Source organism: Faecalibacterium butyricigenerans (genome assembly GCF_020687345.1).
Classification (GTDB): Bacteria; Bacillota; Clostridia; order Oscillospirales; family Ruminococcaceae; genus Faecalibacterium; species Faecalibacterium butyricigenerans.
This window is the reverse complement of sequence record NZ_JAJEQL010000004.1, coordinates 1-57,105: the sequence shown is the minus strand read 5'-3', so window position 1 is coordinate 57,105 and position 57,105 is coordinate 1. Positions and strand designations below refer to the sequence as shown.

The following is a 57,105-nucleotide window of genomic DNA, read 5'->3' as shown; positions in this document are numbered from 1 at the left end:
AAGGGTATTTTTCTGACGATAGAGGTAGTAGGGACGGTAGCCTGCCTCGGCCAGCAGATGACACTTTTCCAGCATGGCAGCAACGTCCGCGTAGTCGTTCTCCTTCTGGTCCTCGATGACGATGCGGGAGGCCCGCTTGAGGGTCAGGGTGTGGACGGTGATGTTCTCGGGGTCAAGGGCGATGGCCTGACGCAGGCTTTTTTCGAAGCCCTCCACCGTGTCGCCGGGCAGACCTGCGATGAGGTCCATGTTGATGTCGTCATGGCCTGCGGCCCGGGCCTCGGCGCAGCAGTCGAGGATGTCCTGCGCCGAATGCTTCCGGCCGATGTTCGCCAGCACCTCGTCGGAGAAGGTCTGTGGGTTGATGGAGATGCGGGTCGCGCCGTACTCCTTGATGACCGCCAGCTTTTCGGCGTCAGTGCAGTCAGGGCGTCCGGCCTCCACCGTATACTCCACGAGAGCGGAAAGGTCGAAGCAGTCCCGCACTGTTCCCATGAGCTGGCGCAGCTGCGCCGCCGAGAGGCTGGTGGGAGTGCCGCCGCCGATGTAGATGCTGCACAGCTTCAGCCCGGCCTTGTCTGCCTCCTCCCGGATGGCCTCGACCTCACGGCAGAGGCAGTCCACATAGGGCTGCACCAGCTTGCGGTCCCGGTCGAGGTTGCAGCTGACGAAGCTGCAGTAGCTGCACCGGGAGGGGCAGAACGGGATGCCGATGTAGAGGCTGTAGGTCTTGGGGGCGCTGCCCGCTTTTAAAATCGGTTCCTGTAGGTCGGCAATGGCCTTGGCCATCCTGTACTTTTCGGGCGAGCAGTCGAACCGCCCGAGGAAAAAGTCGTCGATCTGCTCCTCCGTCCAGCCTGCGGCCCGCTTGTCGTGGACGAGGCGCACCGGCCGCACGCCGGTCATCTTGCCCCAAGGGGGGCGGATGCCCGTCCAGCGGCGCAGCAGGTCATAGGTCAGGCTGGCCAGCGCGAACTCCGGCGTCTCTCCGCCCTCCTCTGCCGGGGCGGGCAGCGGTGCTTCGGCGGTCTGGCTCTTTCCGCCCTGCCGCACCATGGCCCAGAGGCTGTCGGGCCGCTTCTCAGCCCAGACGCAGTCTGTGCCCTCCTCGGGCGGGGTGAGGGTGAGCGGGGCCATCGGATAGAACAGGCGGACGAGGTGCTCCACCTCATAGCCCGAGCTGAGGCCCGTGATATAGATATTCATGTGTATTCCCGCCTTTTTATGCGTTTCTCAGTGCATTTCGGATATAGAAGTTGGTGGCGACCTCCTGCCCGAAGGTGGAGAAATCGCCGTGGCCGGGCAGGATCTGCGCCTCGGGCGGGACGGGCAGGGCTGCGAACTTGCGCAGGCTCTCGTCCATCTTCCGGCTGTCGCCGCCCTCGAGGTCTGTGCGGCCGATGCTGCCCTGAAACACGGTGTCGCCCACGAAGAAATAGTTCTCGCAGAGCAGCACCACGCTGCCCTCGGTGTGGCCGGGGGTGTGCCAGACGGTGAAGCGCAGCTCGTCCAGCGTGAGGACTCCGCCCTCCGCGTAGCCGCTGTCCGACTCCCTGAGGGGCAGCAGCTGGGTACCCTGACAGTCGGCAGACTCGCAGTAGAGCTTTGCACCCCACTCGCGGCTGAGGACCCCCGCGCTGCCCACATGGTCATAGTGGCCATGGGTGCAGAGGATGAGGGCCAGCTTTCCGCCCTGCTCTTTCAGGATCTTGTCGTACTCCTGCACCTCTGCGGCGGGGTCGATGACGACTGCATGGCCCGCGTCCGAGATGAGCAGGAAGCTGTTGGTGTAAAACGGCGCAGGGCCGACCAGATGAAATGCCTTCATGGTTTACTTCTCTCCTTTGTGCCACTCGTCGGTGTCGATGACGATGGTGCAGGGACCCTCGTTGACCAGCGACACCTGCATATCTGCGCCGAACTCGCCGTGCTGGACGCTCTTGAGGCCCTGCCTGTTCATCTCGGCGAGGAACAGCTCGTAGGCGTCCACGGCGAGAGGCGGCTTTGCCGCCTTGATGAAGCTGGGTCGGAACCCCTTTTTGGTGTCGCCGTAAAGGGTGAACTGGCTCACCACCAGCGCCGAGTAGCCGAGGTCCTTCGCACTGAGGTTCAGTTTGTCGTTTTCGTCCTTAAAGATGCGCAGGCCCGCACATTTTTCGGCCAGCTTGGGCACGATGTCGAGGGTGTCGGTGTCCTTGACGCCCAGCAGGATGACGAGGCCGGGGCCGATGGGGCGCGGCTCGCCGCCGTTGACCCGGACGCTGGCCGAGGATACGGCCTGAATGACTGCACGCATATTAGCTCCTTGTTACCTTGAGCACATCCCGCACCTTGGACAGGCGGGCCACCACGCGGTTGAGGTGCTCGGTGTTGTTGATGCCGATGGTCAGGCTGATGATGGCGCAGTTGTTTTCCACCTGACGGGCGTTCATAGCATAGATGGGGACGCGGATGTCCGCCAGCGCGGCCAGCACATCGGACAGCAGCTCGTTGCGGTTGAGCGCGATAATCTCGAGGCCCGCCTTGTAGCTGTCCCGGACGCTGTCGGCCCAGTAGGCCTTGACCCAGCGGGGGGCGTTGGAGGGGTCCTTCATGCTGGCCACCGCGTTGGCACAGCTCTGCTTGTGGATGGAGACGCCGAAGCCCCGGGTGATGAAGCCCACGATAGGGTCACCGGGCAGGGGCGAGCAGCATTTGGCGAACTTGATGGGGGTGTTGTCGAAGCCCTCCACCACCACGCCGTCGGTGGCGTGGACGCGGCTCAGGTCTACCTTCGGCAGGTCTTCCATCGTCTTGTTCTCAGCGGCTTCGGCGGCCTTGAGCTTCTGCCACTCCTCTTTCAGCTTGGGCAGGCAGTTGGCGATGGTCATGCCGCCGTAGCCGATGGCGGCATAGATCTCCTCTGCGCTGTTCTGGCGCAGGCGACGGCTGCAGCTGCCCACGAACTCGTCCAGCTGGTCGTCGGGGATGAAGATCATCTCCCGGCGCAGCTCCTTGGCCAGCGCGTCGCGGCCCTGCTGGATGTTCTCCTCCCGGCGCATCTTCTTGAACCAGTTGCGGATCTTGCTCTTGGCCTCGCTGGTGCGCACGATCTTGAGCCAATCGCGGCTGGGGCCTTTGTCCGCCGGGCCGAGGATGACCTCAATGATCTCGCCCGTCGCCACGACATGGTCGATGGGGACGATGCGGTTGTTGACCTTGCAGCCCACCATCCGGTTGCCGACGGCGGAGTGGATGGCATAGGCGAAGTCGATGCAGTTGGCACCGGCAGGCAGGTTGATGACGTCGCCCTTCGGGGTAAAGGCAAAGACCTCCTCCGGCAGCAGGTCGCTCTTCAGGTCGTGGAGCAGGTTGCCGGAATCCTCGCTGACGCGCTGATTTTCCAGCAGCTGGCTCACCCATGCCAGACGCTCGTCCAGCTTATCGTGGCCGTCGAGGCCCTCCTTGTACTTCCAGTGGGCGGCGACGCCGTACTCAGCCTGCTCATCCATCTTCCGGGTGCGGATCTGCACCTCGAAGGGGATACCCTCGTGTCCGATGACCGTGGTGTGGAGGCTCTGGTAGCCGTTGGGCTTGGGGGTGGAGATATAGTCCTTGAAGCGGTTGGGCAGGGGGTGGTACATATCATGGATGAGGCCCAGCGTGCTGTAGCACTCGGCCAGCGTATCCAGAATGATGCGCACCGCATAGATGTCATAAATTTCGTCGAAGGACTTGTTCTGCATGATGGTCTTGCGGTAGATGCCGTAGATGCTCTTGACTCTCCGCTTGATGGTGGCGCCCTCGATGCCGCTCTCCTCGAGGCGGTTCTTGATGACGCCCGACACGCTGGCGAGGAACTCGTCCCCGGCGCGCTCGCTGAGCATCTTGTTGATCTCCCCGTAGCCCACGGGGTCGAGGTAGTGGAGGCTGCGGTCTTCCAGCTCCTCCTTGACGTTCAGGATGCCCAGCCGGTTGGCAATGGGGGCATAGACCTCCATGGTCTCCCGGGCCTTGTCGCGGCGCTTCTGCTCCGGCCATGCATCGCCGGTGCGCATATTGTGGAGACGGTCGCAGAGCTTGATGATCATGACGCGGACGTCCCGGCTCATGGCCAGCAGCATCTTGCGCAGGTTCTCGGCCTGCAGCTCCTCGATGTTCGAGAACTGGATCTTCGTCAGCTTGGTGACGCCATCCACCAGCAGGGCCACCTCCTCGCCGAAGGCGGCGGTCAGGTCGGCCAGCGTGGTGGGGGTATCCTCCACCACGTCGTGCAGAAGGGCGGCGGCGATGCTCTCGGTGTCCATGCCGAGGTCCAGCACGAGGCGGGCCACGGCCAGCGGGTGGCAGATATACGGCTCCCCGCTGCGGCGGCAGACGCCCTTGTGGGCGTCGTTGGCCATATTGTAGGCTTTTTCGATCATGGCCATGTTGTAGGCCTTGCCGCTGGCCTTGATGGCCTCCACCAGCTTGTCCCACGTCACGATCTCGGGCCGCACCTCCGAGGGCAGCGTCCCCTCGGGGGCGTTGGCCGGCAGGGCCGTGGCGGCCACGGTCGCCATCTCCGTCACCGGCATGGGCTGGTGGAGATGGGTCTTTGCAGAATAGCTGTCCTCTCCCGCCGCAGCCGGTGCTGCGGGCACAGGGGCGGTGATTTTCTTTCCCTCAGGCATCTTTATCGATCCTCCAGACATTTCAGGATGGGCGCATCGGCGAGGTTCTTCTTGCCGGTGGCTGGCACAAGCTCCCAGAACTTGGCCCCGCCCCGGTCGGCCACCGTGATGAGGCCGACCTGTTCCAGCGCAGCGACCGCCACCAGCGTCTTGCCGGTGTTCTCCTCGCCAAGCTTTGCGAACAGGGGCTGCAGATCTTCGGCGTGCCAGCGCCGCGCCTGCAGCTCCCGGTAAACGGTGATGATATGGCTGCGCTCCGGGGCGACAGCCTCCTTCTGCTCTGGCGTCAGGGGCGCGCCCCGGCGCAGCGCCTGCACCAGAGCTGCCTGCTCCGCCGCAATGTTGCCGAGGCCCGCCGGGTGCAGCTCCAGAATGCGGCCCGACAGCTGCGGCCCCCGGGCCGAATCGTAGACCGACAGGCTCACTGCCGCATCCACGACGTCGCCGGCGGCATAGGGCACCTGCTCGGGATGCATCCCGAACCAGACCGCGTAGAGGCTGGCGTTCCCCTGCCGCAGCCGCAGGCGGGAGTGCTTGCCCTCCGAGACCGCATACACCCCCTCCACGACGGCCTTTTCCAGCACGAAGACCGGGCTGGGGTTGTCGGCACCGTAGGGGGCCAGCTGGTCGAGGCGGCGGACGCTCTCCACCGTAAGGCGGTCGAGGTGGACGGACAGGTCACATTCCAGCGGCGGTGTGCGCAGCACGGGGCACTCCCGTGCCGCCCAGTCGTTGAGCCGCTGGCGGAGGGCGGGCAGGTCTTCCTCCCGCACCGAGAGGCCCGCCGCCATGGCGTGGCCGCCGAAGCGGAGCAGGATGTCGGCGCAGGAGGCGATGCACTCGTGCAGGTTGAAGCCCTGCACGCTGCGGCCGCTGCCCTTGCCCTCGCCGTGCTCATCCACCGACACCACGATGACCGGGCGTCCCGTCTTTTCCACAAGGCGGGAGGCCACGATGCCGATGACGCCGGGGTGCCAGTCCCTGCCCCAGAGCAGGATGACCCGGTCCTCGAGGCGCTCCGGCTCGGCATCCAGCAGCTCCTGCGCGGCCCGGACGATCTCCATCTCGGTCTCCTGCCGCTGGCTGTTGATGTCGGTCAGCTTATGGGCCAGCTCCTCGGCCCGGTCTTCGTCCTCGCAGAGCACCAGCTGCAGGGCTGTGACGGCGCTGTCCATCCGGCCCGCCGCATTGATGCGGGGAGCGATGGCATAGCTGACGTTCTCCGCCGTCACCGGCCTGCCCGCAAGCCCCACCTCTTCCAGCAGGGCGCAGAAGCCGGGCCGGTCGGTGTTCTGGAGCTGGCGCAGACCGGCTTTGACGATGGTGCGGTTCTCGCCGGTCAGGGGCATGACGTCGGCCACCGTGCCCACAGCGGCGAGGTCGCCGCAGTATTCCAGCATCTCTTCCGGCGGGCATCCGTCCAGCGCAGCGCAGAGCTTGAAGGCCACGCCCGCGCCGCACAGGCCCTTGAAGGGGCTGTGGTCATCTGCCCGGCGGGGGTCTACGATGGCCACCGCCTGCGGCAGGCTCTCGTGGGGCAGATGGTGGTCGGTGATGATGAGGTCGATGCCGAGACTGGCCGCAAAGGCGGCTTCCTCCACCGCCGAGATGCCGTTGTCCACCGTGACGATGAGGCGGCATCCCTTATCATAGATGGACTGGATGGCGTTCTTCGACAGGCCGTAGCCGTCGCCCTCCCGGCTGGGCAGCATACACTTGGCGCTGGCCCCCATCCCTTTGAGGTGCTGGTAGAGCAGGGCGGTGGCGGTCACGCCGTCCACATCGTAGTCGCCGAAGACCACGATGGTCTCGCCCTCGTCGATGGCCCGCAGGATGCGCGCGCAGGCCTTGTCCATGTCGGTCAGGAGCATGGGGTCGCTCAGATCCTCCTCGCCCGCCAGCAGCGTCAGCGCCTCGGCGGGGTCGGTGATGCCCCGGGCAGCGAGGATGCCGGCCAGCAGACCGGCCTCCTTCTGCTGGGCCGCAAAGACCGAGCGGTATTTCTCCTCGCTCCACGGCCCATCGTCCATGCTCTGGTTTTCCAGCTCTTCGGTGTTCTGCTGGGCGATGGCGGCGGTCAGCTCCTTTAGGGCCGCACGGTCAACTTCTTTGGTGTTCCAAGCCCGGTAGGTCATCGCATTTCCTCCCCGGCCAGACCATCGTTGGCCAGCATCCCCTGCAGCGCAGCGATCTCGCTGGAAACGTCCAGCGCCATGTCCGACAAAAGCTTATCGTAAAGGTTGTCATAGGCCTGATTCAGGGTGTGCAGGATACCCGCGATGTCCCTGCGGATGGCCTCGGCGTTCTCGCCCTGCTGGCCCTGCACGTCGTTGTAGGTGTGCAGGAGCTTGAGGGTAGTGGGGATATAGTATTCCGCAAAGCGGCGGGCCTTGGGCAGGCTCTCGGGGTGGGCTTCCAGCCACGCACCGATGGACTCGGTGGTCTTCTGCATATGCTGCAGCTCCTCCACCGCCCGCTCATCCTCCATGAGAGAGGTCTCCTTCTCGAGCACCTGCGCAAAGCGGCGGGTCGTCTCGAGGTTCAGGGGGACATCCTCGGCCTGTTCCGGCGCTTTTTCCGGTTCAGGCTCCGGCTGATTTTCCTGCGCAGTGCGGTAGTCCTCCGCCGTCAGGTAGAGCTTGTCGTTCTTCTCGTCCATCCAAGCGCTGAGCCAGCCTTTATGGATGAACTTCCGCAGCAGCCGGAGGGCCTTGGCCTTCTTCTTATGGGTCAGCTCGGCCAGCATCGAGAGGGAGAGGCCCTTGTGCCAGTCGAAGCCCTCGGCGGTGTCGGCATACAGCTCCAGCGTCTTCGCGGCCTTCATCCGGGAAGCGCCCGCCGCCGTGAGCCAGCCGAATACGGCCGTCACCGCCGCCGAGCACCATCCGGTGGCCCGGGTGGCGCTCATGGCAAACTCGCCGATGGCACCGAGGACCGTCATATCAGCCGCCCCCGCCGCGCTGCCGGAGGTGAACATCCCCGCCGTGCCGAAGCAGGCGATGGCCGTAATGCCGAAGAGGACGGCGAAAGTGATGCCGGTCGCCAGCATGGCGACGCCTGCGTTGTGGCGCTTTTTTGCGCTGGTGCGGAGATTGTCGATGGGGGTCGGCACCGGCTTCTTTGCGAAAAAGCTCCGCGCCCAGCCCGGCATCCCGCCGGCGTTCTCTCCGCTCGGGGCTGCGTTCCGGGCCTCCTCAGCCCGCTTCTGATACTGCTGCTTCCCAGCCTGAAACGCCCGGCCTGCCTCCGAGATACCGTAGCTTGCGGCATTCGCAGCGGCGCGTCCCACGTCCCATACACGGTCGCCGAGTTCCTCCCCCCGGCCCTCAAAGCCGTGGCGGAAGGCGTCGGACATGGTATCGCCCAGCTCCCGAAGCTGGCGTTCCAGCTCCTGCTGCACCTGACGGCCCTCGCTGTCCTGTGCCCTGCTCTGGCCGGAACGATTCTGGAAATCGTTTTCACGATCAGTCATTCAACTTCTCACCCTTCTGCCGGACTGTACCGGCTGATGATGGCGCGGGCCACCCGCAGGCCATCGACGGCGGCGCTCATGATGCCGCCCGCATATCCTGCGCCCTCGCCGCAGGGGTAAAGCCCCGCCAGCTGGGCACATTCAAGGTTTTCTTCCCGCTTCAGCCGCACCGGGCTGCTGGTGCGGGTCTCAAGACCTGTCAGGATGGCCTCGGGGGCAGTATAGCCTGCGATCTTCCGCTCGTAGGCGCGCAGTCCCGCCCGCAGCGTGTCAGCCAGCTCCGTCGGCAGCAGTGCGCCGAGGTCAGCGGCCCGGACGCCGCGGTCATAGGTGGGCTGGACGCGGCCGATGCTCAGCTGCCCCCTGCCCTCCAAAAAGCTTTGGATGTTCTCCGCCGGGGCGGCATACTCGCCCGCGCTGCGGCCTGCCGCGTAGGCCTTCGCTTCCAGCTCTCGCTGGAAGGCGATGGCCCTGCGGGGGTCGCCGCCGAAGTCCTCGCCGCCCACGCTGACCACCACCGCCGCATTGGCGTTTTTGCCGCTGCGGGCGTGGTAGCTCATGCCGTTGGTCACGACGCGGCCTGTTTCGCTGGCCGAAGCCACCACCTGACCGCCGGGACACATACAAAAAGTATAGACGCACCGTTTTTCAACGTGCTGCGAAAGCTGATATTCACCCCGCGGCAGGGCCGGGTGGCCTGCTGCCTCGTGGTAAAGGCTCTTTTCAATCTCCGATTGGAGATGCTCGGCCCGGAAGCCGACGCTGAAGGGCTTGCATTCCAGCACGAGGCCGCTGTCCATCAGCATTCCGAAGGTATCGCGGGCCGAGTGGCCCACCGCAAAGACCAGTGCCTCACAGGGGAAGGCACCACCCGTGGTCCGGATGCCGACGAGGCGGCCGTCCCGGCGCTCGAAGCCGGTGAGGGCCGTGTTGAAGTGGACCTCACCCCCCAGCGCCTCGATCTCCCTGCGGATGGAGGTGATAACGCCCCGGAGCAGGTCGGTGCCTACATGAGGCTTCTGCTGCCATGCGATCTCCTTGGGGGCACCGTGCTCGAGGAACACCTCGGTCACGAAGCCGCACAGCTCGTCGCCGATGCGGGTGGTGAGCTTGCCGTCCGAAAAGGTGCCTGCGCCGCCCTCGCCGAACTGGATGTTGGCGTTCTCGTCCAGCTCACCGGTGGCAGAGAAATGCTCCACAGCCTTGACGCGCTCTTCCAGCGCCGGGCCGCGCTCCAGCACGATGGGCCGGTAGCCCTGACGGGCCAGCAGCAGCGCTGCAAAAAGTCCGGCCGGGCCGAGGCCGCAGACCACGGGCCGGTGGGCCAGCGGCTGGGTGCCGTTCTCCACCGAAAAGTCGGTTCTGCCCCGGACGGTGACGCTGGGCGAAGCGCCTGCATAGGCAGGCTCCTCCCCTTCCTCCTTCAGGGACGCCGCCACGGTGTAAACCAGCTTGGGCTGGCCGTGGCGGGCGTCCACCGAGAGTTTGGCGATGCCCAGATGGCTCACCCTGCTGCGGGGGATCCGGGCGAGGTGGAGGGCTTTTTCATAGGCCTGCTGCTCCCCGGCGGAGAGGGGCAGGCGAATATCACGAATCAGGATCATATACTCAGTTACTTTCTATCTTGCACTGCACCACATAGCTGCCCAGCGCAAAGATCTTGTCGTTGGAGGGCACATAGAGGCGGCAGGCGATGTTCTGCTGGCCGATGGCAACGTAGAAGTCGTCGGCGTCGATCTCGATGACCACCTGCTCCGGGGTCAGGGCCTCCAGCGAACCGGCCGGGCCGCAGAGGGTGACGTTCATCAGCCGCTCGGTCCCCACGGTCAGGGTGTAGGTAGAGGGCAGGTTGACGACCTGCACACAGCTGGCGGGCAGGTTCATGGTCTTGGTCTCCAGACGGGAGCTGTCGAAGCTGACCGTGATGGTGGAGATATTGTCCAGCAGGCGGATGCCGCTGGGCAGCTCGATGGGCATCTCATACACCTTATCCAGCGCAAAGGTGGAAAGGTCGATGGTGCCCACCGACAGGGTGGACAGCTTATCGATCTGCGACTCCGGCCCGGCCACGTTGAGGGTCTTCTTGCTCAGGGAGTAGACCAGCACCGAGGGGTCGAAGTCCCGGGGGGCGTTGATGAAGCTCACCTTTACCGGCAATGTCGCCAGCTTGTACACCTGCAGCGTGACCTCGACGCTGTCCGCCTCGAGGGTAGTATACTCAAATTTCACCTCGCTGCCGCTGCGGGTGTAGAACCGCAGGTCGGTGTCCAGCGTGACAGGGCTGGTCAGCTCGCCGTTGTGGGCCACTTCGGCGGTGCAGGTCTCCACCTTGCTCAGCTCGGTGCTGGGGCCGGAGAGGGTCACGGTCTCCTTGGAGACCTCGGTGCCGTAGAGGATATAGCCGTCGGCAATCTTCAGATAGTTCGTCGTCACCTGAATGGGCAGGGTCTTCTCCTCCACCACATCGAACACCACGTCCACCGTGTTGCTGCCGTCGATGGAGACGGCCACGCCGGTAAGCAGGGTGCTCTGGCTGCGGACCTGAAGGCGGAGGGTCTTTTCGCCGCTGTCGCGGACGCTGGACCAGTCGGGATAGACGACGAAGTCGTTGGCCGACAGGCTGCCGATGGTGTAGCCGTCGCCGGAAAGTTTTAAATTGACCGTTTTTTCCTCCGCATCGACGATGCTCAGGCCGCGGGAGGTGTAGGCGGACGAATCGTAGGTAAAGTCCACCGGGACATTATAAATGGTGGTCGTCGTGCCGGGCTGCACCACGATGGTGACAGCCATCCACGCGATGACCGCGCCCAGCAGCGACAGCAGCAGCCGGACACGGCGGTCGCTCAGCAGGCTGCGCTTAGGGGGCACGGCAGGCTTCATGCCGTTGTTCTGCTCGGTGCTCATTGCTGCTCTTCCTCCTCTTTGGCGTTCACCCAGTTCAGCAGGCGCTTGCCCCGGGCCTTCCAGCCCTCGGCGGCGCTCTTCTCGCTGGCCGTCTCCTTGGGGATCATCTCATCCACCAGACGGGTGTAGAGGGTCTGGCGGTCGAAGTGGCGGATGAGGACGCCGTTCTTCGCCATCGAGATGATGCCGGTCTCCTCGCTGACCACGATGGCGATGGCGTCGGAGTTCTCGGCGATTCCGAGGCAGGCGCGGTGGCGGGTGCCCATGTCCTTGCCGAGGTCGAGGTTGTTGGAAAGGGGCAGCACGCAGCCTGCGGCTTTGATGCGGCCATCTTCGATGATGGCCGCTCCATCGTGGAGGGGGGTGCCCTCGTAGAAGATGGTGCCCAGCACCTCAAGGTTGACCGCACTGTTCACGGGCGTGCCGGTGCGGACGATCTCCGAGAGGTTGGTGTTCCGTTCCAGCACGATGAGGGCGCCAGTCTTAGTCTCCGAAAAGCGCTCGGCGGCATCGCAGATGGCGATGATGGCGCTGCGCCACGCGCCCTTGAGGCTGGTGTCGTTGTAGCGGCTCTTGTTGAAAAAGCGGTAGGCCCACTGGTCGGTCTGGCCCATCCGTTCCAGCGCACGCCGTATCTCAGGCTGGAACAGCACCACCAGCGTCAGCAGACCGACCTGCAGCAGCGAGTTCAACAGCCAAGTAACGGTGCGCATATTCAGGATGTTGGCCACCAGATAGACCGCCAGCACGATGAGCGCGCCCTTGGCCAGCTGACCGGCCCGGGTGCGGTTGACGATGCCCAGAAGCTGGTAGATGAGGAACGCGATGATGAGGATGTCCAGCAGGTCTACCAGCTTGAAGGTCTGAAAGTTTGCTACGATAGAGTTCAGAGTCATGGGTCACACTCTCCCGTTCACACAGCTTCGATGAGGGCGACGGCATGGGCTGCGATGCCCAGCCCCTCGCCGGTAAAGCCCAGATGCTCTTCGGTGGTCGCCTTAACGCTCACAGCCTCCACCGGCAGCCCGAAGGCGGCGGCGAGCTTTTCCCGCATGGCCGGGATGTAGGGGGCCAGCTTGGGGCGCTGGCAGAGGATGGTGGCGTCGATGTTCTCGATGCGCCAGCCCTGTGCGGCGACGATCTCCGCCACCCGGCGGGCCAGCACGAGACTGTCCGCCCCGGCGTACTCCTCCGCCGTATCGGGGAAGTGCTGGCCGATGTCGCCCAGCGCTGCCGCGCCCAGCACGGCATCCATCACAGCATGGGCCAGCACATCGGCGTCCGAGTGGCCCAGCAGGCCCTTCTCATAGGGCACCTCCACGCCGCCAAGGATGAGCTTGCGGCCCTCCACCAGACGATGGACGTCGTAACCATGACCAATGCGCATCTTCTTTCCTCCGTTCTCCGCCCGGGGCAGGTCTTCCCGGGTCGTGATCTTGATGTTTGCGTAGTCGCCCTGCACCAGCTCCACCGGACGGCCCGTTAATTCGAACAGGCTGCAATCGTCGGTGACGAGGCGGGCGCGGGCCTCGTCCAGCTCGTCCAGCGCCGCCAGATAGGCTGCGCGGTCGAAGCACTGGGGCGTCTGCACCGCATAAAGGGTGCTGCGGTCGGGGGTATCCTCCACCATGCAGCCGGCGGGCACCGTCTTGCCGCTGCCGCCCTTTGCCTGCTTGATGGTGTCCTTCACCGGCACTGCCGGGGCGGCAGCCCCGCAGCGGGCAGCCGCCTTCAGCACGGCGGCGATGACCTCCCCGCTCACGAAGGGCCGGGCCGCATCGTGGACGGCCACCAGCGCCCCGTGGGCAGCGGCTACGCCGTTCCGGGCGCTCTCGGCCCGGGTCGCACCGCCCCGCACCAGCTGCACCGGCTTTTTGCACCGGGCTGCGGCCCGCTCTGCGTTCTCGCCCGACGCGCCAGTCACCAGAACCAGCTCGTCCACCTCCGGGCACTCGTCGAAAGCCCGGACGCTCCGCTCCAGCACGGTCTCGCCGCCCAGATCAAAGCTCAGTTTATCAAATCCCATCCGGGTGGAGGAGCCTGCCGCCACCAGAACAGCCGTCACACGATAGTCCAATTTCTTACACCTGCCCCATTTTCTTCCTGCCCCGTGCCACACTGCCCGGAGCTTATTATGACTCATTGAATATTATAGCGTATCAGGCCCCAAACTGCAACCGCCCACACCCATCAAAAATGCCCCCGTGCAGCACTTTTGGCGCTGAACGGGGGCATAAATTTCTGATGGGATTTCCGCGTTATGCGAGGATGGGCTCAATGGCAGCAGCCAGAGCATCCTTCTGAGCCTGTGCCTCGGCGAGGTCCTTGCCCAGCGTGGTGAAGTAGGTCTTGATCTTCGGCTCAGTGCCGGAGGGACGGACGACCACGGTAGCGCCGTTGTCCAGAGCGTAGATGAGGACATTTGCGGCAGGCAGGCCGGTCTCCTCGGGCTTCTTGTAGTCGGTGACCTTGACCACCTTGTGGCCGGCCATCTCGGTGAGCGGCTCGTCACGCAGCTTCTGCATGATGGAGGCCATCTTCTCCATGCCGGTCAGGCCGGGGAACTCGAAGCTGTCCACCTTGTTCAGGTAGCGGCCATACTCCTTGTAGATCTCTTCCAGACGCTGCTTGATGGAGGAGCCGATGCTGCGGTAGTAAGCGGCCATCTCGCAGATGAGCATGGAGCCGATGACGGCGTCCTTATCGCGGACGTAGGGACCGGCCAGATAGCCGTAGCTCTCCTCGAAGCCGAAGATGAAGCGGTCCACCTCACCGGCAGCCTCCAGATTTGCGATCTGATCGCCGATCCACTTGAAGCCGGTCAGCACGCTGCGCATCTCCACGCCATAATGAGCGGCAATGGCGTCGGCCAGCGGGGTGGAGACGATGGACTTGACGGCGACGGGGTCCTTCGGCATGGTGCCCTTCTCGATGCGGCCTGCGCAGATGTAGTCCAGCAGCAGAGCGCCCATCTCGTTGCCGGAGACCAGCTCATAGCTGCCGTCCGGGCACTTCATAGCGATACCCACGCGGTCGGCGTCGGGGTCGGTGGCCAGCATCAGGTCTGCACCGGTCTTGGTGGCGAGGTCGAGGCCCAGCTTCAGGGCATCGAAGATCTCAGGGTTGGGGTAAGAGCAGGTGGTAAAGTAGCCGTTGGGATACTCCTGCTCCGGCACGATGGTGATGTCGGTGATGCCCATATCGTTCAGGACATGGGTGACCGGCACCAGACCGGAGCCGTTCAGGGGGCTGTAGACCAGCTTCAGGCCAGCCGTCTTGCACAGGCCCGGGCGCACCTGACGTGCCTCGATGGCAGCGTAGAGGGCGTTCTTGCAGTCGTCGCCCACAAAGCGGATGAGGCCCTGCTCGACACCCTCTGCAAAGGAGATGTACTTTGCGCCGGTGAGGACATCGGTCTTCTGGATCTCATCGTAGACGATAGCGGCGGCGTCATCGGTCATCTGGCAGCCGTCGGGGCCGTAGGCCTTGTAGCCGTTGTACTTGGCGGGGTTGTGCGAAGCTGTGACCATGATGCCCGCGTTGCACTCGTAGTAACGGGTGGCAAAGCTCAGGGCGGGGACCGGCATCAGCGCGTCGTAGATGCGCACCTTGATGCCGTTCGCTGCCAGGACCCCGGCAGCCGTCTTGGCAAAGATATCGCTCTTGAGGCGGCTGTCGTAGCTGATGGCCACAGTCTGATTGCCGCCCTGCGTCTTGACCCAGTTTGCCAGACCCTGCGTGGCCTGACGCACGACGTAGATGTTCATACGGTTGGTGCCAGCGCCCAGCACGCCGCGCAGGCCGGCGGTGCCAAACTTCAGCGCAACAGCGAAGCGGTCCTTGATCTCGTCGTCATTTCCCTCGATCTTGGCCAGTTCCGGCTTCAGATCTGCGTCTTCCAGATCTGCTGCCAGCCAGCGCTTATACTCATCCTGATACATATTGCACACCTTACCTTTGTTATTTTTGACCATAATGGACAAATTCATCCAAGTCTACTTATACTATAAGCTTTTAAACGCTTTGTGTCAATTCAGGATTATGTACCAAGTTTTCCCCCTCAAAACCAGCAAATGCTACAAATCGCGTCGGTTTTCCGCTTTGCCGACCTCCCTCTGCTGCCATACAGGGCCAGTAGGTCACCCCTGCGTCGTCCAGCACTTCTGTCCAATGGCCCAATCCAACGCCATTTTCGCACAGATACCGCATCAAAGGCATCAGCCGCCCGAAGTCGCCCGTCGGGCAGATGACCTGTTCCGTCGTGCATTCCCCGCCCTGCTGCCGCTGCACTGCCAACACGACACCCTCTTCCTCCAGGCTTGCGTAATAGCACAGCGTGTATGCGCGCTGATAGCCTTCGATATTCGAATAGGGCCGGGTATAACAGCAGTACTCTTTCGCAACCATATGATCCTTCCTCCGATCTTGTTTTTTGCCTGTTCTCATTGCGCGTGTCTCGTTGACATCTCACATGCCCTCTAATATAATAGATTCAGATAAAAAATTGTGTCGAACCCGGACGGCAATGCCCTGCTTTTTCCATTTCTTAGTCGTTTCTTATCCAACGATTTTACATTTTTCGTCCGTTATTTCAAAATAAACATCGACACTACGTAGAATCACGCAGTGATTCTTTTTTTAAGATGGATACAACAGCACAAATCAAAAATTTTAATGGCCCTGCCGCCCCCCTGTCGGGCAGAAAGGAGCGCCCCCATGTACGCAGTCCTCAAGAGCTTCGGCCTCAAGGGCCTCAACGGCTTCCCGGTAGAGGTCGAGGCCGACATCTCGGGCGGGATGCCCGCCCTCTCCATCGTCGGCCTGCCGGACTCTGCCGTCCGGGAGAGCGGCGACCGCGTTCATGCGGCCCTGAAGAATCTGGGCTTCAAGTGGCCCGACCGCCGCATCACCATCAACCTCGCCCCGGCCGATGTCCGCAAGACCGGCCCGGTGTACGACCTGCCCCTGCTGCTGGCCGTGCTGGCGGCCTCCGGGCAGCTGGAAACGCCGCCGAAGGACACCGCCTTTCTGGGTGAGCTGGCGCTGGACGGCAGCCTGCGGCCTGTGTCCGGCGTGCTGCCGATGGCACTGGAAGCCGCTGCCAGCGGGGTGCGGGCGCTCTACGTCCCGGCGGAGAACGCCGCCGAGGCCGCTGAGGCCGGAGGCAGCGAGATGCAGGTCTTCCCCGCTGCAACGGCCCGTCAGGTCGTGGACGCTCTGCGGGGCGTCCAGCCCATCCCGCCTACGGCTCCTGTTCCCTTCGACCCTGCCGACGCATGGAACCATGTCCCCGATTTCTCCGACGTCTGCGGTCAGCCGCTGGCCCGCCGGGCGATGGTCATTGCCGCTGCAGGCGGGCACAACGTCCTGCTCATCGGCGCACCCGGCACCGGCAAATCCATGCTGGCCCGGCGTCTCCCCGGCATCCTGCCCCCGCTGAGCCGGGAGGAGGCCGTGGAGACCACCAAGATCTATTCCATCGCCGGGCAGATGCCCGCAGGCCGGGGCCTCGTGACGGCCCGGCCCTTCCGCAGTCCCCATCACTCGGCCAGCTCGGCGGCACTGGCGGGCGGCGGCGCACTCTTCCGCCCCGGCGAGTGCAGTCTGGCCAACTGCGGCGTCCTCTTCCTCGACGAGCTGCCCGAGTTTTCCCGCGAGAGCCTCGAGGTGCTGCGCCAGCCCCTCGAGGACGGCTGCATCACGGTCAGCCGGGCCGCCGGCAGCGCCACTTACCCCAGCCGCTTCCAGCTTGTTGCCGCCATGAACCCCTGCAAGTGCGGCTACTACGGCCACCCCACCCGGGCCTGCACCTGTTCCCCCAGCGCGGTGCGGCAGTACCGCAGCCGGGTGTCCGGCCCGCTGCTGGACCGCATCGACCTCTGCGTCGAGATGGACCCCGTCGCCTTTGACGAGCTGCACAGCGTCTCTCCCTCTGAGAGCAGTGCCGAGCTGCGCAGGCAGGTCCTTGCCGCGCGGGCTGTTCAGGCCCAGCGGTACGCCTCCCCCGGCTACGAGGGCGTGCACTGCAACGCCCAGCTCACCGCCGGGCAGGTGCGGCGCATCTGCCGGATGACCCCTGCCGCTGAGCAGCTCCTGCGGGCCTCCTATGAGACGCTGGGCCTCTCGGCCCGCGCCCACGACCGCATCCTCCGGGTGGCCCGCACCGTGGCCGACCTCGCAGGCAAGCGTCTCCTCGACGAGGATTCCCTGCTGGAAGCGCTGCAGTACCGCGCACAGGAAAAGGTCGAGCTGACGTTCTGAGACCGCAAAAAGCTCCCCCGGCAGTCCAAGCCGGGGGAGCTTTGTCGTTGCTATAGCAGTTTCTCAGAATCTCCGCCATGTATCGGGCAGGAAGAGCACCAGCATCGGGAAGATCTCCAGACGGCCGGCCAGCATATCGAAGATGAGCACCAGCTTTGCGAAGTTGGAATAAGCCCCGAAGTTCATCATGGGGCCGACCTGATTGAGGCCGGGGCCAATGTTGTTCAGGGTGGCGGCGACGGAGGTAAAGTTTGTCACCATGTCAAAGCCGTCCAGACTCACCAGCATCAGGCTCGCTCCAAAGAGGAAGATGTAGGCCGCTATATAGACGTTGGTGGTGCGGATGGTCTCGTGGTTGACCAGCTTGCCGTCCATCCGGACGGGAGCCACCACCTGCGGGTGAAGGGCCTGTTTCAGCTCCTTGCCCAGCGTCTTACCCAGCAGCAGGAAACGGCTGACCTTGATGCCGCCGCCGGTGCTGCCCGCACAGGCACCCACGAACATCAGCAGCACCAGCACCTCTTTGGCCAGCGTGGGCCAGAGGTCGAAGTCACAGCTGGAAAAGCCGGTGGTCGTGATGATGGAGCCAACCTGAAAGGCCGCGTGGCGCAGTGCCTCGCCGAAGGTGCCGTAGAGGCTGCGGATGTTCACCGTGATGACGGCCACCGCCGCCAGAATGATGCCGAAATAGGCGCGGACCTCCTCGCTGGACGCTGCGCGGCGGAACCTCCGCAGCAGCAGGAGGAAATAGGCGTTGAAGTTGACGCCGAAGAGGATCATAAAGATGGTCACGACCCACTGGATGTAGGGCGAGAAGCTGGCAAAGCTGTCGTTCTTGAACCCGAAGCCGCCGGTGCCCGCCGTGCCGAAGGCCGTGAGCATCGAGTCAAATACATTCATGCCGCCTGCCAGCAGGAAGCAGAACTCCACTACCGTCAATGCAAAATAGATGCCGTACAGGATCTTCGCCGTGGACTGCACCTTCGGCACCAGCTTGTCCACCTGCGGGCCGGGGCTTTCCGCTTTCATCAGGTTGACGTGAGAGCCGCCGGTCAGGGGCAGCAGCGAGAGCAGAAAGACCAGAACGCCCATACCGCCGATCCAGTGGGTGAAGCTGCGCCAGAACAGGATGCCGTTGGGCAGGCCCTCCACGGCGGGCAGGATGCTGGCACCGGTGGTGGTAAAGCCCGACACCGTCTCAAAGAGGGCGTCCACCGGGTTCGGGATGCAGCCGGTGAGGACGAAGGGCACGGCGCCTACGATACTGATGGCGATCCAGCTCAGCGCCGTGGCCGCAAAGCCCTCCCGCATATAGAACACCTTGCTGCGGGGCTTGATGGTACGCAGCCCGAGGCCCAGCGCCGCACTGATGGCCGCCGTCAGCAGGAACACGCCCATGACAGCCCACTCGGCGTAGATGAGGCTCGTCACCGCCGGAAGCAGCAGCAAAACGCCCTCGATCATCAGGATATAGCCCAGCAGACGAAAGACGATCGCATAATTCATACGTTCTGTCCCCCGTTACCCTTCCACGATGTCCCGCAGGTCGTGCAGGCCGTGCTCCAGCGTGACGACGATGACATTGTCGCCCACCTGAATGCGGTCGCCGCCGCGGGGGATGAGGATGCGGTCGCCGCGGGTGATGCAGCAGAGCAGCAGGTTCTTTTTCAGATGCAGCTGGCTCAGCGGCACGCCGGTGGCCCGGCTCTCCTCGTGGACGGTGAACTCCAGCGCCTCCACGCGGTCGTCGAGGATGCGGTAGAGGGTCTTGATGTTATTGCCGGCCTCGTTCTGCAATGCACGGACGTACTGCACGATGTAATCGCAGGTCATGTATTTGGGGTAGACGATGCTGCCCAGATCCAGCCCGGCCAGAATATCGTCGAACTCGAGGCGGTTGATCTTCGTGACCAGCTTGCCCTTGGAGTGCTTCTTGGCAAACAGGGTCAGCAGCACGTTCTCCTCGTCGATGTTGGTCAGGGCCACGAAGGCCTCGGTGGATTCCAGTCCCTCTGAGAGCAAGAAGTCGCGGTTGGAGCCGTCCTCATTGAGGATCTGTGCCTCGGGCAGGGACTCGGCCAGCACATTGCAGCGGGCCGGGTCGCGCTCCACGATGCGGACGCGGATGTGGTTTTCCAGCAGCTCCTGACTCAGGTAGTAGGCGATGGCACCGCCGCCCACGATGAAGGCATTGCGCACCGGCCGCACCGGCATATGGATGCGCTGGAAGAACTCCTGGGCCTTCTCCTGCGTAGCGAGGAAGGTGACCTGATCGCCGTTCTTCAGTACGAAGTTGCCGTTGGGGATGATGACCCCGCCGTCACGCTCCACGGCGCAGACCAGAATGTCGCTCTTGAGCTGGGTGGGGATCTCATGGATGGCCACACCGTCCAGCCCCTGCTGCTCGGTCAGGGCGAACTTGATGAGCCGCACGCGCCCGTCCGCAAAGGTGTCGATCTTGCTTGCACCCGGAAAGCGCAGCAGATGCGAGATCTCCTTCGCCGCTGCCATCTCAGGGTTGATGATGGCCGAGATGCCGATCTGCTTTTTGATAAAGTCCAGCTCATGGCTGTAGGACGGGTTGCGCACACGGGCGATGGCGTGGCAGTGGCCCGCCTTTCTTGCGAACATACAGCACAGCAGGTTCAGCTCATCCGAGCCGGTGACTGCAATGAAGACATCCGCCTCCTCCACGCCCGCCTCAGACAGGGTGGTGATGGACGAGCCGTTGCCGAGAATGCTCATCACGTCGTAGGATTCGCCGATGTGCTCCACACGGGCCTTGTTCGTATCGACAACGGTCACATTATGACCCTCTTCACTGAGCTGCCGCGCCAGCGCTGTGCCGACTTTGCCGCCGCCCACCAAAACGATCTTCATAGAATAACCCTTTCTCTTCTCCTGCGCCGTTTGGGCGCTATTGAGTAGATTATAGCATATCTCGGGCCAAATATCTACAAAATCGGTCCTTCTGCCTGTTTTATCCACTGCAAAGCACCATTTCGGCGGAAAAAGCAGCCCCGAGGTGTGCGCACCCCGGGGCTGTCAGGCATTTTCAGGCTTTATTCGTACCGCTCCACGCCGTCCTTGGTGACGAGGGCGTAGACCAGCGGGGCCTCTTCGGGCTTTTCGGGGCCGTAGACGAGGCCGCTGCGGTACTCGGCGGCAGCAGCGTCGAATCGGTCGGCTGCGCCGTAGAAGGTAGCGAGGCTCTCGCCCTTATGGACATAGTCGCCACGCTTCTTGTGGAGGGTGATGCCGGCGGCGAAGTCCAGCGGGTCGCCCTTCTTCTGACGGCCTGCGCCCAGCAGCACGCTGGCAGAGCCGATCTTCTCGGCGTCGTTGGCGATGATGTAACCGTCCTCCTCGGCCAGCAGCTCATAGCTGGCGGCGGGCTTTTCGAAGAGGCTGTAGTCGTCCAGCACCCGGATGTCGCCACCCTGTGCCGCGAACATTTCCTTGCACTTTGCATAGGCGGATCCGTCCGCGAGGACGGCCTCGGCCATGGCGCGGCACTCGGCAGGGGTGCCCTTGTCGGCCAGAACCAGCATATTGGTGGCCAGCTGTAAGCACACCTCAGTCAGGTCGGCGGGGCCATGCCCCTTGAGCACATCCATGCTCTCCATGACCTCGAGGCTGTTGCCGATGTTGCGGCCCAGCGGGGTGTCCATGTCGGTGATCATGGCAGCGACGCGGCGGCCGTGATGGGTGCCGATGGAGACCATCAGCTTGGCCAGCTCGATGCTCTGCTCCACGGTCTTCATGAACGCGCCGGTGCCGGTGGTGACATCCAGCAGGATGGCGTCCGAGCCGGAGGCCAGCTTCTTGGACATGATGCTGGACGCGATGAGGGGGATGCAGCTGACGGTGGCGGTGACGTCCCGGAGGGCGTACATCTTCTTATCCGCCACGGCGATGCCTTCGCTCTGGCCGATGACCGACAGGCCGATCTTGTTCACCTGCGCGAAGAACTCCTCCTGCGAGAGGGCGGTCTTGGTACCGGGGACGCTCTCCATCTTGTCGATGGTGCCGCCGGTGTGGCCGAGGCCGCGGCCGCTCATCTTGGCGATCTTGACGCCGCAGGCCGCGACGATGGGTGCGATGACCAGCGTGGTCTTGTCGCCCACGCCGCCGGTGGAGTGCTTGTCCACCTTGATGCCCGGAATGGGCGAAAGATCGACCATGACGCCGCTGTGGGCCATCACGTCGGTCAACTCGGCAGTCTCCTCGTCGGTCATGCCCCGCAGATAGACGGCCATCATCCATGCCGCCATCTGGTAATCGGCCACCTCGCCGCTGACGAAGCCGTTGACGATGGCTTCCAGTTCTTCGCGGCTGTGGGTGCCGCCGTCCCGCTTTTTTGCGATCAGATCGTAAATGCGCATAAGTTCACGCTCCTAAATCGTATTCTCCGCCAACGCTCTTCCGTCGGCAATAAGTATGACATTGTACTTCAAGTATAGCAAATTCTTCCGCAAAAGCAAGCATCGTTTTGTGGAATCTGTTGAAAAAAGAACAAAAAAGGCGCAGCCGCCCGGAAAGCAGCTGCGCCCCGAAAAAACGCCCTCGGATCAGCGGGAACCTTTATCGTAGGGGATGCCCTCGGCCTTGGGGGCCATGCTGTTCTTGGAGGTGAAGGCCAGAATGACCATCGATGCCACGAAGGGCATCATGTTGTAGATGTTGCTGGACCAGTGGAGCTGTGCGAGGAAGGTGGAGTCAGCGATGTTGGCCAGACTCTTGAAAACAGCGAAGAACATGGCCGCGCCGCAGATGTTGAAGGGCTTCCACTGACCGAAGATCATAACGGCCATCGCAAGGAAGCCTGCGCCGGCTACGCCGACCTCGAAGTTCCACGTCTGGACGGGCGGCACGATGTAAGCCAGACCGCCGATGGCACCCAGTGCGCCCGAGATGACGACACCGGCATAGCGCATCTTGTAGACATTGATGCCCACGGAGTCCGCTGCCTGAGGATGCTCGCCGCAGGCGCGCAGACGCAGGCCGAAGCGGGTCTTGTACAGCACGACATAGCTGACGATGAGCAGGACGATGCCCAGCGGGACAAAGATGCTCAGCTCCAAGCCGCCGAGGCTGAACAGGAAGGGCTTGTTGGAGTAGTTCAGCTTGGCACTGCCGCTCGTGCTGAAATACTTGGCGATGACCACGGCGATGGCCGTCGCCAGCAGGTTCAAGGCTGTGCCTCCGATGGTCTGGTCCGCCTTCAGGTTGATGGAGGCAAAGGCCAGCAGCAGGCTGTAGACCATACCGGCGAGAGCCGCCACCAGCACGGCGATGAGGACCGTAGCAAACGCAGGCAGGCTTGCAGGCAGCATAGTGAGGGTGAGGACACCCGCCACGCCGCCGATGACCATGATGCCTTCCAGTGCGATGTTGATGATGCCGGAGTGCTCGCTGAACATACCGCCCAGAGCGACCAGCATCAGCACGATGCCATACAGCAGGGTATACTTGATGAGAAGCAGCATATCACTTGCCCTCCTTCTTGGTTTTGGTCTCAGCAGGGGCAGGCTCTGCATTCACGTTGGTCTTGTCCGCATTCCGGAACAGCAGGGCGTGGATCTTGCCCCGGAACAGCATGGAGAATGCGCACAGGTAGATGATGATGCCGCTGATGAGGTCGGAGATCTCCGTGGGATAGTACTTGGTGGACAGGAACGAGCCGCCGACCGAGATGTGGGAGATGAAGATCGCAGAGAAGATGGTTCCGATGGGGTTGGAGCTTGCCAGCAGGGCCACGGAAATGCCGTTGAATCCCATGGTGGGCAGGCTGGTGGAGTTCAGCGGGTTCCACTGGGACACATTGGACAGGTAGTAGAGGCCTGCGCCGAAACCGGCCAGTGCGCCTGCAATGGCCATCGAGAGGATGATGTTCTTCTTCTCGTTGATGCCGGCATAGCGGGCTGCGCTCTTGTTCAGGCCGACGGCCTTCAGCTCATAGCCGAAGGTGGTCTTGTTCAGGATGACCCAGATGAGGACGGCCACCGCAGCTGCGAGGAAGATGGCGATGGTGGTGCTGTTGGTCTGGAACATCTTGTTCAGGCCAAAGTCCGGAATGAGGGACTTGGACAGCTCGGCGCTCTTTCCGAGGTTCAGAGTGCGGGTGTTGCGCACATCGTACATGGGACCGGTGCCGTTCTGATAGATGAGCTCGTTGACCAGATAGAGGCCGATCCAGTTGAACATGATGGAGGTGATGACCTCATTGATGTTGAAGTAGGCCTTGAAGAAGCCGGGGATCGCGCCCCAGATGCCGCCGAGGATGGTTGCTGCGATGAGGCAGACGAACCATGGCATCTTGAGCATGATGGCGCAGTAGAGGGCACCGTAAGCGCCCAGCGTGTACTGACCGGCTGCACCGATGTTGAACAGGCCGGTCTTGAACGCGAAGGCCACGGACAGGCCGGTCATGATGAGGGGAGCTGCGTTGGCCAGCTCCTTGCCGACGCCGTAGGGCGCATCATGGAAGCCGCCCTTGACGATGCGGACAAAGCCGTCACCCCATGCGTGGGCCGGATTGATGGCCAGCAGCACGAGGAAGCCCACAGCCATGCCGATGACGATGCACAGCAGCGCGGCCAGCACACTGGTGATGGAGCTGTTGAGGTTGCTGTGGGAAAGTTTTTTCTTGTTCATTTAGTTGTTCTCCTTTCCCTGCTTGCGTGCGCCGGCCATGTAGAGGCCCAGCTCCTGCACAGTGGTGGTCTTGGGGTCGAACTCGCCGACGATCTCGCCCTCGTACATAACGAGGATGCGGTCGGACAGGTTCATGACCTCATCCAGCTCGAGGCTGACCAGCAGGACCGCCTTGCCCTTGTCGCGCTCGGCGACGATCTGTCTGTGGATGTATTCGATGGCACCGACATCAAGGCCGCGGGTAGGCTGAACAGCCACCAGCAGCTTGGGGTCTCTGTCGATCTCGCGGGCGATGATGGCCTTCTGCTGGTTGCCGCCGGACATACTGCGCACGATGGTGGCGCTGCCCTGACCGCTGCGGACGTCATACTGGGCGATGAGCTTATCGGAATACTCGCGGACCTTCTCGGACCGGATGAAGCCGCCTTTCTGGAACTCGGGCTGCCAGTAGCGCTGGAGCACCATGTTGTTCTCGAGGCTGTAGTCCAGCACCAGACCGTGCTTGTGGCGGTCTTCGGGGATGTGGCTCATGCCGTCCTTGGAGCGCTGGCGGATGCTGGCGTGGGTGATGTCCTTGCCGTCCAGCGTGATCTTGCCGCCCGACAGCTTCTCGAGCCCGGTGAGACCGTAGACGAACTCGGTCTGGCCGTTGCCCTCGATGCCCGCCAGACAGACGATCTCGCCGCCGTGGACCTGAAAAGTGACGTCCTTGACGGAGTCCTTCTTTCGCTGGTCGTTGTGGATGGTGACGCCCTCCACGTCCAGCACGACCTCGCCCGGGTGGGCGGGCTTTTTATCGACCTGAAGCTGGACATCGCGGCCGACCATCATGCGGGAAAGCTCCTCCTTGGTGGTGTTCTTGATGTCCACGGTGCCCATGTACTTGCCCTTGCGCAGGACGGTGCAGCGGTCGGCGACCGCCATGATCTCGTTGAGCTTGTGGGTGATGAAAAGGATGGACTTGCCCTCCTTCTTGAACCCGCGCATGATCTCCATCAGCTCGTCGATCTCCTGCGGGGTCAGCACAGCGGTAGGCTCGTCGAAGATCAGGATCTCGTTGTCGCGGTAGAGCATCTTCAGGATCTCCACGCGCTGCTGCATACCCACCGAGATGTCGCTGATGAGGGCATCGGGGTCAACACGCAGGCCGTACTTCTCGCTCAGGGCCATGACCTTCTTGCGGGCCTCGGCCTTCTGCAAAAAGCCCATCCTGTTCGGCTCCACACCCAGAATGATGTTGTCCAGCACGCTGAAGCACTCCACCAGCTTGAAGTGCTGGTGGACCATACCGATGCCCAGTGCGTTCGCATCGTTGGGGTTGCGGATGGCGACCTCCTTGCCGTTCTTGAGGATCTTACCCTCCTCCGGCTGATACAGGCCGAACAGCACGCTCATCAGCGTGCTCTTGCCTGCACCGTTCTCGCCCAGCAGGGCATGGACCTCGCCCTTTCGCAGCTGCAGGGTAATGTCGTCGTTGGCCTTGATGCCCGGGAACTCCTTGGTGATATGGAGCATCTCGATCACAAAATCCTCTGCCAATCTGCTCACTCTCCTTTCGTGTCCAAGCGACACTTATACTATTCTAGTGACCATTATACCGTATTTTTGTCGTTTTGCACACTTCTTTTTGAAAATTTAGTGTTTTGCCATATCATAAGTATTACTTTTGTGCATTTTGCCAAACAGTCCTCTCCCGCTGCCCGAAAGAACGCAAAAAGGCGGGACGCCCTTTGCAGAGCGTCCCGCCCGGGAAAGCCTTGATTACTGGATGTAGTTGACGGTGGTGAACTCGCTGACGGTGGGCTTGGTGCTGTCGTCAGAGTTGTTGTCCACAACGATCTCGCCGCTCTTGATCTTGCTCTTCAGAGCCTCGTACTCGTCGGTGGTGAAGGTCTCGAAGTTCCAGCTGTCAGCATCGGTGGGCAGGCCGATGTAGTCGCCGTCCTCCAGACCGAAGTTGCCGTTGGAAGCAGCGATGTCGCTCCAATCGCCTGCCTCAATGTCGGACAGAGCGGTGTTGACAGCCTCGGTCAGGCCCTTCATTGCAGAGGTGATGAAGGGGTTGTAAGCGAAGGAGCCGTCAGCCACGCCGTTGACACCGATGTAGTTCTGGTCAACGTCAACGCCGATGACATAGCCGTTGCTCTTCAGAGCAGCCTCAACAGCGGAGGTGTAGATGCCGCCGCCGCAGGCGAAGACGACCTGAGTGCCGTTGGAGTACCAGCCCTCCATACGGGAGGTGATGTTTGCATCGCCGTAGAACTGGCCGCCGTAGAAGTAGTTGATGTCGATGTTGGTGCCCAGCTCCTGAGCAGCAGCATCAGCGCCCTGAACATAGCCGTAGCCGTAACGGATAACAGCGGGAACAGCCATGCCGCCGAGGAAGCCCAGCTTGGTCTTGCCGTCCTTGACGATGGCATAGCCTGCCAGATAGCCTGCCTGCTCCTCCTTGAAGGTGATGCAGTAGCAGTTTGCGGGGATGGCATCGGTGCCGATGTCGCCCTGCGTGACGTCGACGGCGATGAACTTGACATCGGGGTACTGGTCAGCAGCCCATGCCAGAGAAGCGCCGTACAGGTAGCCGACGCAGACGATGACGTCAGCGCCGTCGTTGACAGCCTGACGGATCATGGTCTCGCGGTCCTCATCGGAAGCGTCAGCCTCGGGGATGTAGTACTGGCAGTCATCGCCCATGTAGCCGGAAACAGCAGTCCAGCAAGCCTGATTGAAGCTCTCATCGTCGATGGTGCCGGTGTCGCAGGTCAGAGCGACCTTCACGATCTTCTCGCCGCCCTCAGCGGTGGAAGCGGCAGTGCTGGTGGAAGCAGCTGCGGAGGAAGCGGTGGAAGAGGAAGAACCGCCGCAGGCAGTCAGAGCAGCGGCAGCAGCAGCGGCGCCAGCCACTGCCAGAAAGTTACGACGAGAAATCATCATAATGAAAACTCTCCTTTTATTTTAATATAATCGCGTCTTATTGACGAAATGTGCGCACCTGCACATTTACTGGCTCAAGTATAGCGGGAAGAAGTGACAGATGCAAGTCTTTTCCGATTACAAAACATTTACAAATATTTCATCAAAATTGTATAAAAATCACACTTATCCCGGAAAATCCGCTCCGTCCGGTCTTTTTCGCGCAGCTGCGTTCAGTCTTTCACGGCCTTGTTGCCCGCCACATTGGAGGGGCCGAAACCGAAGGGCAGCAGCTCGTCCATGCTGCGTTCGATGAAGTCCTCCGGGCTTCTTGCCATGATGACATTCAGCTCCGGGCCGCCGAACTCGAACAGCGCCTGACGGCAGACGCCGCAGGGCGAGGTGATCTGCTTGTTGACCTCGCCCCGGCGGGAGCCTACCACCGCGATGTCGGTGAACTTGGTCACCCCCTCTGCCACAGCCTTGAACAGTGCCGTTCGCTCGGCGCAGCTGGTGGGGGTGAAGGCAGCGTTCTCCACATTGCAGCCGGTGAAGATGCGGCCATCCTCGGCCCGCAGGGCTGCGCCCACCATAAAGCCGCTGTAGGGCGCATAGGCCTTTTCCCGGGCCGCAAGAGCCATCCGGATCAGCTCCTGCTTTTCTTCCAGAGTCAGTTTTGTCATGGTCGGTTCTCCTTTTTGTAATTTGTAGATATAGCGTTCTTCGTCCTGCGGGACGAAGCCAATAGATTCAAACATTTTCTGCGACTGGGTATTGAAGGAATAGATGTGCGCGAAGCACTCTGCCAAGCCCCTTTCCCGAGCCATCTCCAGCATTTTTTCGATGACCTTCCGCCCGATGTGTTTATTCTGGTACTCCTTGCAGATGACGATGGCCAGCTCGCCTGTCGTCCGCAGGCTGACATCACCACAAAGCACACCCCGATACTCGATATAAAACAGTTCTCCGTGTGTGTCCAGATAATGATACATCCGCTTCAGCAGCGGCAAATCATAAACGGAGTCCCTGTTATCTACCTGTTTGCAGAGCTGTGCATCCTGATACCACGCAAGTGCTGTATCGTAGGCCGGATAATACGGAACAAGCCGGATGTTCCCCTCCACAGAAATCGGACTGCGCACCATGTTCACCGTTTCTCTGTTCATCGGCCTCATTCCCTTCTGTGTCGTACATTCTTCTGTGTCGTGTATTTAAGTATAAATCATTCTTTTCAGAAGTGCAAGCAAAGCCTCCGTCAAAAAAGAGGGCCGCTGCAAAACACAGCGGCCCTCTCTGGTTCAAAAGTGCTTAATACTCCGCCCCCAGCGCGACCTTCATCATATCGGTGAAGCTCTTCTGGCGCTGCTCTGCGGTGGTGATCTCCGGGGAGACGAAGCTGTCCGAGATGGTCAGCAGGCAGGCGGCATTCTTGCCCAGCACCTCAGCGTTGGCGAAGAGTGCAAAACTCTCCATCTCCACGCAGAGGCAGCCGCGCTCGTCCCGCAGCAGCTCCCAGTAAGCGGGCTTTGCGTCGGAGGGCTGACGATAGAAGACATCGGAGGAGTGGATGTTGCCCTCGATGAGCTTGATGCCCTGCTTCTTGGCGGAGGCACGCAGCTTGTCGTTCAGCCCCTCGCTGGGGAAGGTAATGTCGTGGTCGTTGCCGCTCTGGACGCGGGCATAGTTGGACTCGCTGACCGCACCGGTGGCCAGCACGGTATCGAACAGCTTGGCGCTGTCAGTGTAGCTGCCGGCGGAGCCGATGCGGATGATGTTGTCCACATCGTAGAACTTGAACAGCTCATAGGAGTAGATGCCGATGGAAGGCATTCCCATGCCGCTGCCCATCACACTGATGGGACGGCCCTCGTAGGTACCGGTGAAGCCCAGCATCCCGCGCACGCCCGTCACCTGACGGACATCCTTCAGGAAGGTGTCTGCAATGAATTTTGCGCGCAGGGGGTCGCCCGGCATCAGGACAGTCTTTGCGAAATCGCCCTTTTCGGCGCCGATGTGAGGAGTAGCCATAATGAATTTCTCCTTTTTATAGAATTATTTTCTCCCCGGGAACACGTTCTGCGGGGGAATGTACGAACCATTGAGACGGATCTCAAAGTGGCAGTGGTTGCCGGTGGAACGGCCCGTGCTGCCCACATAGCCGATGAGCTGGCCCTGCTTGACGGTCTGGCCTGCGCTGACGGTCAGGGACAGGCAGTGTGCATACACGCTGCTGTAGCCGCCGCCGTGGTTGATGATGACCGAGTAGCCATAGCCCGTGCCCGCACCGGCCTTGTTGTAACCCGCCTTGGTGATGGTGCCGCCTGCGGAGGCGTAGATGGGCGTACCCGCCGGGGCACAGATATCCACGCCCCGGTGGCGTCCGCCATACCAGCGCGAGCAGTAGCGGTAATTCGGCACAGGCCAGATGAACTGGCCGCTTCCGGTGATGAATTTGGTGCTGGACTTCACCTTCTTCGTGCCCTGCACCACCTTTTTATTCACCGGCTCCTTGATGACCTCGGTGGAGAGGATGGTCTGCTCCACAAGGACATTGTTTGTATCGTAGACGTTCTGGAAGGTCACGCGGCGCAGGCCGTTCTGGCCTTCCTGCAGCACCTTGGTGGTGCCCTTCGTATATTCGTTGGATTTGGTCGTTTCGATGGCGAAGGCGACCTCCTCCTCCCGGGTCTCGATGCGGGTGATCCGCACCTCGAGGGCCGCTTCTTCCTTGGTGACGATCAGCTCATCGCCCTCACGGATGTTGGATTTTTCGTTCAGCGGCTCGCCCTTGAAGTTCGTATTGAGCGCACACAGCTCCCGGAAGGTCAGGTCATTCTTATGGGCAATGTCCCAGAGCGTGTCACCGGTCTTGACCGTGTACACCTTCTGGGCCTGCTTGACGCCGGAAAGCTCCTTCTCGACGTCCGCATAATCCTGTAGGCTGTCCTTGAAGTAAAGGCCGTCCTCCAGTGTGACCTGCTTGTTGAATCCCACGCTCACGTTGGGGTCATCGGGGACCTCGTAGGGTTCCAGACGGCTGGTGAAGTACGCGCGCAGCGCGTCGCCGTCGCTGCATACCGCTGTCAGCTCACCGTCCAGATACAGGGCCGTGCCCTCACCGATCTGGTCGCCTGCGCTCTGGATGATGGCGTCGGCCATCTCGTTCTCATCCAGCATATGATGGGCGACGGCAATGGTATAGCTCGGCTCGATGGTCAGCTCCGTCTTATCGGAGCCTGCGTAGCTGATACGCTCCATCACGTCCTCGCGGGCTGTGTCGAAGACATCCTCGTTGGCCACATAGCCCACGGTCTCGCCGTTGACCTGCACAGCCAGCGCGTAGGGCTGGTTGATGACATATTCAAACACCATGCTGCCCAGCGCCAGCGCACAGACCGGCAGGATGTACATCGCCATCCGGGGCAGCAGCCGGAGGTTACGGCGGACGCCGCTGGCGAGATAGTGGGTGCTGGCCTTCAGTGCCGCGCTAAGGCCTTTTTCCCGGTGGATGTGGTGGGCGTGGATGAGAAGGGCCACTATGCCCTTCACGAGCAGCACAAAGGGGCCGAACAGATCCTTGACGACCTGTGCCGCACCCGGGAAAGCCGTCTCGGTCAGGTCTTTTGCAAAGCGGCAGATGCCCCGGGCGCCCAAGAGGGCCAAGTGCTTGACGCCTCGCCCGGCACGCACTGCAGCATACTCTGCACCAAAGCCCAGTGCATAGAGCACTGCGCCGATGCGTGCCGCCAGCGGCGAAGCTCCCAGCTTCTTGGCTGCGCTGTCCAGCCGATGGCGGCGAAGGCGGAAGCGCCGGTGGCGTCGCAGCAGACGGACGCACTGGAACTGCGCCCACCGTGAGCGCAGCCTTGCGCGGAAGCTGCTGTGCTGCGGCGCGGCGGTCGGCACGTCCTGCCGCGTTTCAGTTGTTTTATCTTCCAGCAAAAAGGATGCTCCTTCCTGTATCTTCAGGAGATTCTGATTTATCTCTCATATCGATATGCTGCCGCATAAGTGCAGCTTTTTTTACAAGAATGCTCTATTTATTATACACCCTGCCCGCGCCGAAACAAGCATTGACACAAAATTTGGGCCAAGCTTTCACCTACTTTTCACGAAATTCACAAATTCAGCGAAAGAATTGCGCCATATCGGCAGGCAGCGGGCTTTCCACCGTCACCGTGCGCAGGGTCGTCTCGTCCACCGGCGCTTCGATGCAGATGCCGTCCTCCAGCGTCTCACAGCGCGGCACTCGGAACGTCTGGCGGGCGCAGTGGAGGGCCTGCCGTCCGATGCGTGCCCTGCTCCCGCCGTAGAGGTCATCCCCGGCCAGCGGGTGGCCGATGGAAGCAAAATGCACCCGGATCTGATGGGTGCGGCCCGTCACCGGCACGCAGGCCGCGAGGCTGAGGCCGTTTTCTGCCTTTAAAATGGTGTACTCCGTCCGGCTGGGCTTGCCGTCGGGCGTGACGCAGCGACCGATGATGCTCCCGCCCTGCCGCCCGATGGGCGCGTCGATGACACCCGGGCCGAGGGGAAGCTCCCCCTCCACGACGGCGTAGTAGAGCTTTTCCACCCGTCCGGCCAGCAGCGGGGCGGCGTAGCCGTTCTGCGCCGCCAGCACGAGGCCGCTGGTATCCTTGTCGATCCGGTTCACCGGGCGGAAGACTGGGCTGTTCCCCCGCTGAGCCGCCCATGCCGCATAGCCGTTCGCCAGCGTGCCCAGCGGGTAGTTCAGGGTGGGATGTACGGCGAGGCGGGGCGGTTTTTCCAGCACGAGGGCAAAGGCGTCCTCATAGACGACGTTCACCGGGATGCCGCTCTGCGGCGCGACGCCCTCCCCCTCCGGCGGCAGCTCGAAGGAGACGACCTGCCCGGCCTCGACCCGGCGGTTGGCCAGAATGGGCACGCCGTCGGCAAAAAAGCCGCTGCCCCGGAACTTCACGGCCCGGGAAAGGTCGGCAGAGACACTGCACCGGCGCAGAAAGCTGCGCAGCAGCGCCCCATCCGCCTCGGGCGGGACCTTGAAATAGAGCTTCATCTTCCCACCTCCAGCGCGGGCAATATATAGGATAAGTATATCAAAATTCTCTTTCTCTTGCAAATCTTGTTTTTTTATGGTATGATTGGGAGCGGAAAACGAGTGGAACATACGGCGGCGGGGCGGCTTTGACCGCTCTGAGGAAAGTCCGGGCCTCACAGAGCACGGTAACTGCTAACGGCAGCCGAGGGTGACCTCAGGGAAAGTGCAACAGAAAGGAAACCGCCGCAGCAATGCGGTAAGGATGAAAGGGCGAGGTAAGAGCTCACCAGCGCATGGGTGACTATGCGGCTTTGTAAACCCTACCGGAAGCAACGCCTATATGGGACGTACAGCGCTGCTCGCGTGTCCCGAAGGCGGCACGAACCTGTCAGCAATGGCAGGTCTAGACAGATCGTCGTTTAATACAGAACCCGGCTTACGGTCTATCTCGTTTTCCATCTTTTGAGCTTTGAACGCGCTGTCTGCGGTGTGCAGGCGGCGTTTTTTTCTTTCTTTTCCCATACTGTCACTTTTCGTTTGAGCCGTTTTGTGGTATACTGAGCAAAACCCCGCCGAGCATCGCTCTGCCGGGGCACAATGAAACAGACAGGATGTGAAATCCTCCGATGAATGATGGTTTTTTGAAAGCAGCTGCCCTCTCGCCCTCTCTGCGGGTGGCCGACTGCGCTTATAACACTTCCCAGATCTTATCCCAGCTGAAGGATGCCGCCGCCCGGGGCGTCAGGCTGGCAGTTTTTCCCGAATTCTGCCTCACCGGCTACACCTGCGGCGACCTGTTCTTACAGCGCACGTTGCAGCAGGGCGCACTGGATGGCTTGCAGACCCTGCTGGACGCCAGCCGGGAGCTGGACGTCGTGGCCCTCGTGGGCCTGCCGCTGCTGGTGCGGGGCAAGCTGTACAACTGCGCCGCCGTCCTCTGCGGCGGGCGTCTTCTGGGCCTCGTGCCCAAGACCTACCTCCCCAACTACGGTGAGTTCTACGAAAAGCGCCAGTTCACCCCGGGCAGCACCGAGGTGGAGACCGTGACAGTCTGCGGGCAGGAGGTTCCCTTCGGCACCTCGCTGCTCTTCCGCTGTCGCCAGATGCCCAGCTTCGTGCTGGGTGTGGAGATCTGCGAAGACCTCTGGAGCGCTCTGCCTCCCTCCACCTTCCATGCGCTGGCCGGTGCTACGGTCATCGCCAACCTGTCGGCCAGCGACGAGACCGTCGGCAAGGCCGAGTACCGCCGGACGCTGGTGTCGAACCAGTCCGCCCGTCTCCTCTGCGGCTACCTGTACGCCTCGGCGGGCCACGGCGAGAGCACGCAGGACATGGTCTTTGCCGGCCACGACCTCATCGCCGAAAATGGCACGCTCCTTGCCGAGACTTCGCCGTTTGAGGGCGGCTGGGCCGAGACCGAGCTGGACTGCCAGCGGATGGAGTCGGAGCGGGCGCGCAACACCAGCTTCGAACCCAGCGCCGAGGGCTATCTGACCGTCGATTTTGACCTCACCCTCACCGAAACGCCCCTCTCCCGCTGGGTAGACCCCACCCCCTTCGTCCCCCACGACGAGCGCCGCCGGGCCGAGCGCTGCGAGCTGATTCTGAAGATGCAGGCCGACGGCCTCGCCAAGCGTCTTGAGCACGCCCACGCCAAAACAGCCGTCATCGGCATCTCAGGCGGTCTGGACAGCTGCCTTGCGCTGCTGGTAGCCGTCCGCGCCATGAAGCAGCTGGGCCGTCCCACCAGCGACGTGCTGGCTGTCACCATGCCCTGCTTCGGCACCACCCGCCGCACCCGCAGCAATGCGGAAATCTTGTGCGACGAGCTGGCCGTCAGCTTTACCGAGATCGACATCGCCAACACCGTCCACAGCCACTTCAAGGACATCGGGCAGGACGAGCAGGTGCTGGACGTCACCTTCGAGAACGGACAGGCCCGCGTGCGCACCCTCGAGCTGATGGACACGGCCAACCGCACCGGAGGCCTCGTCGTCGGCACTGGCGACCTCTCCGAGCTGGCGCTGGGCTGGGCCACCTACAACGGCGACCACATGAGCATGTATGGCGTCAACGCCGGTGTTCCCAAGACGCTGGTGCGCCACCTCGTCCGGTACGAGGCCGACATCGCCGCCTCCGCCGAGCTGCGCCGGGTGCTGCTGGACATCCTCGACACCCCCGTCTCCCCCGAGCTTCTGCCCGCCAAGGACGGCGAGATCGCCCAGAAGACGGAAGACCTCGTCGGCCCCTACGAGCTGCACGACTTCTATCTCTACTACGTCCTCCGCTTCGGCTTCAGCCCGGCGAAGATCTTCCGGCTGGCCAAGGCGGCCTTCGCAGGCCGGGCCGAGTACCCGGACGAGGTGCTCTACCGTTGGCTGCGCAACTTCTACTGGCGGTTCTTTGCCCAGCAGTTCAAGCGCAGCTGCCTGCCCGACGGCCCCAAGGTGGGCAGCGTCACCCTCTCGCCCCGCGGCGATTGGCGGATGCCCAGCGACGCCGCCGCCGCCCTCTGGCTGGCCGAGCTGGAGCAGATCCCCCTCAAAGGATGATCTTCTATGAAACGACACAAAAAACTGCTGCTAAATCTGGTCTTTGCCGCCGTCATTCTGGCGGCCGCCGCCGCGCTGCTGCTGGTGCGCAGGGCCGGCCAGACCGGTGCCCCCCTCTGTGCCGAGCTGATCTATGGCGACGCCAACACCAAGCTGATCTTTCCCCTCGAAACGGACGCCGACTATGATGTGGACACCGGCTATCTCACCGTCCATATCCGCATTCAGAACGGCGCAGCCCGCTTTGTGGACTCGCCCTGCCCGGACCATGTCTGCGAGTCCTTCGGCTGGCTGAGCGAAGAAGACCAGACGGCCACCTGTCTGCCCGCGCGGGCGGTGCTGACCATCCTCCCCACCACCTGATGGCATACGCATCCAAAGGAGTGAACGCCTATGTTTGACGAAAACGAGCATACCCATCCCCAGAACAACGACGAAGGCCCCCGGCATATCCATCGGGGCATCAAGCGCAGCGAGCCGGACGAGGTCGAGGTGGACAGCGCCGACTTCTTCTCCCCGGAGCCGCCCCGGCCCTCCCGGCCCGCATCTGCGCCGCAGCCGGAGGCCGGGCTTCCGCCTGAACCGCCGAAGTCTCCCGTCCCGCCCCATAAACAGTGGAAGCCGCTGCACCCCAGTGAGGCCGCTCCTTCTGCCGATAAGCTCCCGAAAGGAGGAATGGTCTTGCTGGGATTGCAGGCCGTCCTGAGCCTTGCCGCGCTGGTGCAGCTCTGGCGCACCCAGATGCTGCCGGTGCTCTATCTCGTCATCATCACGGCGCTGCTGGTGCTGCTCTGGCTGCTGGTGCGCAAGTGCCTTGCCTCCCGCACCGGTGCGGTCGTAGCACGGGTGCTGTCCGTCATGCTCTGCGCCGCGCTGGCTGTGGGCTGCGTCTGGGCACAGCAGGGCCTCACGACCCTGAACAATGTCACCTCCGGCCTGCTCACCGGCGCAGAGGCCAACAAGATCACCAAAGAGCCTTTCGTGGTCTACCTCAGCGGCGTAGACAACCGCGGTGAACTGACCGAAAATGCCCGCAGCGACGTGAACATCCTCGCGGTCGTCAACCCCGTCACCAAGCAGGCCGCCCTCATCAACACCCCCCGCGACTACTACGTTGACCTCGCGGGCACGGAAAGCAAGGACAAGCTGACCCACGCCGGACTCTACGGCGTCGAGACCAGCATGGCGACGCTGGGCAACCTCTACGGTGTGGACGTGGACCACTACATCCGCATCAACTTTGCGGGCTTTATCAGCATCATCGACGCCATCGGCGGCGTAGACGTCTACTCCGATCAGGCCTTCACCTCCGTCGGCAGCCCCGGCTACTATGACCCCACCACCTTCGCCGAGGGCTGGAACCATCTGGATGGCAAGTCTGCTCTGGCTTTCGCCCGGGAGCGCCACGCCTTCAAGACCGGCGACATCCAGCGCGGCATCAACCAGATGAAGGTCATCGACGCAATGGCCAACAAACTCAAGTCCCCCACCCTGCTGATGAGCTTCTCCAAGCTGATGGACGCCGCTGCCGACTGCTTCGTAACCAGCTTCTCGCAGGAGCAGATCTCCGCGCTGGTGCGGATGCAGCTGGGCGACCTCGCCAGCTGGGACATCCAGAGCTACACCGTCACCGGCTCGGGCGCAAAAAGCTCCAAGTGCTACTCCGCCAAGGGCCAGAGCCTCTACGTCATGAAGCCGGATGAGAACTCGGTCAATGAGGCCAAAGCCCTCATCGCTGCGGTGCTGGGCGGCGAAGACAAGCTCACCAGCACCAGCCAGACCCCCGAAAAGACCGAGGTCTACACCCCCACGGCCGATCCCAACGCCGCTGCGTCCGTCCCGGAGGAGTCTCCCGACAGCGTGATCGTGGAAGAGCCTGCCCCGAGCGACGTCCCCGCGGAGAGCGAGGCCGCTGACGGCCAGCCCGCCGAGGGCAGCACCTCCGGCGAGCCAAACGCTTCTACCGAAGTCCCCGCAGAGGGCAGCGAAGAGGTCCCGGCAGACTCCACCGAGTCGCCGTCCTTCAGTATGCCGACACAGGAGCAGGTCGAGCAGGCAGCTTCGTCCCTGCATCAGGCCGCTTCCACCGTGCTGGACGCCCTCTTCGGCTCCGGCACGGGCGGCGACTCCTCCAGCGCTTCGACCCCCGCCGCATGAGCAAAAGAATAAAAATGGCCCGCTGCATCGCAGCGGGCCATTTTTATTCAGATTTAAGCCAGAATGTCGCCCAGCACGCTCTTGCCATCCAGCGTGGAGGCATCCACGCCCAGATAGTCGCAGATGGTCTGTGCGATGGTGCCGAAGCAGAGCTTGGTGCCGAGGTCAACGCCCGGCTTGATGCCCTTGCCGCAGATGAGGTAAGGCACATACTCGCGGGTGTGGTCAGTGGTCTTGGTGTAGGAGGGGTCGCAGCCGTGGTCGGCCGTGACCATCAGGATGTCGCCCTCCCGCATCCCGGGGATGAAGTCGGCAAGGAACTTGTCGAATTCGGTGGCAGCAGCAGCGTAGCCTGCCACATCGCGGCGGTGGCCGTAGAGCATGTCGAAATCGACGAGGTTCACGAAGGCCAGACCCTCGAAGTCGCGGGTCTGCAATGCCTTGGTGAAGGCGATGCCGTTAGTGTTGCCGGTGGTCTTGATCTTCTCCGTCACGCCCTCGCCGTCAAAAATATCAAAAATCTTACCAACAGCGATGACGTCCCTGCCCGCGTCCTTCAGCAGGTCCAGCATGGTCTTGCGAGGCGGCTTGAGGCTCAGGTCGTGGCGGTTGGTGGTGCGGTAGAAGGTATCGGCAGTATGGCCGAGGAAGGGGCGTGCGATGACGCGGCCCACGCCGTACTCGCCCTTCAGCATCTCGCGGGCAATTTCGCAATAGCGGTACAGCTCATGCACCGGCACAAGCTCTTCGTTTGCGGCAACTTGGAACACGCTGTCGGCGCTGGTGTAGACGATGAGGGCATCCTCTCTCATGGCCTGCTCGCCGTAGTCCTTCAGCACCTGTGTGCCGGAGTAGGGCTTGTTGCAGAGCACCTTATGGCCGGTCTTTTCCTCAAACTCGTGGATGAGGCTGTCGGGGAAGCCGTCCGGGAAGGTGGGCAGGGGTTTCGGGCTGACGACGCCCGCAATTTCCCAGTGGCCGATGGTGGTATCCTTGCCCATGCTCTGCTCCTGCAGGCGGGCGAAGGAGCCGGTGGGGGCGGCGTCCTTTTCACCGGCGGTCACGCCGTCGATGTTGAACAGACCGAGCTTTTTCAGATTGGGGCAGTTGAAGTTGGGGTGCTTGGCGATGGCGCCGAGGGTGTTGGTGCCCTCATCGCCAAAGGCGGCGGCGTCCGGCTCTGCACCGATGCCGAAGCTGTCCAGAACGATCAGAAAAACGCGCTTTTCCATTTACGCTTTCACTCCGTTTCTATAGTTTCGCGCCCGCTTCTGCCCGGAAAAGGGCAGAAGTGAGACTTTTCCTTATCCTTATTATAGGCGATGGGGCTGTTTTTCGCAATATCGCCCCGGCATCTGTCACGAAAATTTAAGGTTTTCTTTGCCGAATTTTTTCTTGCTCTCTTGTACACAAGCGGTTATAATATAGATTGGTAAGGTTTGAAATACTACCTGACCGGGCCGATGTCCGGCCAGAAGCCGAGGGGCCTTGTCCGGCTCCTGCGGCTCGTCATAGAGGATAAGAAGATATTGTTGGAGGTATATTATGAGAAAAACGAAGATCATCTGCACTCTTGGCCCGTCCACCGATAAGGATGGCGTGCTGCGCGAGCTGGTCGCCAACGGCATGAACGTGGCCCGCTTCAACTTCTCCCACGGCTCCTACGAGGAGCACAAGGGCCGTCTGGATATGCTGAAGGCCATCCGCACCGAGCTGGGCAAGCCCGTGGCCGCTCTGCTGGACACCAAAGGCCCCGAGATCCGTCTGAAGGAGTTCAAGAACGGCGTCGAGATGCTGGAAGCCGGCCAGACCTTCACCCTGACCACCCGCGAGGTGGAGGGCACCAAGGAGATCTGCTCCATCACCTATAAGGACCTGCCGCAGGACGTCCACGAGGGCGGCACCATCATGCTGGATGACGGCCTCATCAAACTGGCCATCAAGAGCGTCTCCGACACCGACATCGTCTGCGAGGTGCTGAACAGCGGCAAGATCAAGACCAAGAAGGGCGTCAACGTCCCCGGCGTCCACCTGTCCATGCCCTACCTGAGCCAGCGCGACCGCGATGACATCATCTTCGGCGTCCAGCAGGGCTTCGATTTCATCGCCGCTTCCTTCGTCCGCACCGCACAGGACGTCTACGACATCCGCAACCTGCTGAACGAGTATGACTCCCACATCCGCATCATTGCCAAGATCGAGAACCGCGAGGGCGTCAACAACATCGACAGCATCCTCGCCGCTGCCGACGCCGTCATGGTCGCCCGCGGCGACCTCGGCGTCGAGATCGACTTCACCGAGCTGCCCGGCATCCAGAAGAGCGTCATCGACCGCTCCTTCTCCTTCGGCAAACCCATCGTCACCGCCACCCAGATGCTGGACAGCATGATGGTCAACCCCCGCCCCACCCGCGCCGAGATCTCCGACGTGGCCAACGCCATCTACGACGGCACCTCTGCCATCATGCTCTCCGGCGAGACCGCTGCGGGCGCATACCCTGTTGAGGCCCTGAAGACCATGTCCGCCATCGCCGAGCGCACCGAGAACGAGGTGCACTACCGCGACAACCGCCTGACCGACGCCGCCGGCCAGATCAGCGTCAGCGACGCCACCGCACACGCCGCCTGTCTGACCGCAAAGGATGTCAACGCCTCTGCCATCGTCACCGTGTCCGAGTCCGGCAACACCGCCCGCCTGCTGAGCAAGTACCGCCCCGCACAGCCCATCATCGCCTGCGTCATGGACGAGCAGGTGCAGCGCCAGCTCTCCATCTCCTGGGGCATCACCCCGCTCATGATGGACCTCGCCACCAGCACCGATGAGCTGATCGAGAAGTCCACCGCTCTGGCCAAGGAGAACGGCTACCTCCACGACGGCGAGCTGGCTGTCGTGACCGCAGGCGTCCCCGTGGGCGTCTCCGGCACCACCAACATGATCAAGATCCACATGATCGGCAACTGCCTGTCCACCGGCGTCGGCATCGGCCCCGATGGCGCTGCTCTGGCCAACGCCACCGGCAAGGCCTGTGTCTGCCACACCCTCGAGGAGATCCGCGCAAAGTTCAAGCCCGGCATGGTGCTGGTGGTGCCCTCCACCTCCAACGAGATGTTGAGCTACGTCCGCGACGCCGCCGCTCTGGTGGTCGAGGAAGCCGGCCTGAACAGCCACGCCGCCATCGCAGGCAAGGCCCTGCTCAAGCCCACCATCGTGGGTGCCGTCGGCGCTACCGCCCACATCCGCGACGGCCTGATGGTCGCTGTGGACTGCGCACACGGCAGCGTCCAGCGCCTGCAGGCCTGATTTTTAGGAGGCGCAGCATGGAACGCATCGCAAGCTTCTGCGTAGACCACACCAAGCTCGGCCGGGGTATGTACCTGAGCCGTCAGGACGGCGACGTGCTGACGTGGGACATCCGGATGAAGAAACCGAACCACGGCGACTATCTCTCCACCGGTGCCGCCCACACACTGGAGCACCTTTTCGCCACCTACGCCCGCAACAGCCAGTACAAGGACGGCGTCGTCTACGTCGGCCCCATGGGCTGCCGCACCGGCTTCTACCTGCTGACCCGGGGGCTTTCCCCCGCGGAGGCTCTGGCCCTGACGGTGGAGTCCTTCCGCTTCATGGCCGCTTTCGAGGGCGATGTGCCCGGCGCAAGCGAGGTGGAGTGCGGCAACTACCGCGACATGGACCTGCCCGCCGCAAAGGCAGAGGCCGCCGCCATGCTGCCCGTGCTTGAGGCACTGACTGCCGACGACCTGCACTATTGATTTTATAGCAATTCAACTTTTTAATGCAACAGCAACAGCGTTGAATTGCATATCGCAAATATGCTGTTTGAATGTTGCACGAATTTCTTGACTTGCGATAAAAACAAACGAGGCCCGGAGTGGAAACGCTCCGGGCCTCGCTGTTTTATTATTTGTTGTTATGACAGATGAGAAAAGTCATTTCTTCTCAGTATCAATCATACTTTTTTGATATCTTCAGCATCCGCAGTGATGACGGCAAGGCGATAGCCTTCACCCTTCACCGTAATGGTAGCCGTGCCAACATAGTAAACATCAGCAGGCTCTTTCTTATCGACCGCATCATTGACATTATCCATAGTCTGGAGCAGATTGTAGGCCTGAGCCGTAACATTATAGCCCTTCGTCTCCGTAACTGCAACGAAAACATACTTATCGTTATAAGTTTCACCCATGATGTCCATGAAACTCTTCTTCATTGCTTTCACATATTCATCTTCTGTATCAAACTCCGTGTTTTCCAGCTCGACCCACTTATTCGCGATAGCCTTTGCCTTCTCGTTTAATTTAGAATCTGCCTTAAACTCAACTTCTTCTGCCTTACCCATATCGCTCATTGCATCTGCAATGGTCTTGGTGCTTGCAGCGTTGCCGCAGCCCGTCAGGACAGACAGGGCCAGAACGCCAGCGAGGACGACGGCCAGAAATTTCTTTGCCATTTTCATGTTGTTTCCTCCCACATGATGATAAAATGAATTTTAGGGGCCGACCGTCCGTTTCCGACCATCAGCCTATGAAAGCATTATACCCCCCCCCCTGTGATTTTGTCAATATTATTCTTGATTTTCATGATATTCCCAAATTGCCCCTGTATCCGCTATGCAGGTTTCACAAAATTGCAGAAAAATTTGCCCGCTTCGCCAGAGGCTCTCCCCTTGGGAGCAACAGCGACGACCGCCGCCAGCGGCGGAAACAGGGAGGAGCTGTTGGGGCAGCGGCCAGCAGGATGCAAGCGACAGCGTAGCAGACGCTGGGAGCCGCAACCCGGGCAATGTCACCGAAGGTGACTGAGAGGGCAAGGACGCTGCCAAAAAAACAAAAGCACAGCGATAACATCAGCTCTGACAAAAGCCGATATTATCGCTGTGCAGTTGCTCTCGGAGGACGGGCTTACCCTCTCCGTCATTGCTTCGCAATGCCACCTCTCCCAAAGGGAGAGGCTTTTCTTATTCGTACAGGGGGAACGCCTTGGTCAGGGCCAGCACGCGGGCGGAGATGTCGTCTTTCTTCTCGTCGTAGTGCCAGATGCAGTCGGCGATGCAGTCCGCGATGACCTTCATCTCGGCCTCGCCCATGCCCCGGGTGGTGACGGCCGGAGTGCCCAGACGGACGCCGGAGGTCACGAAGGGGCTGCGGGTCTCGCCGGGGACCGTGTTCTTGTTGGCGGTGATGTGGACGCTGTCGAGGCGGGCTTCCAGCTCCTTGCCGGTGCACTCCTCCTCCCGCAGGTCCACCAGCATCAGGTGGTTGTCCGTGCCGCCGGACACCAGCTTGACGCCCCGGGCCTGCAGCTGCGCGGCCATGGCCTGTGCGTTCTCGACGATCCTGCGGGCGTAGTCCTTGAATTCCGGCTTGAGGGCCTCACCAAAGCAGACGGCCTTAGCCGCGATGACGTGCTCCAGCGGGCCGCCCTGCGTGCCGGGGAAGACGGCGGAGTTGATGCGCTTGGCCAGCACGGCATTGTTGGTCAGGATGAGGCCGCCGCGGGGTCCGCGCAGGGTCTTGTGGGTGGTGGTGGTCACGACATCGGCATAGGGCACGGGGCTTTGGTGCATCCCGCCGGCCACGAGGCCCGCGATGTGGGCCATGTCCACCATCAGATAAGCGCCATAGCCGTGGGCGATCTCCGCCAGCTTCTCGAAGTCGATGGCGCGGGGGTAGGCCGAAGCGCCCGCCACGACCATCTTCGGGCGCACCTTCCGGACCTGCTTTTCCAGCTCGGCGTAGTCGATGCGGCCATCCTCACCGACGCCGTAGGAGACGAAGTGGTAGTTCTTGCCGGACATATTCACCGGCGAGCCGTGGGTCAGATGACCGCCCTGCGACAGGTCCATGCCCATGACGGTATCGCCGAGGTCCAGCAGGGCAAAGTAGACGGCCAGATTGGCCTGTGCGCCGGAGTGGGGCTGGACGTTGGCGTACTTTGCGCCGAACAGCTTGCAGGCGCGCTGGATGGCGATGTTCTCCACCTCATCCACGTAGGCGCAGCCGCCGTAGTAGCGCTTGCCGGGCAGGCCCTCGGCGTACTTGTTGGTGAGGATGCTGCCCATCGCGGCCATGACGGCGGGCGAGACGATGTTCTCACTGGCGATCAACTCAATGTTCTCCCGCTGGCGGGTCAGCTCACGGTTCATGGCCGCAGCCAGCTCCGGGTCGGCCCTGTCCACGAGGCCAATGGTATCCATCATATCGTTGTACATCATACATTACCCCTCTCTGATGCTGATGCTGAGATCAGCTTTTTCTCCATAATACCAGACAACGTAAAATTCTTCAACAGCATTTCGCACAAACCGATACGCTTTGGCCCCTTTCTTTTCGGTCGGATGAAGATATTTCACCCTTCGGCCCAAAGCCTTGCTTTTTCTGCGCCCAGCGTTTATTATACATCTATAAAAATCCGTTCCGGTTTTTGTGCAGTTCTGTCTGCCGGGCGCAGAGAGGGGCGTTTTTCCATGACCATCGCGGAGCAAAAAGCGGCGCAGCGGAAAGCGGGCATTGCAGCCCGCCGGGCGCTGTCGGAAGCAGACCGGACCTCGGCCAACGCGGCGCTCTGTGCCCGCATCGCGGGGCTGGACTGCTTCCGGACGGCGCAGAACATCCTGCTCTACGCCGCATTCGGGGGCGAAGCCGACCTCTCCGCGCTGGCCGGACAGGCCGCAGCACAGGGCAAAATACTGGCATGGCCCGTCTGTGGCGAGGGTTTCTCACTGACCGCCGCCGTGCCGGAGGCCGACGGCTGGGAGGTCGGCGCTTACGGCATCCGCACCCCCGTCCTGCGCCGGTCGGCCCTCCTGCGGCCCGACCAGCTCGACCTCGTGCTGGTGCCCTGCACAGCTTTTGACGCCGCCTGCCGCCGGGTGGGCATGGGGAAGGGCTACTACGACCGCTATCTTCCCCGCTGCACCCGGGCTGTAAAGGTCGGCGTCGCCTTTGAGGCCCAGCGGGTGGAGGCGGCGGCCGTGGACGCCCACGACCAGCGGCTGGACGGATTCGTGACAGAGGGAGGACTTTATTTTGGAACTGACACAACTGAGCTGTGAGGAATTTCTGAGCCAGCTTGCCAGCAAAGCCCCCGCCCCGGGCGGCGGCGGCGCAGCGGCCCTTGTGGGGGCGGCAGGCGCGGCGCTGGGCAATATGGTGGGCAGTCTGACCACCGGCAAAAAGAAGTATGCCGCCGTCGAGGCGGACATTCAGGCCCTCAACGCCCGGGCCGAAGCCCTGCGGCGTCGGCTCGAAGCCCTCGTGCAGGCCGACGCGGCGGCGTTCGCCCCGCTGGCCGCAGCTTACGGCCTGCCCAAGGAGACGCCCGAGCAGCAGGCTCACAAGGCCGCGGTTCTGGCCGAGGCGCTGGATGGGGCCTGCGCTGTGCCGCTGGACATCATGGACGCCTGCTGTGAGGGCATCCGCCTCGCGGCCGACTACGCCGCAAAGGGCAGCGTGCTGGCCGTGTCGGACGCGGGCTGTGCAGCCCTCTTCTGCAAGGCCGCTCTCCAAGCCGCCGGGCTGAACGTCGCCATCAACACCAAACTCATGACCGACCGCCCCCACGCCGCCGGGCTGGACGAAAAGGCCGCCCGGATGCTGGCGGAGTATGTACCGCTGGCCGATGAAGTCTACCAGTCCGTGGCAAGCCGCCTGCGGGTCTGATCCAGAAAGGGGATCTCTATGTCTGTGATTTTGAAGGGTGCGCCCGTCGTGGCCGCCATGAACGAAGCAAACGCCGCCCGCTGCGCCGCGCTGCGGGAAAAGGGCGTCGTCCCCACACTGGCCGTCGTCCGGGTGGGCGCACGGGAGGACGACCTCTCCTACGAGAAGGGCGTCATGGCCCGCTGCGCCAAGGTGGGCGTCGAGGTGAAGCAGTTCCTTCTGCCCGCCGACGCGGCGCAGGAGGAGCTGCTGGGCGTCATCGCCTGCATCAACGCTGACCCCGCCATCCACGGCTGTCTGCTCTTCCGTCCCCTGCCCCGGCAGTTCGACGACCGCACCGTCCGCGCCGCCCTCGCGCCTGAGAAGGACATCGACGGCATCACCGATGGCTCGCTGGCCGGTGTCTTTACCAACACGGCCCTCGGCTACCCGCCCTGCACGGCGCAGGCCTGCCTCGAGATCCTGAAGTTCTACGGCATCCCCCTCTCGGGCCGGCGGGCCGTTGTGGTGGGCCGCAGTCTTGTGGTGGGCAAGCCCGCCGCCATGATGCTGGACCGGGAAAACGCCACCGTCACCCTCTGCAACTCCCGCACCCGGGATCTGCCGGAGGTCTGCCGTGAGGCCGACATCGTGGTGGTGGCCATGGGTAAGGCCGGCGCTGTCGGTGCCGAGCATCTGCGCGAGGGGCAGGTGGTCGTGGACGTGGGCATCCATGTCAACGAGGAAGGAAAGCTCTGCGGCGACGTCCGCTTTGGCGAAGCCGAGCCGCTGGTGGAGGCCATCACCCCCGTTCCCGGCGGCGTGGGTACCGTGACCACCTCCGTGCTGGTGAGCCATGTGGTGGAGGCGGCAGAAAAGACCGTATAACTTCTTTATAACAAAAACAGAGAGGACCGTCCGCGAAGGACGATCCTCTCTGTTTTTGTTTTATCGTTCTGTCAGCACGAAGGTCAGCTCTGCCGAAGCGGCACACTTGCCGTCCACATAGGCTGAGGCCTTGCCGATGCCCACCGGGCCGCGCTGCTCCACCAGCTCACAGTGGAGGGTGAGCACATCGCCGGGAGTGACCTGCTTGCGGAAGCGGGCATTCTTGATGCCGCCGAAGAGGGCCAGCTTGCCCTGATTCTCCGGCAGGCTCAGGGCCGCGACAGCACCGGTCTGGGCCAGTGCCTCAAGGATGAGGACGCCGGGCATGACCGGCGTGCCCGGGAAATGGCCGCAGAAGAACTCCTCATTGCGGGAGACGCACTTGCGGCCGATGGCCCACTGGCCCGGCTCGTAGTCCAGAATACGGTCCACGAGGGCGAAGGGATACCGGTGGGGCAGGATGGCCGCGATCTCCTCGCTGGTCAGGCAGTTCGGGGTTTCACGGACGGTGCGGGGTTCTGCCATCGCTCAGCCCTCCCACTTTTTGAAGGCCAGACAGGCGTTGTGCCCGCCAAAGCCCAGACTGTTGCTCAGGGCGTATTCCATCTTCATCTCCCGGCCGACGTTGGGCACATAGTCCAGATCACACTCGGGGTCGGGCTGCTCATAGTGGATGGTGGGCGGCGCGAACTGATCCCGGAGAGCCAGTGCGGTAAAGACGGCCTCGATGCCGCCTGCGCCGCCCAGCAGATGGCCGGTCATGCTCTTGGTGCTGACCACGGCGATGTCCTTGGCGTGGTCGCCAAAGACGGCATGGATAGCGGCCGTCTCGCAGCTGTCGTTCATGTGGGTGCCGGTGCCGTGGGCGTTGATGTGGTCGATCTGCTCGGGGGCGATGCCGCCGTCCTTCAGGGTCAGCTTCATGCAGCCGATGGCACCGGTGCCGCCGGGTGCGGGAGCCGTGAAGTGGTAGGCGTCGCAGTTGGCACCGTAGCCCACCACCTCAGCGTAGATGTGTGCGCCGCGGGCCTTGGCGTGCTCCAGCTCCTCGAGGACCAGCACACCGCTGCCCTCGCCCATGACGAAGCCGCCGCGCCGTGCGTCGAAGGGCAGGCTGGCCGCGTCGGGGTCGGTGGAGGTGGAAAGGGCCTTCATGCTGGTAAAGCCGCCGATGCCCAGCGGGCTGATGCAGCTCTCTGCGCCGCCGCAGACCATGACCGGCTCATAGCCGTCCCGGATGCGGTGGAAGGCGTCGCCCACGGCGTTGGTGCCGCCGGCGCAGGCCGTCACCGGGCAGGTGCAGATGCCCTTGAGGCCGAAGCGGATGGCGATCTGGGCCGCAGCCATGTTGGCGATGGCCATGGGGACGAAGTAGGGGCTGACCTTTTCCATCCCCTTCTCCTCGCCCCGGGCGTGCTGCTCCTCAATGGTGGGCAGACCGCCGATGCCGCTGGACACGATGACGCCGATGTCCTCGGCCTCCACCTCGCAGTCGATGCCGCTGTCCTGAATGGCCTCGGCGGCAGCGCCCAGTGCCAGCAGGGTGAAGCGGGCCATCTTGCGGGCCTCTTTTTTGTCCACGACGGTCTCGGGGTCGAAGTCCTTGACCTCGCCCGCCAGCTTGCACTTGAACTCGCTGGCGTCGAACTGGGTGATGGGGCCGATGCCGCACTTGCCTGCGCGGGCGGCGGCCCAGCTGTCGGCGGTGTTATTACCAAGAGGGTTCACGGTTCCCAGACCGGTGATGACGACTCTGCGTTTTTCCATAGAAAAAGCTCCTTTTACATTGCCATGCCGCCGTCCACACAGAGCACCTGCCCGGTGAGATAGCTGCTTTGTTCGGCGGCAAAGAAGGCCACCGCGTTTGCCACGTCCTCCGGCTGTCCGGCGTGTCCCTCCGGGATGGTCTTGCACATCTCGGTGCGGACAGCCTCCGGCAGGGCGGCGGTCATATCCGTAGCGATGAAGCCGGGGGCCACCGCATTGACGGTGACATTCCGGCTGGCCAGCTCTTTGGCGAGGCTCTTGGTCAGGCCGATCAGGCCCGCCTTGCTGGCGGAATAGTTGGTCTGGCCCGCGTTGCCCCGCAGGCCCACCACGCTGCTCAGGTTGACGATGCGGCCATAGCGCTGGCGCACCATCCGGCGTGCAGCCTCCTTGCAGCAGAGGAACGCACCCTTGAGGTTGGCGTTCAGGACGGTGTCAAAGTCCTCCTCGGAAAGGCGGAGGATGAGGTTGTCGCGGGTGATGCCCGCGTTGTTGACCAGAATGTCCACCCGTCCGAAGGCGTTCACTGCCTCTTCGAACAGCTTCTTGCAGCCCTCAGCGGTGGAGACGTCGGCCTGCACGGTGACAGCCTCCACACCCTGCTCTTTGCACAGGGCAGCCGTCTCGGCGGCAACGGCCTCGCCGTGGCAGTAGTTGACCACCACATTGCAGCCCTGCTTTGCCAGCGCGAGGCAGACGGCCCGGCCGATGCCCCGGCTTCCGCCGGTGACGACGGCGGCACGGGTCAGCTTTTCTTCGCTCATGCCTGTGCCTCCTTCCAGCCGGTGAGGAAGGCTTCCAGTTCTTCTGCCGTCTCGACAGCAGTGCAGCGGACATCTGTTCCCAGCGTCTTTTTCACGAAGCCGCTCAGGGCCTTGCCCGGGCCGACCTCGAGGATGTCGGTGACGCCCAGCTCGCCCAGACGGCGGAGGGTGTCTTCCATATAGACGCTGCTCTGCACCTGCTTTTCCAGCAGGGCCGGGATGGTGTCGCTTTCGGCCTTTTCATGGCCGAGGCAGTTGAAGAGGACCGGCGTTTCCATCTCGCCGAAGTGCTCGGCCTCAAAGCGCTTTGCCAGCGCATCCCCTGCGGGGTGCATCAGGCGGGTGTGGAAGGGGCCGCTGACCTTCAGGGGGATGCAGCGGCGGGCACCGGCGGCTTTCGCCAGCTCGGCGGCCTTTTCTACTGCGGCCTTCTCGCCGCCGATGACCAGCTGGCCCGGGCAGTTGTAATTGCAGATCTGCACGCAGCCCAGAGCAGAGGCCTCCTCGCAGCACTTTGCCAGTGCGTCGCGGTCGAGGTTCATCACGGCGGTCATGCCGCACTCGATTCCCTTGGCCGCGTCGGCCATGGCCCTGCCGCGGAATGCGGCCAGCTCCACCGCCTGCTTCGCGGTGAAGACTCCGGCTGCTTCCAGCGCGGAGTATTCGCCCAGCGACAGACCGGCCAGATCGTCGGCCTTCACACCGTTTTCCTTCAGGACAGCCGTGACACCGGCGGCAAAGGCCACCATGCAGGGCTGGGTGTACTGGGTCAGATTCAAAACGCCCTCCGGGTCGTCGAAGCAGACGCTCCGCAGATCAAAATCGAGGTCTGCGGCGTCGAACGCCTCCCGGAACGCGGGGTATCTCTCGTAAAGGTCTTTGCCCATGCCGGGGTGCTGAGAGCCTTGGCCGGCATACAGAATGGCAAGCTTCATTGGTGTTTCCTCCAATCGTCCATCAGTTCCTCCATCAGCTCCCGGACGCTCCGCATCCGGTCGAGACGGCTCACATTGGCTCCGCAGAAGAAGAGTCCCTCTTCCACGTTGCCCTTCACGGCCTCGATGAGTGCGTGGGTGATGCAGTAGGGCACCTTGGCCGGCTCGCAGGCTTTCAGGCAGCGGGCACAGTGCTTCGGCGGGAAGCGGAGTCCCTGCTCGAGCTTCTGCACCAGCGGGGTCGCCAGCGCACGGCCCGGCATCCCCACAGGGCTGTGGATGATGCGGACGTCCTCCGGCTTTGCGGCCAGCAGGACGTCTTTGTAGGTCTGGCTGGCGTCGCACTCATAGGTGGGGATGAACCGGGTGGCGAGCTGTGCGCCCGCAGCACCCATCTTTGCATAGTGGGCAATGTCCTCGCCCGTGTAGATGCCTCCGGCCACAAAGACCGGGATGGCGTGGCCGAACTGCTCCTCAAAAGGCTTTACCTCGGCCAGGACTTCGGGCAGGATCTCGTCGAGAGTCTGGCATTTCCCGGCCAGAAGCTCCTCCTCCGAAAAGCCCAGATGTCCGCCTGCCTTGCAGCCCTCGATGACCACGAAGTCGGCGGCGCGGTCAAACGCCTTGGCCCACCGGCGGAGGATGAGCTTTGCCGCACGGCCGCTGGACACGATGGGGGCCAGCGCCACGTCGGCACGTTTCACGAGCCCGGGCAGCTCCAGCGGGAGGCCCGCACCCGATACGATGGCGTCCACCCCCGCCTCCACGGCGGTGCGGACGGCGTCGGCGTAGTTCTGGGTGGCGACCATCGCGTTGATGGCCACCAGACCTGCGCCGCCTGCGATCTCTTTCGCTTTTTCGATCTCTTTTTTCAGGGCGCGGAGGTTGGCAGCGGCGGGGTCACGGGCAAAGTCCGGCTCCCGGTAGCCTGCATCGGCCGTGGAGATGCAGCCCATGCCGCCGCAGGCCGCGACGGCACCGGCCAGCCCGCCGAGGGAGACGCCGACGCCCATGCCGCCCTGTAAGATGGGCACAGCCAGCGGCTTTCCTGCAAGGGTCAGCATAATTCGCCCAGCGATTTCATCCGCTGCCTCCCGCTCTCCCACAGCTCGTCGAGGATGTCGGCCACAGGGCGCACCTCGTGGAGCATACCGGCCACCTGACCGGCCATCAGGCTGCCGGTGGCGGTGTCGCCCTCAAAGACGGCGCGCCGCAGGCTGCCCAGCGTGTATTTTTCCAGCTCCATCTTGTCGGCACCGGCCTTTTCCTGCCGGACGTACTCGCGGCTCATCCGGTTTTTCAGGACGCGGACGGGGGTGCCGCCGATGCGGCCGGTGACGATGGTGTCACTGTCCTTGGCCCGCAGGAGCGCGGCCTTGTAGTTCTCATGGACGGGGCACTCCTCGCTGACCAGCAGACAGGTGCCCACCTGCACGCCGCAGGCTCCCAGCGCAAAGGCTGCGGCCAGCTGACGGCCATCGGCGATGCCGCCTGCCGCGATGACAGGGACATCCACCGCGTCCACCACCTGCGGCACCAGTGCCATGGTGGTCATCTCGCCCACATGGCCGCCGCTCTCGGTGCCCTCTGCGATGACGGCATCCACGCCCAGCGGGACGAGGTGCTTAGCCAGAACGGCCGCTGCCACCACGGGGATGACCTTGATGCCGGCTTCCTTCCACATGGAGATGTACTTGCCGGGGTTGCCTGCGCCGGTGGTGACGACCTTGACGCCCTCCTCCACGACGATCTTCGCAAACTCGTCGGCCTGCGGATGCATCAGCATGATGTTGACGCCGAACGGTTTATCGGTGAGCGCCTTGCAGCGGCGGATGTTCTCTCGCAGGGTCTCGACGTTCATGCCGCCTGCGCCGATGAGGCCCAGCGCACCGGCGTTGGAGCAGGCGGCGGCAAACTCGCCGGTGGCGATGTTGGCCATGCCGCCCTGAATGATGGGGTATTTCGTGCCCAGAATTTCGTTCAAAAGTTTCATCTGATACATCCCTTATAAGTAATCAGCATCCCGCCCCATGTCAGGCCGCCGCCGAAGCCGATGCAGGACACCTTCTGTCCAGCCTTGAGCAGCCCGGCCTCGGCCATCTCGTTGAGGGCCACCGGGATACTGGCCGCACTGGTGTTGCCGTGGCGATCCATGTTCTTGTAGAATTTTGCGGCGTCGGCGTGGAGCGCTTTCACACAGTGGTCGATGATGCGGCTGTTGGCCTGATGACAGACCACCCAGTCCACCTCGTCCAGCGTCAGCTGCGTCTCCTCCAGCACCTTGTGCAGGCAGCGGGGCAGTGCGTCCACCGCGAAGCGGAAGACGGCCCTGCCGTCCATGCTGATAGGGGCCGAGCCGGTGCGGCAGGGGCCGCCTGCGTGGATGGCCTCGTCGCCCCGTGCTCCCAGCGTGATGGCAAAGGGTGCGTCGCACCGTTCAAAGATCGCTGCGCCCGCCCCGTCGCCGAAGAGGACGCAGGTAGAGCGGTCGGTCTGATCCATCAGGCGGGACAGCGCCTCACAGCCCACCACGAGGGCATACCGCCCGCCCAGCGTCGCCAACAGACCGCGGGCCACGGCGGTGCCGTAGATGAAGCCCGAGCAGGCTGCATTGACGTCCAGTGCGGGGCGATCCTCCGGCAGGCCGAGGGCACGCTGCACCTGACAGGCCACGCTGGGGGTCGCGTCAGGGGCCGAAAGGGTGGCGCAGACACAGCAGGCGATGTCCTGCGGCCCAAGGCCGCTGCGCTCCAGCGCCTGCTTTGCCGCTGCGATGGCCAGTGTGGCGGCAGATTCTTCCTCTGTGCACCAGTGGCGGGCGCGGATGCCGGTGCGGGTGGTGATCCACTCGTCGCTGGTGTCCACGGTGCGGCTCAGCTCTTCATTTGTGACCGTGCGGCCGGGCAAGGCCCCGCCTGTGGCGATCAACTGCAAACCGTTCATGCTCGTTTCGCTTCTCCGATCTGACGAAATTTTTTGTACCGCTGGTCGGCCAGTGCCTTGCCGCTCATCTTGCAGAGGGCGGTGAGGTGGTCTTTCAGGGCCGTGTCCAGCGCGGCAAAGAGGGCCGCGTGGCTGCGCTGTGCGCCGCCCACCGGCTCGGGGATGATCTCCTCCACGATGCCGTCCTTATAGAGGTCCTGCGCGGTCAGCTTCATGATCTCGCAGGCCTCGCCGCTGCGGGAGGCGTCTTTCCAGAGGATGCTGGCGAAGCCCTCGGGGCTGAGCACCGAGTAGACGGCATTTTCCAGCATGAGGATGTGGTTCGCCACACCCAGCGCCAGTGCACCGCCGGAGGAGCCTTCGCCCGTGACGACGGCGATGACCGGGACGGTCAGGCCGCTCATCTCCATGAGGTTGCGGGCGATGGCCTCGCCCTGTCCCCGCTCTTCCGCCTCCTTGCCGGGGTATGCGCCCGGCGTGTCGATGAAGGTGATGATGGGGCGGCCGAATTTTTCGGCCTGCTTCATGAGCCGGAGGGCCTTGCGGTAGCCCTCCGGCCCCGGCATACCGAAGTTGCAGGCCATGTTTTCCTCCAGCGTGGAGCCTTTGCGGTGGCCGATGACGGTCACGGGCATCCCGTGGAAGCGGGCGATGCCTCCCAGAATGGCCCTGTCCTCCCGGCACTGACGGTCGCCGCACTGCTCAAAGAAGTCGGTGAACAGGGCGTTGATGGTCTCGTCGATGTGGGGGCGCTCGGGATGGCGGGCCAGAAAGACCCGGTCCTCGGCGGTCAGCGGGCCGCAGCAGCGGAGGATCTCATCCTCCTCCACGGCCAGCTCGGCCAGCTCAGAGGCGTGGGCCGTGATGGCGGCCATCTGGCTGTCCTCGTCCTGTGCGCCGCCCCGCAGGGCGGCGATCTGGGCGTCCAAAGGAGCAAGCTGCTCCAGAAGTTCTTTTATCATTCCGTTTTCCTCCCGCCTGCATGGAGCTGCAGCAGCTGGATGAGGGTGGCACGAAGCTCGCTGCGGGGCACGACCTTGTCCACAAAGCCGTGTTCCATCTGGAACTCGCTGCGCTGGAAGCCCTCGGGCAGGCGCTCGCCGATGGTCTGCTCGATGACGCGGGGACCGGCGAAGCCGATGAGTGCCCCCGGCTCGGCCAGCATGATATCACCGAGGCTGGCGAAGCTGGCGGTGACGCCGCCGGTGGTGGGGTGGGTCAGCACGCTGATGTACAACCCGCCCTTGGCCGAAAAGCGCTCGATGGCGGCGCTGGTCTTGGCCATCTGCATGAGGCTGAAGATGCCCTCCTGCATCCGGGCGCCGCCGCTGGCCGAGAAGATGACCAGCGGAAGCTTTTTGGCTGCGGCATATTCGATGGCGCGGGTGACGCGCTCACCCACAGCCGTGCTCATGCTGCCCATGAAAAAGCGGCTGTCCAGCACTGCGGCCACCACGGCCACGCCGCCGATGCGGCCCACAGCTGTGACAGCAGCCTCACTGAGGCCTGTCTTCTGGGTCTGGGCGGCGAGCTTGTCGGTGTAGCCGGGGAAGCCCAGCACATCCTGCGGGGCAAGCTCTTCGTCCAGCTCCCGGAAGCTGCCGCTGTCCAGCACGAGGCTCAGGCGGTAGTACGCGCCGATGGGCTGGTGATTGCCGCAGTTGGGGCAGACGAAGAGGCTCTTGGCCCAGATCTGGCGGGTGGCACGGCGTCCGCACTGCTTGCATTCCACAAACTGCGGCTCATGCCACGCCACACCGGCGTCCCGCCGGGCTTTAAGCTGGAAGGTGCGCTCCCGCATCCGGCCCGGGAGCAGGTCTCTGATGTCGTTCATCGTTATGCCTCAGCGTGTGCGGTCAGGTAGTTGAAGATGTCGCCGACGGTCTTCATGTTGGCCAGCTCCTCGTCGGGGATGGAGACGCCGAAGGCATCCTCCAGAGCCATGTTCAGCTCCACAGCGTCGAGGCTGTCGGCCTCGAGGTCCTCGGTCAGGCTGGCCTCCATCGTGACCTTCTCCTCCTCGCAGTTCAGGGTGTCAACAACGATCTTCTTCATATCCTCAAAAGTCATGGTAAGCTTCTCCTTTTATCTTGTATGTGTTGTGATATTGTGTCTGATACGGGCGAATCATCTCAGGCTGTTTAGTTAAATGTTTTGAGCGATTCGATAAGGTCATTATACTCGTCCACCCGGGATTGTCAATAGTTTTATCTAAAAAGTTTTAGCTTTCACGGTTCTTTCACAGGTTTTTACGCAACTTATACACTATATAAGTTGCGTAAATCGGGGTGAAAACAGAAAAAATCCCCCTAAGTAACCACTCAGGGGGATCTTTGCATTTCTTATACCGTGATCTCGATCTGATTTCCTTCCACCGCGAGGACACAGCTTTCATAATATCCGTCGCCGGTGGTGCGCGGGCCGCTGAGGACCTCGTAGCCGTCCGCCTTGAGGCGTGCTGTCAATTCCTCCACCTTCTCTCGGCTTCCGACGCTGAACGCGATATGTGCGTAGCCGGTGCGGACGGCAGGCTTGGACAGGTCGGACATACCGGGCTTATTCATCAGCTCGAGGCGTGCACCCTCCCCGAAGGTAAGGAAGTAGGAGCGGAAGTCCGTCCGCGGGTTGTGGTAGCCCTCGTTCGGCACAGCGTCGAGGTAGCGGACGAAGAAGTCCTTTGCTGCCTCGAGGTCGTTGACATACAACGCAGCGTGTTCGATTTTCATTGTGTCACCTTCCTATGTTTTACCAGATAGTATCCGATGCCGATGACATCCGCCAGCGCCCAACCGATGGGGACGCTGAGCCAGATGCCGGTGACGCCCAGCGGGGTGGCCGACAGCAGGTAAGCCAGCGCAACGCGGGTGCCCAGAGAGGCGATGGTCAGCACCACCGACATTCCCGGCTGGTTGACGGCGCGGTAGTAGCCGTAGAGCAGGAAGAGGAGGCCGATGCCGATGTAGCACGCGCCCTCGATGTGCAGATAGTGGACACCGGCGGCGATGATGTCCGCCTGCGAGGGGGCGATGAAGATGCCCATGAGGGGGACGGCAAAGAGACAGACCATCACGCTGATAAAGATGCAGAAGAGCGCCGAGGTCAGCCCTGCGCTGCGGATGCCCCTGCGGATGCGGTCGGTCTGGCCTGCACCGTAGTTCTGGGCCACATAGGTGGAGAAGGCATTGCCGAAATCCTGCACCGGCATATAGGCGAAGGAGTCGATCTTCACCGCCGCTGCGAAAGCCGCCATGATGACCGTGCCGAAGCTGTTCACGAGGCCCTGCACCATCAGGATGCCGAAGTTCATGATGGACTGCTGGACGCTGGTCATGACCGAAAGGTTCAGGATGGCCGCAAGGTTCTGCTTATCCCAGCGGCAGTCCTCCCGCCGGGGGCAAAGCTCCGGGAATTTTTTCAGGGTATAGACGCCGATGCCGACGCCCGATACCAACTGTGAAAATACCGTCGCGCCTGCCGCCCCCTTGATGCCCCAGCCGAGGACGATGACGCAGAACAGGTCGAGGAAGACGTTCAGGATGGCCGACACGGCCAGAAAGACCAGCGGCACCACCGAGTTGCCGATGGCGCGGAGAAGGTTTGCAAAGTAGTTGTAGAGGAAGGTGGCCGTGATGCCGAGGAAGATGATGATGAGGTAGTCCTTCATCAGAGGCTTCAGCTCTTCGGGCACCCGCAGCACCCAGAGGATGCCGTCCAGCCCCAGATAGACCAGCAGGTTCAGCACCAGCGCGATCCCCGCGATGAGGACGAAGGACTGGAACACGCTCCGGCGCATTTTTTCGGATTCGCCGCCGCCATACTGCATCGAGATGGCCGCGCCGCTGCCCATGCACAGGCCCAGCAAAATCGAGGTGAGGAAGGTCATGAGGGTATAGGACGAGCCGACCGCCGCCAGCGCGTCGGCGCCGAGGAAGCGCCCCACCACCCATGTGTCGGCGATGTTGTACATCTGCTGCAGCAGGTTGCCGAACATGAGAGGCAGGGCAAAGAGCAGGATGCTGCTGGTGATGGGGCCTGAGGTCAATGTACGCTGCATGGGACAAATTCTCCTTATTTACAGTTCAACAGAATTTCATGCGGTATTCTTTGGGGGTACAGTGTTTGATCTCCCGGAATATCTTGATAAAGTAACTGCTGTCTGTAAAGCCGCACTCCGCGCCGATCTCGCCGGTCTTGAGCCGGGTGGAGCGAAGCAGCTCGGCGGCTTTTTCCACCCGGTACTGCTTGACGTACTGGATGGGCGTGATGCCCAGCATCTGCCGGAAGCTGCGCAGACAGGCGCTCTCGCTGAGGGCCACGCTGTCCGCGATGAGCTGGACGGTAAGCTCCTCGGAATAGTGCTCCTCCACGAACCGAAGCATCTGCTTCATCCGCTCAGAGGCGATCTGCTCCTGCTGGGACACCTTCGTCCGCCCGCCCACGCACTGGGTGCTCAGCAGCCGCAGAGCCAGCGAAAGATGATAGCGCACCCGGTTCTCGTAGTCGAAGGGTTCGTCGGACACTTCCTTCCAGCTGTCGTGCAGGCAGCCCAGCACCTGTCGCTGCCACGGCACCGACTCGTCCAGCAGAAAGAAGGCCGGGGCGTCGGGCTGGGTCATGGGGCGGATGAGCTTCTGCCAGAAGATGGTATCCATGCCCCCCGTGAGCCGCGGGTGGAACACTCCCGAGTGGAGCAGGGCCGTGCCCTCCGATGCCTGTTCCACCGCGTGGAGGGCCCCCGAGTTGATAAAGACGCCCTGCCCGGTCTGCAAGGTCAGACGGGTCTTGTTCACGTCCACATGGAGAGGGCCTTTCATGCAGAGCACATATTCAAATTCCTCGTGCCAGTGCCACGCCACCGAGTAGCTGGACAGATCTTCGGCGTAGCAGGCGATGGGAAACAGGGCGCTGCCGTGCTGCGCCAGCTCCCGGCCCCTCTCGCTGGCCACAATAACATCGTGGCAGATGTTTAGTGCCATATTCGCCAATTCCTTTCCCCAAGACATTGAAGTTTTTTTGTCAAAGCCGATTTTGTTGTACAAAAAATCTGCTTTTGTTCTATCTTCTCCGCCGGTTTCGTGGTATTATTTCATCGGAACGGATAAGCTCAGTATAGCACCGTTCCCGGGCGGTTACAACCCCTGACGCCGGTTCTTTTCCGCGCGGGGTGACCGCTCCCCATGCAGCGGCCGCGATGTCCGATCTGCACCACGACCCGCAAAAACATATCAGTTACGGAGGTATTTATTATGCTTCGCATCGAATATTTTGATAAAAACCGCTTTATGAAACAGGTTGCCGCAAGCCGCGGCAGCATCATCCTCCATCTGGACAATGGCACCACCTGCGACCTCAAGAAGGACCGTGAGGCGTCCGCCATCTTCCAGACCATGGACGCCCCCAAGAAGGGCTTCAGCATCAGCGTCAGCGACCCCGCTGATGTCACCGGCTTCCTGCGCTATATGCTTGAGGCTGGCCGCGCCTGCTAAACAGTCATCTACTATTCTTCATTATTCATCATCACAGCAAAACGGGACGGCCCGCTCTGGCATTTGTCAGAGCGGG

General features: G+C 62.5%; 50 protein-coding genes, 1 other RNA gene and 1 pseudogene (1 of these 52 only partly in view). 11 read left to right on the top strand and 41 right to left on the bottom strand.

Annotated features, from left to right (window positions below):
- The 12 genes from hemZ to LKD23_RS02640 all read right to left on the bottom strand — a co-directional run.
- A protein-coding gene (gene hemZ / locus LKD23_RS02695; RefSeq protein ID WP_227620235.1) for a coproporphyrinogen dehydrogenase HemZ crosses the window boundary here: on the bottom strand, positions 1–1,206 show its 5' portion. Its footprint begins 264 nt before the window's first position; 1,206 of the gene's 1,470 nt are visible here — the first part of the coding sequence; it begins with the start codon at positions 1,204–1,206; its stop codon lies off the left edge, out of view.
- 16 nt (positions 1,207–1,222) lie between these two features.
- Positions 1,223–1,828 carry an MBL fold metallo-hydrolase gene (locus LKD23_RS02690; RefSeq protein ID WP_227620234.1) on the bottom strand — a complete coding sequence of 202 codons (606 nt, stop codon included), beginning with the start codon at positions 1,826–1,828 and terminating at the stop codon, positions 1,223–1,225.
- Between the two features lie 3 nt (positions 1,829–1,831).
- The gene (dtd, locus tag LKD23_RS02685) at positions 1,832–2,296 is read right to left on the bottom strand and encodes a D-aminoacyl-tRNA deacylase (RefSeq protein ID WP_227620233.1); all 465 of its coding nucleotides are present in this window, start codon (positions 2,294–2,296) and stop codon (positions 1,832–1,834) included.
- A 1-nt stretch (position 2,297) separates the two neighbouring features.
- Positions 2,298–4,652 carry a RelA/SpoT family protein gene (locus LKD23_RS02680; RefSeq protein ID WP_227620232.1) on the bottom strand — a complete coding sequence of 785 codons (2,355 nt, stop codon included), beginning with the start codon at positions 4,650–4,652 and terminating at the stop codon, positions 2,298–2,300.
- Positions 4,653–4,654: 2 nt separating this feature from the next.
- Entirely contained in the window at positions 4,655–6,787 is a 2,133-nt protein-coding gene (gene recJ, locus LKD23_RS02675; protein ID WP_227620231.1) for a single-stranded-DNA-specific exonuclease RecJ, read from the bottom strand.
- Positions 6,784–8,124: a 5-bromo-4-chloroindolyl phosphate hydrolysis family protein gene (locus tag LKD23_RS02670; RefSeq protein ID WP_227620230.1), complete on the bottom strand. Its 1,341-nt coding sequence runs from the start codon at positions 8,122–8,124 to the stop codon at positions 6,784–6,786. Before LKD23_RS02670 ends, recJ begins: the two co-directional genes overlap by 4 nt.
- Before the next feature lie 8 nt (positions 8,125–8,132).
- Positions 8,133–9,728, bottom strand: coding sequence for an NAD(P)/FAD-dependent oxidoreductase (locus LKD23_RS02665; protein ID WP_227620229.1), 1,596 nt, complete (start codon positions 9,726–9,728; stop codon positions 8,133–8,135).
- A 4-nt stretch (positions 9,729–9,732) separates the two neighbouring features.
- Positions 9,733–11,028: a CdaR family protein gene (locus LKD23_RS02660; protein ID WP_227620228.1), complete on the bottom strand. Its 1,296-nt coding sequence runs from the start codon at positions 11,026–11,028 to the stop codon at positions 9,733–9,735.
- A complete protein-coding gene (cdaA, locus tag LKD23_RS02655; RefSeq protein WP_227620227.1) occupies positions 11,025–11,924 on the bottom strand; it encodes a diadenylate cyclase CdaA in 900 nt (299 codons plus the stop codon). Before cdaA ends, LKD23_RS02660 begins: the two co-directional genes overlap by 4 nt.
- Positions 11,925–11,941: 17 nt before the next feature.
- Positions 11,942–13,054: a 2-C-methyl-D-erythritol 2,4-cyclodiphosphate synthase gene (gene ispF, locus LKD23_RS02650; RefSeq protein ID WP_431834217.1), complete on the bottom strand. Its 1,113-nt coding sequence runs from the start codon at positions 13,052–13,054 to the stop codon at positions 11,942–11,944.
- Between the two features lie 232 nt (positions 13,055–13,286).
- Positions 13,287–14,969, bottom strand: coding sequence for a phospho-sugar mutase (locus tag LKD23_RS02645; protein ID WP_227620301.1), 1,683 nt, complete (start codon positions 14,967–14,969; stop codon positions 13,287–13,289).
- Between the two features lie 73 nt (positions 14,970–15,042).
- Positions 15,043–15,435 (bottom strand): hypothetical protein, encoded by a 393-nt coding sequence (locus LKD23_RS02640; protein ID WP_227620225.1) that lies wholly within the window; start codon positions 15,433–15,435, stop codon positions 15,043–15,045.
- A gap of 309 nt (positions 15,436–15,744) precedes the next feature.
- Between LKD23_RS02640 and LKD23_RS02635 the strand changes: the two genes are divergently transcribed.
- Positions 15,745–17,289 (top strand): YifB family Mg chelatase-like AAA ATPase, encoded by a 1,545-nt coding sequence (locus tag LKD23_RS02635; protein ID WP_227620224.1) that lies wholly within the window; start codon positions 15,745–15,747, stop codon positions 17,287–17,289.
- A gap of 63 nt (positions 17,290–17,352) precedes the next feature.
- On the opposite strand, the gene LKD23_RS02630 is transcribed toward LKD23_RS02635, so the two are convergent.
- From LKD23_RS02630 to LKD23_RS02575, 12 genes and pseudogenes are all read right to left on the bottom strand, one after another.
- Complete coding sequence (locus LKD23_RS02630) at positions 17,353–18,795, bottom strand: TrkH family potassium uptake protein (protein WP_227620223.1); 1,443 nt, start codon at positions 18,793–18,795, stop codon at positions 17,353–17,355.
- Positions 18,796–18,810: 15 nt separating this feature from the next.
- Positions 18,811–20,169, bottom strand: coding sequence for a Trk system potassium transporter TrkA (gene trkA, locus LKD23_RS02625; RefSeq protein WP_349138521.1), 1,359 nt, complete (start codon positions 20,167–20,169; stop codon positions 18,811–18,813).
- Between the two features lie 182 nt (positions 20,170–20,351).
- Positions 20,352–21,674: a thymidine phosphorylase gene (locus LKD23_RS02620; protein WP_227620222.1), complete on the bottom strand. Its 1,323-nt coding sequence runs from the start codon at positions 21,672–21,674 to the stop codon at positions 20,352–20,354.
- 186 nt (positions 21,675–21,860) lie between these two features.
- Complete coding sequence (locus LKD23_RS02615; protein ID WP_227620221.1) at positions 21,861–22,778, bottom strand: ABC transporter permease; 918 nt, start codon at positions 22,776–22,778, stop codon at positions 21,861–21,863.
- 1 nt (position 22,779) lies between these two features.
- Positions 22,780–23,946 carry an ABC transporter permease gene (locus tag LKD23_RS02610; protein WP_227620220.1) on the bottom strand — a complete coding sequence of 389 codons (1,167 nt, stop codon included), beginning with the start codon at positions 23,944–23,946 and terminating at the stop codon, positions 22,780–22,782.
- On the bottom strand, positions 23,947–25,461 hold the full coding sequence (locus LKD23_RS02605) for an ABC transporter ATP-binding protein (protein ID WP_227620299.1): 1,515 nt from the start codon (positions 25,459–25,461) through the stop codon (positions 23,947–23,949).
- A 246-nt stretch (positions 25,462–25,707) separates the two neighbouring features.
- Positions 25,708–26,880, bottom strand: a complete 1,173-nt coding sequence (locus tag LKD23_RS02600; RefSeq protein WP_227620219.1) for a BMP family lipoprotein — start codon at positions 26,878–26,880, stop codon at positions 25,708–25,710.
- Positions 26,881–27,092: 212 nt separating this feature from the next.
- On the bottom strand, positions 27,093–27,542 hold the full coding sequence (locus LKD23_RS02595) for a cytidine deaminase (RefSeq protein WP_227620298.1): 450 nt from the start codon (positions 27,540–27,542) through the stop codon (positions 27,093–27,095).
- Between the two features lie 33 nt (positions 27,543–27,575).
- Positions 27,576–28,004: pseudogene (locus LKD23_RS02590) on the bottom strand (GNAT family N-acetyltransferase); the annotation flags it as partial.
- Between the two features lie 163 nt (positions 28,005–28,167).
- Positions 28,168–28,887, bottom strand: coding sequence for a purine-nucleoside phosphorylase (gene deoD, locus LKD23_RS02585; RefSeq protein ID WP_227620218.1), 720 nt, complete (start codon positions 28,885–28,887; stop codon positions 28,168–28,170).
- A gap of 24 nt (positions 28,888–28,911) precedes the next feature.
- Complete coding sequence (locus LKD23_RS02580) at positions 28,912–30,801, bottom strand: M23 family metallopeptidase (RefSeq protein ID WP_227620217.1); 1,890 nt, start codon at positions 30,799–30,801, stop codon at positions 28,912–28,914.
- Positions 30,802–30,985: 184 nt separating this feature from the next.
- The gene (locus tag LKD23_RS02575) at positions 30,986–31,897 is read right to left on the bottom strand and encodes an RluA family pseudouridine synthase (RefSeq protein ID WP_227620216.1); all 912 of its coding nucleotides are present in this window, start codon (positions 31,895–31,897) and stop codon (positions 30,986–30,988) included.
- Positions 31,898–31,996: 99 nt separating this feature from the next.
- On the opposite strand from LKD23_RS02575, the gene rnpB reads away from it, so the two are divergent.
- The 4 genes from rnpB (at position 31,997) to LKD23_RS02555 (ending at position 36,588) form a co-directional block, all read left to right on the top strand.
- Positions 31,997–32,334: RNase P RNA component class A (gene rnpB, locus LKD23_RS02570), an RNA gene on the top strand.
- Positions 32,335–32,505: 171 nt separating this feature from the next.
- On the top strand, positions 32,506–34,431 hold the full coding sequence (locus LKD23_RS02565) for an NAD(+) synthase (RefSeq protein WP_227620215.1): 1,926 nt from the start codon (positions 32,506–32,508) through the stop codon (positions 34,429–34,431).
- A 6-nt stretch (positions 34,432–34,437) separates the two neighbouring features.
- Entirely contained in the window at positions 34,438–34,794 is a 357-nt protein-coding gene (locus tag LKD23_RS02560) for a NusG domain II-containing protein (protein ID WP_227620214.1), read from the top strand.
- A 30-nt stretch (positions 34,795–34,824) separates the two neighbouring features.
- Positions 34,825–36,588 (top strand): LCP family protein, encoded by a 1,764-nt coding sequence (locus tag LKD23_RS02555; protein WP_227620213.1) that lies wholly within the window; start codon positions 34,825–34,827, stop codon positions 36,586–36,588.
- Between the two features lie 53 nt (positions 36,589–36,641).
- On the opposite strand, the gene LKD23_RS02550 is transcribed toward LKD23_RS02555, so the two are convergent.
- Entirely contained in the window at positions 36,642–37,820 is a 1,179-nt protein-coding gene (locus LKD23_RS02550; protein WP_227620212.1) for a phosphopentomutase, read from the bottom strand.
- 313 nt (positions 37,821–38,133) lie between these two features.
- Between LKD23_RS02550 and pyk the strand changes: the two genes are divergently transcribed.
- A complete protein-coding gene (gene pyk / locus LKD23_RS02545) occupies positions 38,134–39,888 on the top strand; it encodes a pyruvate kinase (RefSeq protein ID WP_227620211.1) in 1,755 nt (584 codons plus the stop codon).
- Positions 39,889–39,905: 17 nt separating this feature from the next.
- Positions 39,906–40,358: an S-ribosylhomocysteine lyase gene (locus tag LKD23_RS02540; protein WP_227620210.1), complete on the top strand. Its 453-nt coding sequence runs from the start codon at positions 39,906–39,908 to the stop codon at positions 40,356–40,358.
- Positions 40,359–40,555: 197 nt separating this feature from the next.
- Here LKD23_RS02540 and LKD23_RS02535 read toward each other — a convergent pair whose 3' ends face one another.
- From LKD23_RS02535 to LKD23_RS12850, 3 genes are all read right to left on the bottom strand, one after another.
- On the bottom strand, positions 40,556–41,062 hold the full coding sequence (locus LKD23_RS02535) for a hypothetical protein (protein WP_227620209.1): 507 nt from the start codon (positions 41,060–41,062) through the stop codon (positions 40,556–40,558).
- A 501-nt stretch (positions 41,063–41,563) separates the two neighbouring features.
- A complete protein-coding gene (glyA, locus tag LKD23_RS02530; protein ID WP_227620297.1) occupies positions 41,564–42,817 on the bottom strand; it encodes a serine hydroxymethyltransferase in 1,254 nt (417 codons plus the stop codon).
- 6 nt (positions 42,818–42,823) lie between these two features.
- Positions 42,824–42,958: a hypothetical protein gene (locus LKD23_RS12850; RefSeq protein WP_255668048.1), complete on the bottom strand. Its 135-nt coding sequence runs from the start codon at positions 42,956–42,958 to the stop codon at positions 42,824–42,826.
- Between the two features lie 114 nt (positions 42,959–43,072).
- Here LKD23_RS12850 and LKD23_RS02525 point away from each other — a divergent pair, with 114 nt between their 5' ends.
- The 3 genes from LKD23_RS02525 to LKD23_RS02515 are packed head-to-tail and all read left to right on the top strand — an operon-like array spanning position 43,073 to position 45,134.
- Entirely contained in the window at positions 43,073–43,660 is a 588-nt protein-coding gene (locus LKD23_RS02525; RefSeq protein WP_227620208.1) for a 5-formyltetrahydrofolate cyclo-ligase, read from the top strand.
- The gene (locus LKD23_RS02520) at positions 43,635–44,267 is read left to right on the top strand and encodes a cyclodeaminase/cyclohydrolase family protein (protein WP_227620207.1); all 633 of its coding nucleotides are present in this window, start codon (positions 43,635–43,637) and stop codon (positions 44,265–44,267) included. Before LKD23_RS02525 ends, LKD23_RS02520 begins: the two co-directional genes overlap by 26 nt.
- An 18-nt stretch (positions 44,268–44,285) precedes the next feature.
- Positions 44,286–45,134 (top strand): bifunctional 5,10-methylenetetrahydrofolate dehydrogenase/5,10-methenyltetrahydrofolate cyclohydrolase, encoded by an 849-nt coding sequence (locus tag LKD23_RS02515; protein ID WP_227620206.1) that lies wholly within the window; start codon positions 44,286–44,288, stop codon positions 45,132–45,134.
- A gap of 60 nt (positions 45,135–45,194) precedes the next feature.
- Here the strand turns inward: LKD23_RS02515 and fabZ are convergent, their stop codons facing one another.
- The 13 genes from fabZ to LKD23_RS02450 form a co-directional block, all read right to left on the bottom strand.
- Complete coding sequence (fabZ, locus tag LKD23_RS02510; protein WP_227620205.1) at positions 45,195–45,659, bottom strand: 3-hydroxyacyl-ACP dehydratase FabZ; 465 nt, start codon at positions 45,657–45,659, stop codon at positions 45,195–45,197.
- A 3-nt stretch (positions 45,660–45,662) separates the two neighbouring features.
- Positions 45,663–46,901: a beta-ketoacyl-ACP synthase II gene (gene fabF, locus LKD23_RS02505; protein WP_227620204.1), complete on the bottom strand. Its 1,239-nt coding sequence runs from the start codon at positions 46,899–46,901 to the stop codon at positions 45,663–45,665.
- Positions 46,902–46,915: 14 nt separating this feature from the next.
- Positions 46,916–47,665: a 3-oxoacyl-[acyl-carrier-protein] reductase gene (fabG, locus tag LKD23_RS02500; protein WP_227620203.1), complete on the bottom strand. Its 750-nt coding sequence runs from the start codon at positions 47,663–47,665 to the stop codon at positions 46,916–46,918.
- Positions 47,662–48,600, bottom strand: coding sequence for an ACP S-malonyltransferase (gene fabD, locus LKD23_RS02495; protein WP_227620202.1), 939 nt, complete (start codon positions 48,598–48,600; stop codon positions 47,662–47,664). The genes fabG and fabD overlap by 4 nt, the downstream gene beginning before the upstream one ends.
- Positions 48,597–49,664 (bottom strand): NAD(P)H-dependent flavin oxidoreductase, encoded by a 1,068-nt coding sequence (locus tag LKD23_RS02490; RefSeq protein ID WP_227620201.1) that lies wholly within the window; start codon positions 49,662–49,664, stop codon positions 48,597–48,599. Before LKD23_RS02490 ends, fabD begins: the two co-directional genes overlap by 4 nt.
- A complete protein-coding gene (locus LKD23_RS02485; RefSeq protein WP_227620200.1) occupies positions 49,658–50,593 on the bottom strand; it encodes a nitronate monooxygenase in 936 nt (311 codons plus the stop codon). The genes LKD23_RS02490 and LKD23_RS02485 overlap by 7 nt, the downstream gene beginning before the upstream one ends.
- Positions 50,590–51,543, bottom strand: coding sequence for a beta-ketoacyl-ACP synthase 3 (locus LKD23_RS02480; RefSeq protein ID WP_227620199.1), 954 nt, complete (start codon positions 51,541–51,543; stop codon positions 50,590–50,592). The genes LKD23_RS02485 and LKD23_RS02480 overlap by 4 nt, the downstream gene beginning before the upstream one ends.
- On the bottom strand, positions 51,540–52,505 hold the full coding sequence (locus LKD23_RS02475) for an acetyl-CoA carboxylase carboxyltransferase subunit alpha (protein WP_227620198.1): 966 nt from the start codon (positions 52,503–52,505) through the stop codon (positions 51,540–51,542). The genes LKD23_RS02480 and LKD23_RS02475 overlap by 4 nt, the downstream gene beginning before the upstream one ends.
- Positions 52,502–53,377 (bottom strand): acetyl-CoA carboxylase, carboxyltransferase subunit beta, encoded by an 876-nt coding sequence (gene accD / locus LKD23_RS02470; RefSeq protein WP_227620197.1) that lies wholly within the window; start codon positions 53,375–53,377, stop codon positions 52,502–52,504. The genes LKD23_RS02475 and accD overlap by 4 nt, the downstream gene beginning before the upstream one ends.
- Positions 53,378–53,379: 2 nt before the next feature.
- Positions 53,380–53,613: an acyl carrier protein gene (gene acpP / locus LKD23_RS02465; protein ID WP_149794608.1), complete on the bottom strand. Its 234-nt coding sequence runs from the start codon at positions 53,611–53,613 to the stop codon at positions 53,380–53,382.
- Positions 53,614–53,885: 272 nt separating this feature from the next.
- Positions 53,886–54,269 (bottom strand): VOC family protein, encoded by a 384-nt coding sequence (locus LKD23_RS02460; RefSeq protein ID WP_227620196.1) that lies wholly within the window; start codon positions 54,267–54,269, stop codon positions 53,886–53,888.
- Positions 54,266–55,597: an MATE family efflux transporter gene (locus LKD23_RS02455; RefSeq protein WP_227620195.1), complete on the bottom strand. Its 1,332-nt coding sequence runs from the start codon at positions 55,595–55,597 to the stop codon at positions 54,266–54,268. The genes LKD23_RS02460 and LKD23_RS02455 overlap by 4 nt, the downstream gene beginning before the upstream one ends.
- 25 nt (positions 55,598–55,622) lie before the next feature.
- Positions 55,623–56,519: a helix-turn-helix domain-containing protein gene (locus LKD23_RS02450; RefSeq protein ID WP_227620194.1), complete on the bottom strand. Its 897-nt coding sequence runs from the start codon at positions 56,517–56,519 to the stop codon at positions 55,623–55,625.
- 270 nt (positions 56,520–56,789) lie between these two features.
- Between LKD23_RS02450 and LKD23_RS02445 the strand changes: the two genes are divergently transcribed.
- Entirely contained in the window at positions 56,790–57,029 is a 240-nt protein-coding gene (locus LKD23_RS02445) for a hypothetical protein (protein ID WP_227620193.1), read from the top strand.
- The last annotated feature ends 76 nt before the right edge of the window (positions 57,030–57,105 follow it).

Bases quoted from the DNA above. Each gene is read 5' to 3' on its own strand.
- LKD23_RS02540 (WP_227620210.1), top strand. From the start codon at position 39,906: ATGGAACGCATCGCAAGCTTCTGCGTAGACCACACCAAGCTCGGCCGG.
- LKD23_RS02605 (WP_227620299.1), bottom strand. From the start codon at position 25,461: ATGCTCCATATCACCAAGGAGTTCCCGGGCATCAAGGCCAACGACGAC.
- LKD23_RS02445 (WP_227620193.1), top strand. From the start codon at position 56,790: ATGCTTCGCATCGAATATTTTGATAAAAACCGCTTTATGAAACAGGTT.
- LKD23_RS02460 (WP_227620196.1), bottom strand. From the start codon at position 54,269: ATGAAAATCGAACACGCTGCGTTGTATGTCAACGACCTCGAGGCAGCA.
- LKD23_RS02595 (WP_227620298.1), bottom strand. From the start codon at position 27,542: ATGACAAAACTGACTCTGGAAGAAAAGCAGGAGCTGATCCGGATGGCT.
- fabG (WP_227620203.1), bottom strand. From the start codon at position 47,665: ATGAGCGAAGAAAAGCTGACCCGTGCCGCCGTCGTCACCGGCGGAAGC.
- LKD23_RS02475 (WP_227620198.1), bottom strand. From the start codon at position 52,505: ATGATAAAAGAACTTCTGGAGCAGCTTGCTCCTTTGGACGCCCAGATC.
- glyA (WP_227620297.1), bottom strand. From the start codon at position 42,817: ATGTACAACGATATGATGGATACCATTGGCCTCGTGGACAGGGCCGAC.
- LKD23_RS02560 (WP_227620214.1), top strand. From the start codon at position 34,438: ATGAAACGACACAAAAAACTGCTGCTAAATCTGGTCTTTGCCGCCGTC.
- accD (WP_227620197.1), bottom strand. From the start codon at position 53,377: ATGAACGACATCAGAGACCTGCTCCCGGGCCGGATGCGGGAGCGCACC.
- pyk (WP_227620211.1), top strand. From the start codon at position 38,134: ATGAGAAAAACGAAGATCATCTGCACTCTTGGCCCGTCCACCGATAAG.
- LKD23_RS02610 (WP_227620220.1), bottom strand. From the start codon at position 23,946: ATGAACAAGAAAAAACTTTCCCACAGCAACCTCAACAGCTCCATCACC.
- LKD23_RS02535 (WP_227620209.1), bottom strand. From the start codon at position 41,062: ATGAAAATGGCAAAGAAATTTCTGGCCGTCGTCCTCGCTGGCGTTCTG.
- trkA (WP_349138521.1), bottom strand. From the start codon at position 20,169: ATGAAGATCGTTTTGGTGGGCGGCGGCAAAGTCGGCACAGCGCTGGCG.
- fabZ (WP_227620205.1), bottom strand. From the start codon at position 45,659: ATGGCAGAACCCCGCACCGTCCGTGAAACCCCGAACTGCCTGACCAGC.
- LKD23_RS02525 (WP_227620208.1), top strand. From the start codon at position 43,073: ATGACCATCGCGGAGCAAAAAGCGGCGCAGCGGAAAGCGGGCATTGCA.
- LKD23_RS02635 (WP_227620224.1), top strand. From the start codon at position 15,745: ATGTACGCAGTCCTCAAGAGCTTCGGCCTCAAGGGCCTCAACGGCTTC.
- LKD23_RS02660 (WP_227620228.1), bottom strand. From the start codon at position 11,028: ATGAGCACCGAGCAGAACAACGGCATGAAGCCTGCCGTGCCCCCTAAG.
- LKD23_RS02620 (WP_227620222.1), bottom strand. From the start codon at position 21,674: ATGCGCATTTACGATCTGATCGCAAAAAAGCGGGACGGCGGCACCCAC.
- recJ (WP_227620231.1), bottom strand. From the start codon at position 6,787: ATGACCTACCGGGCTTGGAACACCAAAGAAGTTGACCGTGCGGCCCTA.
- LKD23_RS02450 (WP_227620194.1), bottom strand. From the start codon at position 56,519: ATGGCACTAAACATCTGCCACGATGTTATTGTGGCCAGCGAGAGGGGC.
- LKD23_RS02485 (WP_227620200.1), bottom strand. From the start codon at position 50,593: ATGAAACTTTTGAACGAAATTCTGGGCACGAAATACCCCATCATTCAG.
- LKD23_RS02550 (WP_227620212.1), bottom strand. From the start codon at position 37,820: ATGGAAAAGCGCGTTTTTCTGATCGTTCTGGACAGCTTCGGCATCGGT.
- fabF (WP_227620204.1), bottom strand. From the start codon at position 46,901: ATGGAAAAACGCAGAGTCGTCATCACCGGTCTGGGAACCGTGAACCCT.
- acpP (WP_149794608.1), bottom strand. From the start codon at position 53,613: ATGACTTTTGAGGATATGAAGAAGATCGTTGTTGACACCCTGAACTGC.
- fabD (WP_227620202.1), bottom strand. From the start codon at position 48,600: ATGAAGCTTGCCATTCTGTATGCCGGCCAAGGCTCTCAGCACCCCGGC.
- LKD23_RS02665 (WP_227620229.1), bottom strand. From the start codon at position 9,728: ATGATCCTGATTCGTGATATTCGCCTGCCCCTCTCCGCCGGGGAGCAG.
- LKD23_RS02515 (WP_227620206.1), top strand. From the start codon at position 44,286: ATGTCTGTGATTTTGAAGGGTGCGCCCGTCGTGGCCGCCATGAACGAA.
- LKD23_RS02600 (WP_227620219.1), bottom strand. From the start codon at position 26,880: ATGATGATTTCTCGTCGTAACTTTCTGGCAGTGGCTGGCGCCGCTGCT.
- LKD23_RS02480 (WP_227620199.1), bottom strand. From the start codon at position 51,543: ATGAACGGTTTGCAGTTGATCGCCACAGGCGGGGCCTTGCCCGGCCGC.
- LKD23_RS02555 (WP_227620213.1), top strand. From the start codon at position 34,825: ATGTTTGACGAAAACGAGCATACCCATCCCCAGAACAACGACGAAGGC.
- LKD23_RS02565 (WP_227620215.1), top strand. From the start codon at position 32,506: ATGAATGATGGTTTTTTGAAAGCAGCTGCCCTCTCGCCCTCTCTGCGG.
- LKD23_RS02630 (WP_227620223.1), bottom strand. From the start codon at position 18,795: ATGAATTATGCGATCGTCTTTCGTCTGCTGGGCTATATCCTGATGATC.
- LKD23_RS02615 (WP_227620221.1), bottom strand. From the start codon at position 22,778: ATGCTGCTTCTCATCAAGTATACCCTGCTGTATGGCATCGTGCTGATG.
- LKD23_RS02455 (WP_227620195.1), bottom strand. From the start codon at position 55,597: ATGCAGCGTACATTGACCTCAGGCCCCATCACCAGCAGCATCCTGCTC.
- deoD (WP_227620218.1), bottom strand. From the start codon at position 28,887: ATGGCTACTCCTCACATCGGCGCCGAAAAGGGCGATTTCGCAAAGACT.
- dtd (WP_227620233.1), bottom strand. From the start codon at position 2,296: ATGCGTGCAGTCATTCAGGCCGTATCCTCGGCCAGCGTCCGGGTCAAC.
- LKD23_RS02640 (WP_227620225.1), bottom strand. From the start codon at position 15,435: ATGGTTGCGAAAGAGTACTGCTGTTATACCCGGCCCTATTCGAATATC.
- LKD23_RS02575 (WP_227620216.1), bottom strand. From the start codon at position 31,897: ATGAAGCTCTATTTCAAGGTCCCGCCCGAGGCGGATGGGGCGCTGCTG.
- LKD23_RS02680 (WP_227620232.1), bottom strand. From the start codon at position 4,652: ATGCCTGAGGGAAAGAAAATCACCGCCCCTGTGCCCGCAGCACCGGCT.
- LKD23_RS02690 (WP_227620234.1), bottom strand. From the start codon at position 1,828: ATGAAGGCATTTCATCTGGTCGGCCCTGCGCCGTTTTACACCAACAGC.
- ispF (WP_431834217.1), bottom strand. From the start codon at position 13,054: ATGGGATTTGATAAACTGAGCTTTGATCTGGGCGGCGAGACCGTGCTG.
- LKD23_RS02490 (WP_227620201.1), bottom strand. From the start codon at position 49,664: ATGCTGACCCTTGCAGGAAAGCCGCTGGCTGTGCCCATCTTACAGGGC.
- LKD23_RS02670 (WP_227620230.1), bottom strand. From the start codon at position 8,124: ATGACTGATCGTGAAAACGATTTCCAGAATCGTTCCGGCCAGAGCAGG.
- LKD23_RS02645 (WP_227620301.1), bottom strand. From the start codon at position 14,969: ATGTATCAGGATGAGTATAAGCGCTGGCTGGCAGCAGATCTGGAAGAC.
- cdaA (WP_227620227.1), bottom strand. From the start codon at position 11,924: ATGACTCTGAACTCTATCGTAGCAAACTTTCAGACCTTCAAGCTGGTA.